The sequence below is a fragment of the Jatrophihabitans sp. genome (assembly GCA_036399055.1).
GTDB lineage: Bacteria > Actinomycetota > Actinomycetes > Mycobacteriales > Jatrophihabitantaceae > Jatrophihabitans_A.
The window spans coordinates 57,672-102,458 of sequence record DASWNX010000046.1 but is presented as its reverse complement, the minus strand read 5'-3'; the positions used below and the strand labels follow the sequence as shown (position 1 = coordinate 102,458).

The window sequence follows — 44,787 nt, the reverse complement described above, 5'->3', positions numbered from 1 at the left end:
TGGAAAGCCCGGCCGGCAGGCCGGTCGCCGTCCAGGTGTAAGGCGAGGTGCCGCCACTGGCCGACATCTGCTGGCTGGTCGCGGTGCCCACCGTGCCGGACTTGGCGCCCGGGTTGGCAACAGTCAAACCGCCGGTGGTGGAGCAGGTCGGGTCAGCGGTCTGTGCGGGAACGCTGACCGCGTCCCAGGCTGCCTTGACCTTGTTGAAGTTGGTGCAGTTGCCGGGGGTGAGGTTCTTGGCGGCGGTCAGGGTCTGGGTGCGGTACCTGAAGTACGTCATGCCCGAGGTCTTGGCCAGCATGGCGTTGTAGAAGATCTTGCCGGCGGTCTGGATGCCGATGCCGACGAGGCCGGTGGAGCCGTTGCAGGTGGTGCTGGTCGGCTGGCCGTTGGTGGGGTTGGTGCCTTCGGCGAGCAGGTAGAACCAGTGGTTGCCCGGGCCTGCGGCGGAGTGGGTCTCGGTGGTGGGGATGCTGCTGGAGTAGCAGTTCGGGTCACCAGCGGCCGAGGGGTTGTACATGTTGCGGATCGGGCCCTGCCCGACCAGGTTGATCTCCTCGCCGACAAGGTAGTCCGGCGGGTCGTAGGAGGCGGACTGGTTGGCGTAGAACTCGGTCAGGGCGCCCATGACATCGCCGGTGAACTCGGCGACCGCGCTGGAGCCGATGCCGCCGGGGGTGAAGTCGTCGATCGCGTGGCCGAACTCGTGGCCGACCACGTCCATGGACGAGATCCAGTCGTTGGTCTGGTTGTGGCCGATGACGACCTTGCTGCCGTCGTAGTAGGCGTTGAGGTCGTTGAGGCCCATGTGGATCGGCAGGCCGCCGCCGGAGCCGTTGATGCCGTTACGGCCGAGCCAGCTGCTGAGCATCTTCCACTGGGTCTGGACGCCGTACAGGGCGTCGACGCAACCGGTCTCCCGGTCGGTGCCCACGCCGTTGCCCCACGCGTCGTCAGAGCCGGTGAACACCGCTCCGCCGGTGTAGTTGCGGCAGGAGATGCCCGAGCGGATCGGGTCGGTCATCGTCCAGGTGGTGCTGGTCGGGTGGCTGGTGTCGATGGCCAGCGGGTTCGGGCCGTTCCACTTGCCGGTGCCGGTGCCCTCGTGGATCTTCTCCACGGAGTGGACCAGCGCGCCGGTCTTGGCGTCGGTGAAGACGTGCAGCTTGCTGGGCTTGGCGTCGGTGTGACTGGTGACCACCGTCTCGTAGGCCAGCCGCGGCGTGCCGTAGGCCAGCACGACCTGGCGGGTGCCGGTGACCGAGTCGATGACCTTGCCCTTGGCGTGGGTGCGGGCGGCGGCCGCGGCCTGGGCGGCGGTGCGCGTCGCGGTGGTGGCCACGTTGATGGCGCTCTCTTGCTGCACCGCGGTGGACAGGATCTGACCCGCGGCGTTGGTGACGACGACGAAGTCGCCGCCGACTACCGGCAGGCCCTTGTAGGTGCGGTCATAGGGCACGTACTGCAGGCCCTCGGGCGTGGAGATCACCGAGTGGGCGATGAACGCGTCGTGGTTGCTTACGTGCAGGGCAGCCGCCCGCGAGGCGACCAGGCTGGCCGCCGACTGCGCGGCCAGAACGCTCGGCGCCGCCTTGGGACTCGGCGCCGCGGTGGCCGTGTTGGTGGTCAGTGCGATGCCGGTGACGGCCAACGCTGTCAGACCCGTGAGGGTGACAAGCGCTGTGGAGCGACGAGGTCGCTGGGGTAGAACCATGGGTGGGTTCCTTCAGGGGTCGGTGAAACAGGGTGGGATGAGGATGGGACGGCACGGCTAGGGATGACAGCACTGCAGGCACGCGCCCACCCCGGCTCTGTCACCGGATGAAGGCCCCCCGCGCGGAAATACTGCCCGCAGCGGACGTTAGCGAGGTTTGCAGACAATTTCAATGGAACTTCATATATTTCGAGCTATGGGAATTAAGTGTTCTATGGGGCTGATGAGGATGGCGTAGGGCAGAGCCCCGTTAGGGTGTTCCGGGCGGCTCGCAGTCGGGGGTCGGGGTACTAGTCCCATCGTCTGATGGCGGCCGTGCCTGCCCAGGGAGGAGAACTGTCAGTGACAGTTCCACCAGTCACCTGGAGATCGATATGAACCGCGTGTTCCTCCTTACCGCAGCAGCGCTGACCGCCACCGGGCTCGCGGCCGCTCCCGCCGTGGCCGGCCTGGTCAACAACCCCTCCTTCAGCCGCCAACTGCCGGTACGCCCGCCCAGCGACGCCCAAACGGTCGAGGTCGGCGACAACTCGGCGCTGACGGTGCGGCCGAAGACGTCCAGCAGCCCGTCGGACTCCGCCAGCCCGAGCGCGACCCCGTCCGCCAGCTCGTCCACGAGCCCGTCCGGTGACCGCAGCCGTTCCGCCGGGCCGAGCCGGTCCAGGACGCCGGAGCCGGGGGATGACCGGGGTGGTGACCGCAGCGGCAGCGCGAGCTCTGAGCCGGGGGATGACAATGGTGGTGACTCGGGCAGCGGCTCAGGCAGCGGCGACGACAGCGGCTCGGGCAGCGATGACTCGGGCAGCGGCTCGGGCAGCGGCTCGGGCAGCGACTCGGGCAGCGGCTCGGGCAGCGATGACGACTGAGAAGGACCGGCCTAAGCAGTGACAGCTCAGAACGACGGCAGCGCCGTGACGGTCCCCGCGACCGCTACGGCGCCGCTGTCTGTCAGTCGGCTGCCGGGTGCCGCCTTCGACGCAGACCCCCAGGCCGGCTCGAGCTCGTGGCGGACCCTAGCGTCCTCGCAGGCCAGCGCGCCGCGGCCGGCTTCGGTCCGGCGAATCGTGGCGCAGGTGGCCGCCGCGGTGACGGTGGCGTTCGCCGTGGTGGCGGTCAGCGGCATCCTGGTGTTTCAGCAGATCGCCAAGCAAGAAGCCGTCCATCGGGTAGCCGAGGTGACCGACATCCTCGCCGAGAGCCTGGTGCAGCCGGCACTCACCGACGAGATGGCGACCGATCCGGCACGGGCCACAGCGGGTCTGGACTCGGTGATGCGCGACCAGATCCTCACCACCCAGGTGGTCCGGGTGAAGCTGTGGAACCCGCAGGGCCTGGTGCTCTACTCCGACGAGCGGCGCCTGATCGGGCAGAGCTTCGCACTGGACTCCGAAGCCCGCGCCGCGCTGACCGCGCCTCGCACCGAGGCCGGGATCACCGACCTCGACCGTCCGGAGAACGGCCTGGAGTCAGCCTCTGGCAAGTTGCTCGAGGTCTACCGCCCGGTGTGGACTCCGAGTGGGAAACCCCTGCTTTTCGAGGCCTATTTTCGATACGACCTGGTCTCACAGCGCAGCGACGAGCTCTGGCGCGGCTTCTCCGGCGTCATGCTGAGCACCCTGGTGGCGGTGCTCGTGCTGTTGGCGCCCATGCTCTGGCTGCTCTACCGGCGGGCCCGCTCGGTGCAGCTGCAACGGGAGCGGTTGATGCGGCGGGCGCTGGACGCGTCCACCGAGGAGCGGCGGCGGATCGCGGCGACCCTGCACGACGGCGTGGTGCAGCAGCTGGCGGGCGCGGCCTTGCTGGTGGGCAGTGAGGTCGAGCGGGCCAGCTCGCAGGGTGAGTCGGCCCGAGCCGAACGGCTGGCTGAGGCGGCCGCCTCGGTCCGGGACGGGGTGGCCGGCATGCGATCGCTGCTGGTCGACATCTACCCGCCCAACCTCACGGCCGGGGGGCTGGCCGCGGCGTTGGCCGACCTGGTCAGAACGCAGTCGGGCTCCACCGCCCGGATACATCTGGACGTCGATCCGGCAGCGGCGTCGGCGTTGGACGCCGAGCAGCAGCAAGCGGTGTTCCGGGTCGCCCAGGAGTGCCTGCGCAACGCCGTGCGCCATTCCGGCGCCGGCGACATCTGGATCGAGCTCAGCGAGCAGGCCAAGGATGTCCGGCTGGAAGTGGCCGACAACGGCCGCGGCCTGGACCCCGACCGCGCCGAGCAGGCTGTAGCCGCCGGGCACCTGGGACTGCGGCTGATCACCGACGTCGCGGTCGCCGTCGGCGCCCGGCTGTCGGTGGCCAGCAGCGCGGCCGGCACCCGGTTCCGGCTGGAGGTGGGGAGATGATCCGGGTGCTGCTGGCCGATGACCACCGGTTGGTGCGGGCCGGCCTTGCCGGGCTGCTGAGCACCGCTGCCGACATCGAGGTGGTCGGCGAGGCGGCCGACGGCCGGCAGGCTGTGGACCTCAGCGTCACTGCGCGCCCGGACGTGGTCTTGATGGACCTGTCGATGCCGGTGCTCGACGGGATCGAGGCGACCCGGCTGATCCTCGACCACGCCCCGTCGACCCGGGTGATCGCGCTGACCTCGTTCGCGGACAAGGACAAGGTGAGCGACATGCTCGCCAGCGGCGCGGTGGGCTACCTGCTCAAGGACAGCGAACCGGCCGAGTTGCTGGCGGCGGTCCGCTCGGCCAGCGCCGGCGGCGCGCCGTTGGACCCGAGGGTGGCGGTCGCGCTGCTGCCCAACAGGCAGCCGACCTCCGTCCTGGAGCAGTTGAGCAGCCGAGAGCGCGAGGTGCTGGCGCTGGCGACCCAGGGCCTGGCCAACAAGCAGATCGGCCGTTCGCTGGGCATCGCCGAGCGAACCGTGAAAGTCCATCTGGGCAACGTCTTTCGCCGGATCGGGGTCAGCGACCGGACCTCGGCCGCCATGTGGGCGCGCGATCACCTGCCCGAGGCGCGCCACCCGGCGAGCGGTCCTCCGGGTTAGGACCTGGCCTTGGCGGTGGACTTCCGGTTCGCCTTCTTGAGCGCTTCGATCAGTTCCGGCTTGGTCATGCGCGATCGGCCGGGCACGTTGAGCCGCTTGGCCAGCTCCATCAGGTGAGCCTTGGTGGCATTGGCGTCCACCCCCTCGGCGGTCTCACCGCCGCGTCGGGCTCGCCCGCCGCGGCGGGCGGCGTGCTCGTCGGAAGGCCCTTTCTTGCCGTCCTCCTTGGGCTCCCAGTGGTCGCCGACCTTCTCGAAGGAGTGCTTGAGCGAGGAGAAGGCGGTGCGGTGCGCTCGCTCGCCCTCGCCGTAGCTCTCCACCGCCGAGTCGTGCGTCTTGGACCAGGTCTCCTGCGCCTTCTTCGGTGATCGCTTGAGCGTCGAGGGCAGTTCTTCCTTGGCAGGCATGGCTTCCTCCTACGTCGGCGTCGATGCGTCGGTGTAACGCAGCAGCGCGGCGATGCCCTGCTGCACGTACTGGTGCCCGCCCGGGGTGATGACCAGGCCGGCGGCGCTGCCGGCCAGCGCCCTGACCAGCGCGGCGTCCAGCCGGTCGTGCTGGATGTCGGTGACGCCCAGGGCGCTCAGCTCGGCGTCGGTGCCGGCCAGCAGCAGCGGGTCGGGCCCGATCGAGACGGTGGCGGTCGAAGAGGGGTCGTCGGAGAGCACCAGGGTGTCGACCTGGGCCTTGCGAAGCGCGTCCAGGACGGCTGTGATGCCGGTGACCGCGTAGTCGTGCCGACCCACGGCCTGCTGCAGCCGAGCCAGGATGTCGCGCCGCTCGGCCCAGATGTGGTGCAGCAGCGCCGAGTGGACGGCCTCGTCCAGGGCCTCGCGCGAGGACCCCTCAGCTCGGCCGCCATGGTCCAGCTGACGGATCTGCACCCGCTGCGGAAGCAGCTTGGCCAACTCCTCGTCCACCAGGTTGCGGGCTCGGACGTCGCCGGCCAGCAGCACCACCTGGACCTCGGGCGGCAGGTGGTGGCTGATCGTCTGGGCCACCTCCTTGCTGTTGGTCTCCCAGGCGTTGTCGACCCGGTTCTGGAAGGCGCGCTCGTTCCAGACGTCGCGGCCGGTCTTGCGCAGCGGGTACTCCGCGCCCCCCTCGACCGAGGTCTGCTCGCTGTGGATGTCGTCCAGAACGGTGTAGACGTCAGCGCCGGTCCGGTCGATCAGCACGATCAGGTATGGGACCTGGGTGGACCGGTCGACCAGGTAGGGCAGCACATGGGGCAGCGGTGACCAGCGCCCGAGCTCGCGCAGCGGCGGCCGGCGGCTCACCTCGTCCAGCAGCACCTCGCCACCGGCGGCCACGATGAACTGCCCATGCCGGCCGGCGACCTCCAGATGCGCCCCCGCCACCTCGTCGATGGCCTCCAAGGTCTTGTCGTCAGCGCCGTCGCCGGCCAGCTTTTCGCGCAGGCCACGCCAGCGCAGCTCGACTTCGGTGTCACCGGACTCGCTGGCCCGGGTGGCGTCGAGGTAGACCGAGGCGAAGGGGCCAGGGTGGCTGTACAGGGCGGAGATCGGGTCTGGGATCTGCATGGCGGTATTCACACCTCGCTGGACACAGGCGGCCGGGACGCTGTTGGCTCCGGGTCGAGGGCGAACTCGACGTAGCGGTGATAATACGGTCCCGGCGGACAGGCGCGCGGACCGCCAAGGCCCTTCAGCGCCGCTCAGGCCCTTCGGCGTGGTCAAGCCGGCGTGGTCACGACGGCGTGGTCAGGACTTGGTGTAGCTGACGATCCCCAGGCACATCTCGTCGGAGGACCCCTCGCCCCACACGACGTAGCGCGGCGGAAGCTTGGCCAGGGCCGGGAGCATCCGGCGCAGGGTGGCGTCATGGGTGCAACTGACCCGGAGCCGGTCGCCGGCGTGCACGGTGAGCGTCTGGGGCAGCACGGTGGCGCGCTGGTCGTCGAAGTCCCAGACCTTGACGTCGAGCAGGCGCTGGCTCGTTCCGTCCTGCCGCTGCAGGTCGATCCGGACCGACCTGCCGAGCAGGTGCATGTGCCCGGCGACCGCCCTGAGCTGGAGCGTCTCGGTGACCGGGCGTCCGCAGCTCTGCGTCGGGCCGCTCTTGGGGTTGGTGAACGAGCCGTCGCACAGCAATTGCAGTCCCGCCACCACCCGCCCGGAGTTCACTCCGAACCGCCGGATGACGTCCAGCACCGAGGCCTCGCGGTCGCACAGCGGCCCGGTCTCCTTCGGCGCGCAGGGCAACTCGACGGGCGCCGGCAGCAGCAGGGTCTGCAACGGCTGCAATCGCGCGCCGCGCGGCGCGAGGCGCAACTTGACGGTGGTGCTGTCGGCGCCGTCGCCGTTGAGCAGGTTGTAGTGCATCTGCAGGATCACCCGGGTGCCGGCCCTGGCGCGCTGGCCGGTGCCGTCGGCGAAGCGCTGCTCGCCGCCCGAGGTGGCCCAGGCGGCCACCCACGGCGCGGAGTTGAGCCCGCCCAGGTCGGCGGCGTTACCGGGCAGGCCGGGCCCGCCGAAACAGGACCAGCCCAGCCGCGGGTCACCGGCGTCCTTGGCCTTGGCCGCGCCCAGCTGCTCCGGGTCGACCCGGTAGAGGATGGCGTGGTGCACCAGGTTGGGGTTTCCCGGCTGCAACACCACGCCGGAGAGGAATGAGTCGGCGTCGATCTTGGGGTCCAGCAGGACGCAGCGGTAGTCGTCGGTGCCGCCAGCCTCGGCCTGCGGCCGGTAGGCGCCGCCGGGCATCGGCAGCGTGATCCAGCGCTCGCCGGGCCGCAGGGCGGCAATCGCCACCGAGGCCGGCGCGCTGGAGTGCGGATGCGCCGACCCGGACGGGGAGCCGCTGGCGGCGGAGCTGGTCTGCCCGCCGGCTGACCGCTCTGAAGCGGGCGGGCCGCCGGCAGCGGGATCGATGGCAGAAGGGGCGGAGGTGCAACCGGCGATCAGCAAGCCGACGGCTAACGCGACGGTGACTGCCCGGCCCACACGAGAGATTCCGGGCACCGCTCCATTCTGCCCGGTTTGCCGGCGGTCCGCAGCCAGGCGCTCACAACGCCGCGACCGCCGGCACGACCTCCTTGCCGAGCAGCTCCAACCGCGCGGTCTGCCAGACCTGCGGCACCCAGCCGTGCGCGTGGCCGACCCCGAGCGCGGCCAGTCCGCGCAGCTGCGCCACCAGAGCCTCGATCTTCTCGCCCCGCTCGCCGGGATCGAGGGGGAGCATCACCGTCTTCTCGATCTCGTCGTAGTCGCGGCCCTCGGCCTGGCAGTGACCGCGCAGGATGTCGAGCTTGCGCTCGAGGTCGGGACCGGCGAACAGGTTGCAGGCCTGGGCGTAGCGAGCCACCAGGCGCAGCGTCTTCTTCTCCCCGCCTCCGCCGATCAGGATCGGCGGGCGCCGCAGCGGCTGCGGCACGTTCAGGGTGCGTCCCAGCCGGTAGTGCCTGCCCTCGTACGGGCTGTCGTCCCCGCTCCACATCTGCAGGCAGATCTGCAGGGTCTCCTCCAGCCGCTCGAAGCGCTCGGCGGTGTCGGGGAACGGCAGTCCCAGCCCGGCTGCCTCCTCGCCGTTCCAGGCCGCGCCGATGCCGAGCCAGGCCCGGCCCTGGGACAGCACGTCCAGGGTGCTCACCAGCTTGGCCAGCATCCCGGGCTCCCGGTAGCTGACGGCCGTGACCCAGGCCAGCAGCTCCACCCGCGACGTGCGCGCCGCGAGGTAGCCCAGCGTGGTGTAGGCCTCCAGCATGTCGTGCTCGGGTGGGCCCAGTGGGCCGATCTGCCAGACGTGGTCCATCACGCTGACCCGCGCGAACCCGGACTCCTCAGCCGCCACTGCCACCCGGGTGAGATCCTCGGCCAGCCCCGCCGGGCCGCTGGGATAGGTGAAATCCGCGATGTGCAGACCGATCTTCACCGTTGCTCCTCTTCCGCGCGCGGGGGCGGGCAGGTTAACCGTCGTGGTCGTGACTCATCGACCCTCGGACGGTCGCGGTTGCCGGTAAAGGCGGGTCGCAACCGGGCCTGCTCAGAACGAGGCCGGCTGCCTCGTCAGGTGACGAGGCAGCCGGCTGGTGGTGAGCCCGGTGGTGACCCTCAGGAGCAGACCGCCGCGCTGGGGGTGTTGCCGTAGGAGTTGACCATCAGGATCCGGTAGCAGGTGCCGGCCGGCGGGCTGGAGTAATCGGTGGCCGAAGCACGGCTGCCCGAGCCGCTGACCGCGGGATACTGCGAGCCGACCGACAGCCAGCTGGCCTGGGCGTCGGTGCTGCGCTGCAGGACGTAACCGGTCTCGTCATTGGCGTTGTCGGTGAACCCGACCACCATCGAGGTGCCGGTGTTGGTCAGCGTCAGGTTGGTCGCCGCCGACGGCGGGCCGTACACCACGTAGGACCAGCACACCAGGTTGGCGTCGACGCCGCCGCCGACGTTGGTGGCCCGGACACACAGCGAGTGGGTGCCCTTCACGGTGGACTTGCCGGTGTAGAAGCTGTAGCCGTGGTTGTCGCCGTAACCGGGGTGGCTGGCGTTCAGGCCGGAGTAGGCGGCGTTCGCGGTCTTGGTCTGGATGACCACGCCGTCCAGCACCAGTGAGACCTGGATCGGGTCGGTGGTGTCCCAGTCGATGGCCCAGCCGGTGACCGAGTAGTACCCCCAGGTGCCCGGGGTGCTGGAGGACAGCCCGCCGGTCGGGTTGGCCGGTTGCTGGTGGGTCTGGACCGCCAGTCGGATGGAGGCGCTGGAGGAGCAGGCCACTTCGTCGCACCGCTCGGCCGAGACGTAGTACTCGATGTAACGCCCGGCGGGAGCCGCGGTGTCGGTGAACGTGGTGCTGTTGGCCGGCACGCTGAAGTAGGAGGCAGCGCCGCTGACGACCCTGCGGATGGTGAAGGCGGTCTCGGTGGTGGACCGGTCGGCCCACTGCAGGGTGACCGAGGTCTGCAGCACGGCCGTCGCCGTCAGCGAGGCCGGGGCGGTCGGGGCCGGCGGCGGCTGCTCCTCGAAGCAGTAGTCCGGCGGGTCGTAGCTCTGGCACGGGTGGATCGCTGACGCGGGCGCGGCGGTCGCCATCAGGGAGGTCAATCCTGCGAGAGTCGCCGCCGCGGTGACCGCCAGGACACGCTTCATTCCTTGCACTTTCTCTTTCCTTCCAGTGGATGGACGATGCCGGAAAGAGCCGCCGAGCGACAGGGGTGATACCGAGAATTGTCGGCAAGCTTTGACGTATGGCAGGTCATCTCTTTAGGTATCGAGTGCTCATCCGGCATCCCGGACGAAGCACCTGACTGCGCGTTTGAGGGGTAAGAGCCACGCGCCGTCCAGCGTGGACCGCGCCGTCCGCCCGGATATATCCGCTCTACCAATATTTTGCCTATATAAGCCGCTTCATGACGTATTTTGATCACGCTACCGCGCCGTCGCGGCGACCGCTCCGATCCGTCCAGCTCATCTCCGCAAACGACGTCCTGGGGACGGCGCTGCTGGCCGCGCTGACAGCCTTGGGCTGGCAGGTCAGCGCGGAGGCCCGCTGGCAACCAGCGGGCGGGGTGGGCCACAAGCCGCCCCGACACATCGTGCTGGTGGCCGATCGCGCTGGAGTGTTGCCCGCTGGGCCACCCGGGCGCCCGCCCGCGGGCACGGCCTACCTTGCGGTCGGCTCGCGCACCGCCCTGGCCGAATTGGGCCGTGCGGTGGCTAACGGCGTGCACGCCGCCGTGGACGGCGATCAGCCCTTCACCGAGTTGGCGGGGCAGCTGCACCAGTTGCTGTCGAATCCGCTTTCACCTGTTCAGGCTGCGCAGTTCGCGCGGCGGTTGGATGTTCGGACCGCGGCGGCCGGCCTGTTCCACCGGCTCACCCGGCGTGAGCGGCAGGTGCTCGCCGCGCTAGTGCACGGGTCCACCGCGGCGCAGATCGCCGGCCGTGAGCACCTGGCGTTGCCGACGGTTCGCAGCCATATCCAATCGATCCTGGCGAAGCTGAACAGCCCGTCCCAGTTGGCGGCGGTGGCGCTCACCCATCGCGTCTGCGACGAGTACGAGCTGGTTCGGGAGCTGCGCAAACTTCATCAATTCTAACTATGTTATATCTGTGTTAATACAGGCAGGCTCGACTTTGCACACAAACCTCCCTACCCCCAAGGAGATCTCTCAGATGACCAGCCCGACCGGTGGACAACAGTTCTACAGCGCGCTGCAAGAGCAGGCGATGGCAGCTGTTCAGGACACCTTCAAGTCCACCCTCTACCCCGTGCAGTACCCCTCCCAGGGCGATTTCAAATGGAACTGGCAGAACGGCAACCAGGTCTTCAACGACGCCACCTACCAGTACGTCAACGCGCTGGCATCGCCCGGCGACATCGTGAGCACTGTCGCGCTCTCACCCGGCGGCGGCTTCGCCAACGCCTACGTGGCCGTCCTCAACGACATGATCTTCTCGCTCAGCTCGGGCGACCAGGCCAAGCTGACCCAGGCCCAGTCCAATGCCTCGGTGCAGGCCGGCACGATCGTCAGCGACTACCAGAACAGCTACGGCACGATCACCGCCGCCCAGATGGCCGCTGCCGGAGTGCAGACCAAGCAGGACTACGTGATCGGCTACGTGCTGGGCTCGCAGTGGAGCGGCGCGACCCCGCCGCTCAGCTACACCGCGATGGCGACCGCTCGCAATCTCAAGGCTCTGCTGCCGAAGGCGCCGATGGGCGCCGACCAGGTCATCACCGATGTGACGGTGTATCTCAACCTGATGCAGCCGGTGAACGGGTTCAGCGATCAGCTGCAGAACGGCGCCTGGACGCTCAGCCAGCTCAAGGCCAACGCGATGTACCCGTCGGCCTCCAACGGGGGCATCCAGACCTTCGATCCCAACACCGGAACGGTGCTTCCCGGTTACAACGACGGCTGGGGGATCAGCGACTCGATCGCCTCGATCAACAATGACCTGCTCAACACCGGCCGGACCATCTCCATCGGGATGACCACCTCGCAGTCCTCCGGCAGCGACCTGGAGGTGAACGTGCAAGGTCAGGCCGGCTTCTCGATCGGCTCGTGGCTCGAGTTCCAGACCGAGGTCAGCGGCGGCTACGACATGTCCAAGACCGCGGGCACCAGCACCGACTGCAGTGTCAGCATCACCTACGCCGGGTACTCGATGGTGCCGGCCGCCCCGGCTGCCTGGCAGCAGGCCACCAACACCGGCTTCTACTACCCGGACCCGATCAATCAGGCTGTCGTCAACGGGACCCAGGACGTGACCGGCTTCAAGTTCCTCAACACCCCGCCCTACCAGCTCGGCCCGCTGTCCAGCGGTGGCAACTTCGGCCTGCTGACCAACCTGCTGATCTCGAACTACCCGACCATCAGCATCACCTACACCCACGCCGACTACTCCACCTTCGCCCAGTCCTGGAACGAGCAGGCGAGCGGAAACCTCACCCTGTTCGGCTTCATCAAGCTGGGCAGCTTCAGCCAGGGCGCCTACGGCAGCTCGTTCACCCAGGGCTCGGACAACAGCACGTTCACCGTGACGTTCTCCGCCTCGCCCGAGGTCACCGGCGTTCCCCAGAACCTCAAGACCGCCTACGTCATCGGCGCCGCCGTCGCCAACCCCGGCGCCACCAGCTGAGCCGGCCCGAGCGAGGAGGAGGAACACCGATGCCTATTCAGAAGCAGCAGGCCGGCGTGATGCCCGGAGCGTTTCCCGGCGGTGGCGCGGCTATTCACGCCGACGCGGTCACCGCGATCAACCTGCTGAGCTACGCGGGGATGTGGGGTGGGGCCGGCACGTTGACCAACACCCAGCGCGCTCGCGTCGACCTGCAGGGTTACACCGCTGCCGGACAGATGAACCTGCAGGTGCAGGTCAACGGCGTGGGAGCGCCCAGCACGATGGCCACCGTGCTGGTCGCCACCACGGTGACGGCGGTGCTGCCGCCTAGCCCGCGCAGCGTGCCGCAGCAGACCGAGATCGTCCGGGTCATCAAGAGCGCGCTGTTCGACAGTCTGAACGACTTCGAGCATGCCAACGCTCACATCTGGACGGTCACCGGGGCGCCGTCGTCCTGATGGCCGAGGCTGTGGACCCTGCGCGGTCCGGACCAGCAGCCAGCCCGGCGGGAGGGAGCAGCGCTGCCTGCTCCCTCCCGTCCGCTGCTGGCGATGATGGCGGCAACCCCTATCAGGTGCTCGCTGCCGCGATCAACGCGCAGATCGCGATGATCTACCACACCAGCGTCACGTTGGTGCAGTATCCGAGCCAGGGCAACTTCCTGTGGTATTACGAGAATGCCAATCAGGTATTCAACAACGGCACATTCGGCTACGTCAGCGCCCGGGTCAGCCCGGGCGAGGCCGCAGGCTTGGCCATGCTCTCCGGGCCCGGCGGCTATCCCAACGCCTACGCCCAACTGCTGTCGCAGATCGAGTACGGGATCAGCGCGGCCGACACCGCGGCTCATAGCCAGAGCGCGATCACGTCAGCCGGCTACGGCAACCAGGTTCTCAGCGCCCTCAGACAAGCGACGCGTCAGCCGACTGCCGCAAACGGCGGAATGCTCACCGTCGACCCCGACACCGGCGCCGTCTCGGCGACCTGCCAGGTCGGCTACGGCGTCAACACCCCGCTGGCCACCATCTCCAACGGCCTGCAGTCCGGCCAGCCGACGGTGACGGTGCAGGTCCCGGCCGGCAACGGCAGCACCGCCACCATCAGCTACCCGGGTTGCCAACTGGTGGCGGTGCGGCAGGCGGCCTGGCAACAGGCCACCAACACCGGCTGGTATTACGCCGACCCGCTGGCCCAGGCCTGGCGCAACGGCCAGCAGGACGTCACCGGCTACCGCTTCGTCAGCCAGCCCAGTTACAACCTCGGGCCGCTCAGCTCAGGAGGCGACTTCGGGCGGCTGGTCAGTCTGCTGATCAGTGACACCCCCACCGTCACGTTCAGCGCCCCCAGCTCAGCGGCCTTGGTGGACGTCGTGACGCCCGACGTGGTCGTCGGTTTCTACGACTCGCTGAGCCTGCTCAACCTGGGCCAGTCGGCTAGCACGGAGTCACTTGCCCTGCCCAGTTCGGCTGCGGTGCAGAGCGAGCCGACGGTGCCGCAACTGCAGCAGAGCGCGTACGTGGTCGGCGCCTGCCTGGATTTCATCTCGCAGGACTGATGGCTCAGCTCTCTGCAGCTGGAGCCGGCTGCGGTGGCACGCTTGCGACTGCGGGGGTCGGGAATTGGGTGCGCAGGAAACGGTCCCAGACCCGGTCGGGCATCAACCGGCGCTGGTTGACCAGGTAGTGCGCCGACGGGGTGACCCGCACCCGGATGGGGGCACGCCGAGCGGTGATGGCGCGGGCGATCACCTTGGCGACGTCCTCGGCGTCACCGCCGAGCCTGGCCAGCGCTCCCTGCTCGTACACGGTCTGAGTGGCTCGGGCCACGCTGGCGTTGAAGTCGTCGTAGGGCCCGGCCTCGGCGGCGGGCTTGGGCACTTCGGCGACGGCTCGCTCGCTGAACGATGTCCTGATGATCCCTGGCTGAACGATGCTCACGCCGACGCCGAACCCGGCGACCTCGAACCGGAGAGCGTCGGACAACGCCTCGACGGCGTATTTGGTGGCGTGGTAGGAGCCGCCGCCGGGGAAGGTGAAGTTCGCCCCCATCGAGGACACGTTGACGATCCGTCCCCTGCCTTGCTGTCGCATGGACGGCAGGACGAGCTGGCACATGCGCAGCAGGCCGAAGACGTTGGTCTCGAACTGGCGGCGGACGTCGTCCAGGGCCAGGGTCTCCAATGCGCCGGACTGGGAGTAGCCGGCGTTGTTGACCAGGGCCCCGACCGCGCCGGCCTCGGACACGACGGTGTCGACCGCGGCGCGCATCGAGTCCTCGTCGGTGACGTCGAGCGACAGGGTCCGGCAGCCCGCTGCCTCCAACGCCGCCAGGCTCTGCCGCTGACGGGCTGTGGCGTACACGGTGTGCCCTCGACGGGCCAGCAGCGCGGCGGTGGCCTGGCCGATGCCGGAGGAGCAACCGGTCACCACGACCGCGCCGACCGATGACGACATGGGGGCTCCCTCGCGGCTGGGCTTACGCGCTGACCACAGCGTAGAGGATCTTGTCGCCGCCATAGGTGAGCTGGCTGAACGCCTGCCAGCCGCCATTGCCGATCACCTTGGGGGTGTTGACGTCGCGGTGGTGGTCACGGTGATGGAGCAGCTGTCCCGGACCGACTTCAGGTGAAGGACATCCTGAAGGCGAGATCACGGCCGCATGACTCCACCGGGCATCAACTTCTTGGCGACGCTGCTCACCATGGCCGGAGCCCCCGAGTTGTACTCATACGGCGGGCCTTTGAGCAAGATCGCCACGGCGTAGCGGTCGCCGTTGACAAAGCCGGTGGAGTTGAAGTCCGAGGCGGCGCTCCAGTCGTCGTCGTCCTGGCCCCAGCCCTGCTTGACGGCGGCGTTCGGGTCGGCCTGCTTGAGGCCGAAGAACTGGTACGTGCCGTCGGAGCCGTATTCGGTGGCCTGGTGCATGGCCTTGGACAGCCACGGCCAGACCTTCGGGTCGGCTTTGACCTTGGCGTAGAAGCGGACCATGCCTGCCGCGCTGATCTTGGCGTTGGACCACCAGCCGACCTGCATCGGCGGCTCTCCGAGGTCGGGGATGCCGTAGTGCTCGGCGATCCAGGGCGTCACCTGGTCCGAGCCCGCCAGCCCGTACAGGGCGTCCATGGCTCCGTCGTCGGACTGGGCGATCATCCGGTACGCGGTGTCGGCGGTGTCCCCGGTCATCTGCCCGTTCAGCAACAGCCGGGTGGCCACGAACACCTTCACCACCGACTCCGCGGCGAACATGTTGGCGTGCTCGCTGGCGCCCCAGAGCGTGCCGGTCCTGGTGTCCAGGACGGCCACCCCGACCCGGTATCCCCGTGAGGTCGCGTAGTCAGCCGCCGCCTGGATTCCGGCGCCCCCGATCGGAACCCGGGCGGGAGAGGGGGCGGACTTGGCCGACGCGGCTTCGGTCTGCGACGGGCTCGCTGAACGCGACGCCGTGCCCGGCGCGGTGGCCGCGGACGGCGCGCTGGCCGCGGACGAGGGCGTGGCCCCGGCCTCGGACGGTGAGGTCGTGGGGGCCGCTTCGCGCGTGGGGGAGGCCGAGGCGCTGGACCGGGCTTGGGTGTCGGGCTCGGCGCCGCCCGGCGGGAGGACACCGAGACCGAACAGGGCCAGGACGCTCGCGCACGCGAGCAGCGATGCAAGCGCGTACCGCCGCCGTCTGAAGGTGCGAGCAGCGACTGGGCCAGGACGTTTTCTGGGCATCCATTTCAGTGAACCATCCTTTGCCCAGCCTCGCCGGTAGCGGCAGGGCGGGGGTGACGCAAAACGCCTCGACCAACCCCGAGGACGTGGCCCAAGATCACTGTCATGGGCCTACGCATCCAGTGCTTGTGCATCCAGACCTCTGACCCTGCTCGTCTTGCCGCCTTCTGGCAGTCGGCCTTGGACTGGCGCCGCACGCATGCCGAGGACGATGAGGTCGTGCTCGAGCCACCGGCCGGCAGCCCCGAGGACGGCGTCGCGCCGGATTTGTTGTTCCTACGCGTGCCCGAGGAGAAGGCCGGCAAGAACCGCCTGCACCTGGACCTCCGGCCACAGGACCAGGACGCTGAGGTGGCCAGGCTGGAGGAGCTGGGCGCCCGGCGCCTCGACGTGGGCCAGGGCTCGGGTGTCAGTTGGGTCGTGATGGGCGATCCGGATGGGAACGAGTTCTGCGTGCTGCGAGCGCTCACTCGACAAGAGCTCGCAGACCATCACGCAGAGGTGGGCTGAGCGACGGTGGGCTGAGCCACGGTGGGCTGAGCCACGGTGGGCTAAGCCACGGTGGGCTGGGCCTCGGTCCACTCGGCCAGCTCGCCGAACACGTAGGTCTGCCCGCCGACCGGGACGCGAGCGTCGTTGTCCACGGCGTACTGGGTGACTCGCAAGGCGGCGTGTCCAGCGCGCTCGGCTTCGGGGATGAAGCCGAGACGGAACGGCAGTTCCTCTCCCGGGCCGAGCGCCAGGCCGGTGATGCCGGCCGCGGGATCTATCACCCGGTACATCCCGTGCCCCACGGGTTCCAGATGGTCGGCGAGCGTGGCGAGGCCGCGAACCCGTTCCAGTGCGACGTCGCCGCGGGGCGCCAGCGCGAGCCAGCCGTCGAGCGGATCGACTGGCCGTGCCCACCTGTCCAACGGCTCGAAGGCGATCTCGGTGACCACCTCCCAGTCGGCGTGGTTGGCCACGACGAGCTCTCCGAGCCAGTCAGCGGCGACGGGCACGATGTGGATGTTGCGCCAGCCCACGTGGCTGAAGGTCAGGGCGTTCTGGTTGAGGTTGGGGCCCTGAAAGCCCTCGAACGGCGACGCGGCGGCCTTCGACACCACCGCCAACAGGCAGAAGTGCCCGTCGTCGCCCGGATAGTCAGCGGGGTTGGGAGTCGAGGGCCACGCGAACGTCAACAGGGTCTGCTGCCCGGCAGCGATCGCCCCGATGGCTTGGGGCGGCGCGACCAGGCCGCCCTGGGCCGGGTTGGCGCCGTCCCACGGCTGCGGCCAGGACAGCCCGGCGCCCGCCTTGGCCCAGTGCAGCCGCACCACGTCCGTGCCCGAGCTCGAGCCCGGATAGGCTCCGCTGCCCCGATTGGTCAGGCGCACATAGACCGCACTCGGTTGCCCGCCCAGGATCGGCTCGCCGACCAGCACGCCGTCGGCGCTCTGCCGGACCCAGATGTCAGGGCTCTCCCAGCCGATCGAGGTCGTGGCGTTGGGGCCCGATCCCGGGTCGGCCAGGTTGTCGCGCAACGTCAGGCGCGGTGTGCCGAAGGTCGACTCGATCAGGGTGGTGTAAACGGTCTGGCTGGCGCCGTTGTCGAGAGTGAGGGCCCAATGGTGTCCATTCGGATCCTGGGAGTCGCCCTGGTTCCACCACCCGGGCGCGGAGTTCCCCCACCAGTTCCAGCCGATGAGGACGTCGTCGTTGGCCAGGCAGAATCGCTGCCAGTCGCTCCACTGCGCCTGGGCGATGGCGAACGTGCTTCCGAAAGAAGGCCTTCCGTTCGGCCCGGCGTCGATCGCGATCTCACCGACCTGCACCTTGACGCCGTTGGCGCGCGCCCAGTTGACGGTGGCGCCGCACGCGTCACTGAGCGCCGTCGGGCTGGTGAGGCCCAAGCCCGAGTAGCAGTGCACGGTGACCGCGAGGTTGGCCAAGGGGTCCACGAGGGTCGACCATCGCGCTGCGCTGCCGTTGCTGACAAACGAGCTCGCGGCGGTGTACGCCATGCCGGGCACGAAGATGACGTTGGCCGCCCCGGCCGCGCGGATCGCCGTGATCGCTGCCTGGGCGCTGTCGAACCACCCGGTCAAGCTGATCCCGACATCGCCGGGCTTGTCGCCGGATTCGGCGTGCGTGTGCGGCTCGTTCATCAGGTCGAAGGCCACCCGCTGGTCATTGCCGGTCGCCGCGTTCACGGCTACGGCGAACTTGGCCCAGAAGTCGGCGAAATCGGTAGGGGTGAACGCCGCGCCGCCGTAGACGACGTCGGTGTCCCCGGACGCGGCGTTGTACTGCCAGGGAGCGAGCGTGACTGCCATGCCCCGGGCCAGGAACCGGGTGACCAGGCCGGTCAGGTCAGCCCAGTAGGCGGCGTAATTCGCGCCAGGCGCCGGCACCGGACCGCCGAGCGTCGACTGGGCCGCCTCCCACGTGAACATCAGCCGTGCCGAGGTCATCCCCTTGGTCTGGTACCAGTCGAGCAGGGCATTGTCATAGGTGGGGTAATCGGTGCCGCGTACCGGCCCGGCCGCCCGATCGAAGGCGCCGAGGTTCATGGACACGTGGTTCACGCCATTGCGCTGCGCGCCGAGCATGTGGTTCGCCGGATACTTCACGGGGCGCCCCTCTCTGCAGTAGGCCCTGAGATCCATGGTGGATCGATAGCGCAGAGCCGGTGGCGAGTGCCCGTGATACACGTATCAGCTGGCGGGTGGCTCGAACGGGCGCATGGTCATGCCGCTGCCACCGCGTACCGACCTGATCGAGCCGTCCGGCTCGAACTCGTAGCGCGCCAGCTCGCCGATCGAGCCGCCGCCTGGCCCGCTGACCATCTTCAGCGTGCTGTCGTCGAGGACTTCAAGCGCCACCGGGTCCTCGGCCGGGTTGGCGATCAGGGGGTTGATCCCGAACAGCCGGCCGCCGAGCAACGCGACATCCTGCACTCCCCACAGGGTGGAGAACCGGCCGGTGAACCTGGCGCCGTCCGGCGCAGGCTGGTGCGAGGCCGATTCGGCCAGGTCCATCAGGCGGAACAGCGCCATGGCCAGCGGCTCAGCCGGCCCGTCGATGGCGTTGGTCAGCACCGACACCACGGTGCGGCGCTTAGGGCAGGCGAGGGTTCTGGTGATGTGCCCGGGATAGCCGCCGCTGTGGCCGAACAACTCGTGCTCGCCGACCCGGTTCAGGAACACGCCCAGCCCGTAGCCCGACTCCGCCTCCTTGACGTCCCACTGCCGGTGCCGCAGCTGGCGCGAGGAATCGTGACTGAGCAGCCGGTCCTCATCAGGCAGCAGGGCGCTGTAGAAGCTCGCCAGCTCGGTGGCGGTGGAGAAGAATCCGGTGGCCGGCCCGAGGGCGGCGGTGTCGACGTGGTCGATCACCGCTCGCTCGGGAGCGTAGGAGAGCGCGCTGTGCCCGGCGGCGAACTCCTCTCTTCGCTCGGCGGTGAGTTCTGGGCCTGTGTCGGACAGGCCGAGCGGGTCGAGGATCTGTTGCTGGATCGCTTCGTCGAAGGCGGCGCCGGTCACCTGCTCGATCACCAGGCCGAGCACGCCGTAGGCGATGTTGGAGTACTTGAACCGCTCGTGCCGGGGCAGCACTGCCGCCGAGGGTTCGGCCGCTAGCCGCGTCAACTCCTCCCGGTCGGGATAGGGGCGCGTCAGCTGCCAGAAGTCGCCGTCCTCGCTGTCGCGGATCACCCCGCCGCCGTGGCTGAGAAGCTCCCGCAGGGTGATCTGGGCCAGGGCGCTGCCCACCAGGCCTGGCACGTGCGCGGCGACCGGATCATCGAGCCGCAGCCGGCCCTGCTCGACCAGCCGCAGCGCCAGCACGGCGGTGAATGTCTTGGAATGCGAGGCGATCCGGAACAGATGCCGTTCGGTGAGCGGCGTGCGGGCCGGCTCGTCGGCGTAGCCCAGCGCCGCCGACAGGCGTCGCTGGCCGTCCTGGGCCACGCAGACCTGGACGCCGGGAACCCGCAGGAACCAGCGTCGGTAGCCCAGCCAGCCGCGGTAGTAGTCCAGAGTGTCCTGCCCGACCATGCCCGACCGCCTTTCTGCCCGCGACCGGCCGTCGCGTTGCTGGCAGCCTACAAACCAGCACGCCAGTGACCGTCGGCGACGGGAGATCTCACCCTTTGCCGATCAGCAACAGCTCGTACAGCACGGGCGCGCCGGCGCGGTGGTAGGCGGTGAACAGGTGGCTGGAGCGCAGTTGGCCGCCGGGGTTGAGGTGAGGCATCAGCCGTGGCAGCACTGTCATCAGGTCCTCGACCATCTCCAGGCATCCGACGGCGGTGACGAGGTCGAAGGACTCGGTCAACCCGGTGACGTGACTGGAGATGTCGGCGACCTCGAAGTGCGCGTCGGGCGCCTTGAGAGCGGCGTGTCGCAGCATGGCCGGGGACAGGTCGCTGGCCCACAGCCTCGCCTGCGGGAAGGCGGCGCGGACGACCTCCAGCGTCTGCCCGGTGCCGGTCCCCAGATCCAAAGCCGTGCGCACCTCGACGTCCTGCGCTGCGAGCGTGCGCAGCACGCCGGCCAGGTACTGGTTCGGAGTCCAGGCGCCGTCAGCGGTGTGGGCGTCGTAATCGGCGGCGTGAGAGTCGAAGTAGCGGCGATGCGCCTGCCTCTGGTCCATTCGCTGATGCTAGGACCGGTCGAGCCGGCTCGCAGGGCCTCATCCGGGGCCTGCGGGACCGACACGAGGCGGGAGGATAGGAGGCGGGAGGATAGGTAGGGGCGGGCCAGCGGTTAGCGTGGCTGGGTGAGCATCGAGGTCAAGCCCGCGACACTGGCACGCTTCGATGATGTCGCGTTCATGCTCGGGCCGAAGAACCCTCAATCCTCGGTGTGCTGGTGCCTGAGCCACCGGGTGGACTCCAAGACCAATCGGGAGCTCGTCGGACCGGCCCGGGGCGAGTTCGTCCGCGAGCTCTGCGGCCGCGAGATCTCGCCAGGCGTGCTGGCCTACGAAGGTGACGTCGTCGTCGGGTGGGCCGCGGTGGCGCCGCGATCGGAGCTGCCCTTCGCCAGGTCCAGAAAGATCCCGCACGTCGATGACCTGCCGGTCTGGTCGGTGTGGTGCATCCGAGTGCGTCCTGGCCACCGCGGCAGGGGGATCTCACACGCCTTGCTCGACGGCGCGGTCGCCTACGCCCGGTCCGAGCACGCGCCGGCTGTCGAGGGCTATCCGGTGGACAACCAGGGCGCCAAGGTCGACCTCACGACGGCCTATGTGGGCACCCGGAAGCTCTTCGAGCGAGCCGGCTTCACCAAGGCCGCCGACACCGGCGCCGTCTCCGGCGGATTTCCCCGCGTGCTCATGCGGCTGGACCTGCTTCCTGCAGTCGTCTAGGCCCGCTCGACCTGTGGCTCGGCGATACAATCGCCGGGTCAGAAGTTCGGAGGCTTCTAGGGCAGGACACGCATCGGTGACCCTCTCGAACTCATCGCTTCCTCGCTTCCACCTGGCAGTGCCGGTCGACGACCTGGCCGCGGCGCGGCGCTTCTACGGCGAGGTGCTGGGTTTGGCTCAGGGTCGCAGCGCCGACACCTGGGTGGACTGGAACCTGCACGGCCACCAGTTCGTCACGCACCTGGTTCCGCACCGCGCCGAGCGGGTCCATAACCCAGTCGACGGCCACGACGTGCCGGTGCCGCACTTCGGGCTTCTCTTGCAGGTAGCTCAGTTCCAGGAGCTCGCTGACCGGCTGCGGGCAGCAGGCGCGGAGTTCGTCATCGAGCCGTACCTGCGTTTCGAGGGTCAGGCCGGCGAGCAGTGGACGATGTTCCTCCTCGACCCGGCGGGCAACGCCTTGGAGTTCAAGGCCTTCGCTGACGACGCCCAGGTCTTCGCCGTCTGAGAACTGGCAGGTTCATCGTGTCCAGGTTGATCCTGATGCGCGGCCTGCCGGGTTCGGGCAAGACGGTCGAGCTGCGGTTCTTAGACGCGCCACTGTCAGAGTTGCTGCGCCGAGTGGGGACCCGCAAGGCTGCGGCTGGCGACAGTGAACCGCTCATCACCGGCGAGCGCCTTGCGGAATGGAGCCAGCGGTCTCAAGCTCCCGATGAGGCTGAGCTGGGGCTTTTCGACACACCGGAGACGATCTGAGGCCACTGCGGGATGAGGAGTGTCATCACCTGTCAGTCGATCATGTCCACCAGGTCGCCTACGGCTAACGTGCCCCAGCTGACGACAAGGCCTACGACGAGCTTCACCGACAGCGGAATGGCCAGGCCGGACTTCTCACTGAGAACGGTGTACGCCGGAGGTAGGTAAACGGTGGAGAGAAGAAGGTAGAAGACTCCGGGAACGGGGTGCACCAAAAACGCGTTCAACACGCCGATCATGAAGAAGACCACGCCGAACAACCAACCGATCAAGCTGGAGACCGTTGGATTGGAGTTAGCGCTGTGTGTTCTCACGGGGCCCACCTGCTCTTCCTACCACGCCTGAGCCACTGAAATCGGCTCTCAGCCGGGGTGCTGGGCCCGGCGGCACGGCGTGCGCCAAGTGGCGCGAACGGCTGCGGAGGATGTCGGCGGTGAGGCGGTCCGAACCGCTGACTTTTACCGTTTCGCCGGTTACTGTTCGAGTCTCACACCTACCCCCCGCAGCAGGAGAAGAACCTCGTGCACCTACTCACCTACGGCGTTCTAGGCGCCGTGGCCGCCACGCTCACCAGCATGGCGGCCATCCCTTCAGCCACCGCGGCGCCGGCTCGGGCCGAGTCGCCAGCGGCGGCGAGCCGTTCGGACAACCGCCCCGGACCTCTGACTGCCCGCCAGGACTCCCGGCGCAAGGCGGCGCAGAAGCTCATCCTGTCCGGCAAGGCATCGCCCGGTGAAGACGGCGTCGTCCAACTGGCCGACGACAAGTACTACCAGGCGGCGGTGACCGGCACCGGCCACGTCTTCACCATCCTCTCCGAGTTCGGCGCCTCGGGTAGCGGCAAGCTCGGCACCACGCCAGGGCCGCTGCACAACTCGATCGCGCGACCGGATCGCAGCCTCGACAACAGCACGGTGTGGACGAGCGACTTCAACCGCGCGCACTACCTCGACCTTCTCTTCGGCGCCGGCGAGTCGTTCAAGAACTTCTACACGGCCCAGTCGGCAGGCGCCTACACCGTTGACGGCGACGTCAGCGACTGGGTGCAGGTCTCGGGCAACGCCTCCACCTACGGCGACAACACCGTCGAGGACACCGGCGGCGCCTGGCAGTTCATCTCCGACTCCGGCAACGCGTGGTACGCCGCGCAGGTCGCCGCCGGGCGATCAGAAGCCGACATCAAGGCGCAGCTGGCGTCATTCGACGTCTGGGACCGCTACGACTACGACAGCGACGGCAACTTCGACGAGTCGGACGGGTACCTGGACCACTTCCAGGCGGTGCACGCCGGCGAGGGCGAGGACGGCAACGGCGGCGAGGACGCGATCTGGTCGCACCGCTGGTACGTCAACCAGACCGACTACGGCCTGACCGGCCCGACGGTCAACGGCACGCAGGTGCGCTTCGGCGGCGCCCAGATCGGCAACACCGGCTACTGGATCGGCGACTACACCGTCGAGCCGGAGAACGGCGGGCTCGGCGTGTTCGCCCACGAGTTCGGCCACGACCTCGGCCTGCCGGACCTGTACGACACCAACGGCGGCGACAACGGCACCGGCTTCTGGACCATCATGTCCGCCGGGTCATGGCTCAGCCACGGCACGGTCGACATCGGCAGCACGCCGGACCACATGGGTCCCTGGGAGAAGCTGCAGTTGGGCTGGCTGTCCTACTCGGTGGTGTCCCCGGGGCAGAACGGCAGTTACACGCTGAGCCCGGCGGCTGTCCAGACCACCGGGCAGGCCCAAGCGCTGGTCGTCGATGTGCCCGATCAGGCTGTCCAGAAGACCCTGGCCACGCCGCATTCAGGCAGCTACGCCTGGTGGACTTCCAGCGCCGACGACCTCAACACGACGCTGACCCGCAGCCTCAACCTGAGCGGTGTGCGCACCGCGACGGTGCAGGCCAGCGCCTGGTATGACATCGAGGACGGCTATGACTACCTGCACGCCGAGTACTCGACGAACAATGGGTCCACCTGGACCGAGGTCGGCAGTCCGCTGACCGGATCGTCCAACGGACGCTGGGGCACCTTGAGATACTCCGTCCCTGGTGGTCAGCAGACGCTGTTCCGGTTCCGTTTCCAGAGCGACAGCGGCGTGCACCTGGCCAACGCGTTCCTCGACGACATCACGGTGAAGTCCGGTGGCGCCACGCTGCTGACCGACAACGTCGAGTCCGGTGACAACGGCTGGAGCGCCGTGGGCGGGTTCAAGCGCAGCACCGGCACCGAGTCGACGAGCGGAGACCGGTACTACCTCGCCGAGAACCGCGCCTACGTCGGCTACGACGCGACGCTGCGGACCGGGCCGTACCAGTTCAGCCGGGGCATCACGGCGCCGAACTACGTCGAGCGGTTCCCGTACCAGGACGGCATGCTCGTGTGGGCCGTGGACGAGACCTACACCGACAACAACACCGTCGACCACCAGGGTCACGGGTTGGCGCTGCCGGTCGACGCGCGGCCGGCGCCGTTCACCTACTCCGACGGCACCATGCCGGGCAACCGGCGCCAGCCCTTCGACGCCACCTTCGGGCTGCAGGCGACCGACGCGGTCGCATTGCACAAGGAGGTCACAGTGGGCACCGGAAAGAACGCGACGGTCCAGACGTTGACGGCCTCGGCCCCCTCGAACGCGGGTATCCCGACCTTCACCGACTCCGTTCGCGACGCGTACTGGTCCTCGGCCAACCCGCTGTCATCGGCGCTGGTCGCAGGGCACGGTGTGAAGATCACCGTGACCAGCCAGGTGACCAACGGGGCGCTCACCGTGACGGTGAACAACCCGGTGGCCTAAGGCCTCACGCAGTGCTGGACGGGCCCGCCTCGGATCTCCGGGGCGGGCCCTTCTATGTCCTGACGCGCCCAGCCGCTTGAGATGGGAGCAGGACAGCCGGGTCGTGAGGAGCGGCTGGCTGGCTCGGGAGGAGCGGCCGGCTCCTGAAAACCGGCTGGCTGGCTCGGGAGGAGCGACGGGGGTGGAAAGGCCCTATTTCAGGGCGTCCACCGCAGGCGCAGGCAACTCCTTCAGCGCGCTGACCGGCGACAGCGCCAGCGGCACGAGCAGGCTCGCCGAGATCACTGCGAGGATCGCCAGCGCGGTCCGCAAGCCGACAGCGCCGGCGATGAAGCCACCGATCGGGCCGGCCACCGCGCCACCTCCGAACAGCAGCATTCGGAAGACCGCGTTCATCCGGCCCATCAGCGCGGCCGGCGTACACGTCTGGCGCAGGCTGATCATCACGACCTGAACCACGCCGAGGCCGAGGTAGCTGATGAAGAACGACGCGACGAACATCACGGCCACGACCTGCTTGGGCCCATCGGCTAGCGGGATCAAGGCCGGCGCCAGGAAGATCGCCGCCATGGAGTAGAGGTACACCCGTCCGAGCGGGAACCGACCGATCACCTTGCGGGAGATCGAGGCGCCCAGCAGGCCGCCGACGGCTGAGGCCGACAGCACGAACCCGAGCATGAACGGGGACAGGCCGGCTTCGCGGATGGCGTAGACGATGAACAGCGTCTGCACCGAGATCATGCAGAAGTTACAGGCCGGGCCCATCAAGACCAGCGGACGCAGGATGCGGTCGCGAAGCACCCAGTTCCAGCCCTCGGCCAGTTCGGTGCGCAGTCTCCGATTGGCGACCGGCGGGGGAGGCTTCTCCTCCGCCTTGATCAGCATCAGCGTGATCAGCGAGGCGAAGTAGGAACAGGCGTCGACGATCAGGGCTATCGGCGCCGTCAGCGCGCCCACCAGCATTCCGGCGATGCCCGGGCCGGCCACATCGGCCGAGGAGGAGGTGACACCGAGCTTCGCGTACGCCTCGACGTAGTCCTTCGGGTCTCGAATCAGGCTGGGCACGTACGACATCCAGCTCACGTCGAAGAGCACCGACGCTATTCCGATGCCTCCGGCGATGAGCAGCAATGGAGTCATGCTCAGATGGTCGGTGTAGGACAGCAACGGCACCAGCGCGATGAGCGCCATCCTCAAGAGGTTGGCGAACAGCATCACCGGCCGCCGTCGCACCCGGTCGACCCACACCCCGAACAGCAGGGCCAGACCGAAGTAAGGCACCAGCTGCGCGAAGCGCAACAGGCCGACCTGCTCGGTGCTCGCGTTGAACACGAGCACCGCGGTCAGGGGGAGGGCGAGCGTCGTGACCTGGGTCCCGAACAGGGAGATGGACTCACCCAGCCAGAACATGACGAAGTCGCGATTACGCCACAATGACGGCCGCGGAGCCGCCTCGACAGCTTCCTCCGGGCCAGTGCTCGTCGAGGTCATCGGAGTCTTTCGTGACAGGCAGCGAGGAGGTTTTCCTCACATACCGTACCAGCCAGACATACCGCGAAGGAGTTCATGCCAGGACGCCCCAGTCCTCTAGGGCAACAGGTAGTCGTCGACGGCGCGGCCCAGCTCGGTGAGCGAGTCTCCCGTCCAGATCGAGTAATGATCTCCGGGCACCACCAGCTCGGTGAGATTCGGGCTCACCTTGTCCCACCGCATGTACTCCCGGATCGAGTCCCCGGCCCTGATGTGCATCGCGTCGCCGTGGTAGTCAGCGGTGATCTCATGGGTGTAGAGCGCGTGAAGATGAGCTCGGAAGGTGACGTAGCGGCTCAGCAGCATCTCCGCGTCAATCTCCTCGGGCAGCAACTCGGCACGCTCCACCCGGGTGAACAACTCCGCGGGTTCGGCGCTGTCAGGCGCGTCGGCGATCGCCCGGACGAAGTCTTCGTGCGCCACCCCTGACATCCCCGCCAGGTCGTACAAGAACCTGGTGACCACGGCCTTCTCCGGCGGAAACTCAGTTGTTGTGGGCAGGGTGGCGTCCACGATCACGAGCCGGGCCACGTGCGCGCCGGCAGCGGTCAGCCGGACCGCCATGTCGAAGGCGAGCGCGCCGCCGAAGGACCAGCCGAGCAACTGGAAGTCACCGGTCGGCTGGAATTCCAGCAGGAGGTCGCAGTACTGCTCGGACAACCGCTCCATGTTGTCGACCGGGGCGCGGTCGTTGTCAAAGCCGGGCGCCTCGAAGCCGTAGACCGGTTGGTCGGCGTCGAGCAACCGCACCAGGCCGCTGTAGGCGTAGGCAGACCCCGAGACGGGGTGAACGCAGAACAGCGGTGGCCTGCTCCCCGAGGCTTGCAGCGGTACGAGTAGTTCGACGTCCTCAGACACTGGCCGGGCCGGTCTTGGCGGCCACCAGCTCGTCGATGGTGGCCGAGATCGCCTCGACCGTCGCGTTGGCGTAGAGCTTGCGGATGTTGATCTTCACCTTGAAGCCCTTGTTGATCCTGCTGACGACCCGCATGGCCTGCAGGGAGCTGCCGCCGATATCGAACAGGCCGGTGTTGACGCCCAGACTGCCGGCATCGACGCCCAACACGTCGGCGAAGATGTCGACCACGGCCCGCTCGGTCGGGGTGCGCGCTTCGACGACGGCCGAGTTCAGCTCCGGCGCCTGGTCCTCCGGCTCGGGCAGGGCCTTGCGGTCGATCTTGCGGGCGGCGGTCAGCGGGAACGCGTCGAGCACCACCCACGCGGTGGGCACCATGTACTCCGGCAGTCGAGTCGCCAGGTGATCTCGGACCTCTCGGAGGTCAGGAGCCTGATCGCCCTTGCTGGTCAGGTACCCGACCAGCTGGTTGTCACCCTGACGGTTCGGGCGCATCACCACGACCGCCATCCGAACCGCGGGATGGGTCAGCAGCGCCGCCTCGATCTCACCGAGTTCGATACGCAGGCCACGAAGCTTGACCTGGGTGTCGATCCGGCCCAGGAAGTCGATCTCACCCTGACGGTTCCATCGCACCAGGTCGCCGGTGCGGTAGACCAGCCGCTCGGGGTAGTAGGGATCGGGCACGAACTTCTCCGCGGTCAGATCGGGACGGTTGAGGTAGCCCAGGGCCAACGCCCCGTCCTCACCGCCCACCAGCAGCTCGCCGGGAATGCCTGGTGGCACGAGGTGCATGAACTCGTCGACGATGTAGAGCTGCCGGTTGACCTGGGCATGCCCGATCGGTGGAGAGGTCTGCCACTCGATGTGCTCGCACTCGTATTCGGTGCAGGCGATCGAGGCCTCGGTCGGACCGTAGAGGTTGACGAATCGGCGACCCGGCAGGTTCCACTTGTTGACCAGCTCGGCGGGCACCGCCTCGGCGCCACCCATCACGTACTTGAGATCGGGGTAGGGCCCAGCCTCCACCAGCGAGAGCATCGCCGGGGACAGTCCGGCGTAGGTTACGCGCTGGTCGCGCATCAGCTGTGCCAGGCCCTCGGCGGACTGGCCTTCCTCCGGGGACACCGCGACCACTCGGGCGCCGACCAGGAAGGCGGTCCAGATCTCGCCCTGCGACATGTCGAAGCTCAACGCCGGCAACTGCAGCAACCGGTCATGGGGCCCGACGTCGAAGGTGCGCCGGTAGGCCTCGGCGTAGAAGGAGACCCCGCGATGGGCCATCACGACACCCTTGGGGGTGCCGGTGGAGCCCGAGGTGTAGAGGACGTAGGCGACGGAGTCGCGGGTGGCCCACTCTTCCAGGGGCTCGGCCAGCGCATGAGCCTCGATGCTCGGCCAGTCCTTGTCGATCCAGACGGTCGACCATCCGGCGGGCTCGGGCAGCCGGCCGTCGAGGTCTGACCGGGTGATCACGATCGGCGCGGAGGTGTCCTCGATCATGAACTGCAGGCGAGCCGGCGGGTGTTGCGGATCCAGCATCGCGAACGCGCCGCCGGCCTTGAGCACTCCCAGCATGATGACGTAGGCGTCGACGTCGCGGTCGATCACGACGGCCACCACCTGCCCGTGCTGCAGCCCGAGAGAGCGCAGGTGCCTGGCCAGGTGCTCGGCCCGGCGGTTGAGCTCGGCGTAACTGACCTCGACGCCCTTGCAGACCACCGCTATGGCATCGGGATTGGCGGCGACGCGCTTGGCGAAGCCGATGTGCAGCGGCTCCTGCTCGTAGGGGACCACCTCGCCCTTGCCGAGCTCGACCAGTGACCGCTGCTCCTTCTCCGACAGCAGGGCTACCTGGGACAGGCGCAGGGACGGCGTCTTGGTGACGGTCTCCAGCACTGTCTGAAGGTGACCCATCATGGCTTGGATGCGCCACTTGTCGAACAAGTCGGTGGAGTACTCGGCGATGAGGCCGAGCTGGTCCTCGCCTTCCATGAAGCTCATCGACAGGTCGAAGCGGGCGTTGGCCGACTTCTGCTCCAGCAGCTCGGATTCGATCCCTGGCAACGGCAAGGCGCCGCCGGACACGCCGGTCCCCAGCAACTGGACTGCGACCTGGAACAGCGGGTTGCGGCTGGGATCGCGGGTCGGAGCCACCCGGTCCACGACCTGGTGGAAGGGGACCTCCTGGTGCTCGTACAGATCCAGGCTCGCGTCGGCCACCCGCTCCAGCAACTCGGCGAACGTCGGGTCGCCGGACAGGTCCGAGCGCAACACCGTCATGTTGATGAACAAGCCGACGACCGCTTCGAGTTCAGGCTCTGTCCGTCCCAGCATCGGAACGCCGACCGGGATGTCGTAGTGGCCGGTGTACCGGCTCACCACCAGCTTGAACGCCGCGACCAGCACCACGTACAAGGACACGTGGTGCTGCTGAGCCAGAGCACGCGCGGCAGCCAGCAACTCCGGCGAGAACTGCCACATCAGGTTGGCGCCGCTGTGGTTGGCCGAGGCCGGCCTGCGCCGGTCAGCGGGCAGGTCCAGGGTCGGAAGGGCGCTCAGCTTCTCCTGCCAGTACCGCAGCTCGGCTTCGAGCTCTTCGCCCTGCAGCCGCTGCCGTTGCCGCGCGGCGTACTCGGCGTAGTCCAGTTCGAGCTCTGGAAACTCCGGGCTTCGCCCGGACACCAGGGCCTGGTAGGCCTTAGCGAGGTCTGCGTTGAACGTGGAGGTGGACCAGCCGTCCATCACGATGTGGTGGAACTCCACGGCGAAAGCGTGCTGCTGCGGCCCCAGCTTGAAGAGCGTGAACCGGCAGAGCGGGCCGTTCTCCATGTCGAAGGCCGTCGCGGCCTGCTTCTCCAGCGCTTCTTCCAGCGCGCCCTGTTGGGCTTGCGCCGTCAAAGCGGTGAGGTCGAGGACGGCAAGCTCCACGTCAGCCGGTGGTTGGACCACCTGGTAGGGCGTGCCGTCGGCAGAACGGATCAGGGAACGTAGCGCGCCATGCCGGGCGACCACCACCGCGAGGGATCTTTGGAGGACGTCGACGTCCAGCGCGCCTTCAAGGCGCCAGGCCAACAGGATGTTGTAGGTGGTCTGTCCGGGAGCCATTTGCTCGAGGAACCAGAGTTGTTCCTGGGCGAATGAGAGTGCCAGCCGAGTTTCGTCTGCCGCAAGCTCGTTCTCGGATCTGTCGGTCGATTGCTCGCTCGTCGTCACCCTGTGGTTCTCCGTTCAAAATCATGCTGATTGGCCAAAATATAGTCGATGCGGCGCAGCCCCTCCGATAGTTCCGCCGGGGGGATCGCCACGCCGACCCGGAAGCCGCTGACGCCGCCCAGGGTCTCGGCGGGCATCAGCAGGACGCCCTGCTCCAACGCCTGGCGGCAGAACGACATCGAGTCCGAGCCGTCCAGCAGTTGGAACCAGCCGAAGGGCGTTTCCTCCGGCGGCGTCAGGCGCAGGGTGTCCTGGTGCTGGGCAGACCACCGGGTCAGGATGTCGATGCCCGCCGAAACCTCTCGGCGGTACTTGCTCAGGTAGTGCTCGCTGCGGCTCAGCACATCGCAGGCGAGCACCTCACAGAGCACCGAGTTGGCGATCGAGGTCAGGTGCTTGTGCTCAGCGCAGGCCTGGACGATCTCGGGAGCGCCGTACATCCAGCCCACCCGCAGGCCCGGGAACCCGTAGATCTTCGACAGCCCGGACACCGAGATGACTCGGTCGCTGTCGATCGCCGCCGACGTCGACAGGTCGGGCTCGTAGTTCTGGTCCAGCAGCAGGTAACCGTCGTGCTCGGTCACTGTTCGCAGCAGCGCGTCCAGTTCGGCGCGCCGCGCGCGCCGGCCTGTGGGATTGCACGGCGAGTTGACCACGATCATCCGCAGCCGGCTCGACACCCGCTCAGCCACTGCTGCCAGGTCGATCCCCAGATCCTGATCCAGGTCGATGGCCTCGACCTGGCAGCCCATCAGGTCGGGGGCATCCCAGGACTGCTGCCAGCCCGGCCGGAACGTGACCACCTGATCGCCGGGGCGCAACAAGGTGCTGTACGCCAGCGCCAGCGCCTCCTGAGCGCCGTGCGTCACGAGCACCGAATCAGCGTGCCCCTTGTACAGGCTTGCTATCTGCTCCCGTAACGGCTCGGTGCCGCGGTCAGCGCCGTAGCCGAGTTCGAGATCGGGCGGCAGGGTCAGCTCGCTGAGCCGCCCACCGTCGATGTAGCTGCGAGACAGGTCGATCTCGTACTTTCCCGGGGTGTCATCGAACACCCACTTGCGCATCGAGTAGTCGGTCCGGGGGCTAGGCCGAGACGCCAAGGTCACCTACCGCTCCTTAGTCACATGCTGAGGTGCTTAGTTACGTGCCGATGCGGCTTCGGTGAGCGCTGCCTGGTCGTGCTCGTCGCCGTACCAACGCTCCTGCCACCGGGAGAACGCGACGATGACGATGTCACGCTTGCCGGTCTCTTCGCCAGCCGGCTGCACGTCGGTCACGTCGTGGGCGACCGCTCGATCATCGATCAGGACGGCCGTGCGAGGCTCAAGCACTCCGGACCAGAACGGCTCGTCGGCGCCGAGCTTCCAGAGCCTGGTCTGGCCATCGGTCACCGCATTGCGCCGGAGCACGGCGATCATGACGAATTCATGGCCGTCCTGGTGCACGCCCTCAGGCGTGAGGACACCGGGCAGCTCCCGAGAGGCGGTCGTGCGGTTCTGGTGGACGTTGATCTGCCAGTCCTCGGCGGAGTCCAGCGGCAGGTGCTGGGCCGCGTAGCGGATCAGCTCGGTGAAGTCGACCTCGATCGGCTCGTAGCTTCTCTTGTACCCGCCGCCGACCGGGTTGAACTCCTTGAAGGCCGTGTAATCACGGTGCGGCAGCAACTTGAACTGCCACGCGGCGCCGTCCCAGGACAGCCGGTACTGCGAGAAGCGCTTGTACCGGGTGCCGTTGCCCATGTACGGGTCGTGTGGCAGCCGCTCGTAGCTGTCGAAGATCTCCTCGGAGATCTCGGGGAGGTCGACGAGTGAGAAGCCTTGGTCGTTCAGGGGCATGGCTACACCTTCCATAGGGAGTGGCAGGGCGCGCTGAAGTCTAGGTCAAGCTGGACGGAACCGGTCCCGGTCAAACCGGTTGGATCGATCCGGCCAGGCGCTCGTCGAGGTAGCGGGCGGAGGAGTTCAGCCGCCAGATGGCGCCGCGGGCGATGCCCTGCCGCATGGACTCCGAGGCAACCGACGGAGCGACGATGTTGTGGAACCATCCGGCCGCGTGCACCGAGTCGATGGTGATGTGCAACCGGTGGTAGACGATCCCGACGTCGGGCAGGCCGAGGCGTTCCCAGGCCGAGACCACTGCCTTGAACCGGTCGGGGACCAGCCATTCGGTCATGCCGAGAAAGCCCACTGCCTCGGGATAGAACTGCCGGTAGCGGCACAGCAGCACCGCGAGGTTTCCTGACAGCAGCGCGTTGGCGGTGAGCACCCGGTCGAGTTCTTCCTGGGTGATGGCGAAGACCTCGAAGATCTTGTTGAACAGCGTGGTGTGCACCTCGGCGGGGTTGCCGTTGCCCATCTCGTCCCAGAAGTTCGCCGCGATCTCCAACTTCGCCGGCCCGCTGGTGCCGACCTGCATCATCGCCAGCAGGTCGTCAAAGCGGCCGTCGACGACTGACTCCTGCAGGATGTAGGTGCGCAGGTCCTCCTCGCCGGCGTGGTGGCGGATGAAGTCGCGGTAGTAGGGGTGCTTGAACACCCGGTGCTCACGGGCGAAGGTCTTCAGCCAGCTGAGGTAGGCCTTGCCCTGGGTGGGCGCCTGCTCGAGCAGGCCGGCCGGGACGTGCTGGTTCTCGGCGGCGATGGTGGCGACTTCCAGCAGCCGGGTCACCTCGTGCAGCGCCACCGAGCCCTCGGCGGTGGGCCCATCGGGAATCTGGGTGGTGAGGTCATAGATGCGGGCGAGCAGTTTCTGCTGCCAGAAGAAGGCGTTGGGGTCAGTAGCCGCGGCCGCGTTCAGAGCGCGCACCGCGCTGACGGCCTGCACTCGCCCCACCTCGCCCAGGCCGCGGTCCACCTCTTCGGCCGGCAGTTGCAGCCAGCTCGAGATCGCGTGGGCGGTCTCGGCGAAATCGGTCGAGCCTGCGGGTACCGCTATGGACTGCGGAACGGACGAGGACATGAAGAGTGCTCCAGAGATCGAATGCCGCTACGCGACGCCGTGGGAGCAGCCGAGCCGCCTGTGGGCAGGCTCGAACAAGCTCCTGTCGCCAGAGTGAACGTGTTCACGCGGCGGACAGCGGCACGGAGGGGGCATTGGCGAGTGGGGGACAGGCCGAGGGCGTTCATAGTTCACCGACGCGTGCCTGCGACCCGGCGCATGCCTTTGGGGCCATACGCCGTGTCAAGGTGGCCACCTCGCCCGTAGGCGGGGTGTGCGTCCGATTGTCTAAGGTATCACGATTTGACGTAATTACAAGGGGTATGAGTGTTCAGTTCGTCAGATTGAGACTAAAGCCATGAGACCTGAGTAAGCGACGGAACGCTCACTGCGCCGGGGTGACTGCGGTCCTGGATAAAAGGCTCATGCTCTTTCAAGCGAATCCTTTGGCGCCTGCACAGGGTGCCCACGTCGGCCGCGCCCAGTCAAGGGTTTCTTGAGGACTGGGCGCAGACCACGAGGTGAGGACGCTGCGCTGGAGGCGTTTTTCAGCAGACACAGGCCGATGCCCGCGCTCGGCCGACTTGCTCGTCATGTCCGGAGGGACGGTGATCGGCCGTTGTGAAGCCTCTGTCCAGGCCAGGTGGGGGGTACGCAGATGGGGGGCCGTGACAAATCACCTCCGGAAATCTTCAAGCGCTTCGAGGCACGCCTCAGATGCGAGGTCGGCATTTATCGGCGGGGCCCCTGATAGCGAGTAATGCGCTTGTTCATTTACACAATGCTTTACATATGTGGGCCGGGGCTGGGGTTGGCAGCCACAAATGGCGTGAGGCGCACTCACCGAGTCTGCGATCGGCGTCACCTGTCACCTGTCAGAAAGCCGCTCCAGCACCGGCTCCAGCTCGCCGATGTCGCCGAGCAGGATGGAGGAGATCCCAAGCTCCTCGCGCAACTGCAGGAACTTCTCCACGAGCCGGTCGACGGACCCGATGAACAGGTGCGGTGAGTCGATCACCTCGTCCTCAGTGAGTTCGACGCCCGTTCGGGACCGCAGCTCGTCGATGACCCGACGAGCCTCGCCCCGCAGGTCGTCGGTGACCGTCACCGGCCACGTCGAGGGATAGATGTTGAACTCCAGGGAGCCGAATCGCTCACCCGCGGCCTCGGCCACCCACCCGATCTTCTCTCGCGTCGCCGCCAACGTCAGTGACGCGGCATCGACCCTGGCATTCGCCTTGATGCGAGGCGCCAACCCGACGATGTCGGCCTCCCGACCGGCCAGGGTCAGCGTGCGCCGACCGCCGCCGCCGATCATGAAGGGCGGATGCGGGCGTTGGACAGGGACGGGCTCAGCGGTGTAGTCGCTGATCGTGTAGTGCTCACCGGCGAAGCTGAACGGGGAGCCGGCGAACAGCCCCTTCAGCACGGTGATGGACTCGGCCAGGCGCGCCTGCCGGACCGGAGTCGGGTCGAACGTCATGCCGATGGCGTCGTACTCGGGCTTGTTCCAGCCGGCGCCGATCGCGATGTCCACCCTGCCGCCGGACAGGACGTCGATGCTCGCGAGGTCCTGGGCGAGCACCGCCGGATGGCGCAGGTCGTTGTTCATCACGAACGCCGACACCCGCAGGGTCGACGTCGCCGCCGCGACCGTTGCCATCGCCACCACCGGAGATAGCTGCCTGAGCAGGTGATCGGGGATCACCAGAGCGTGATAGCCCATCTGCTCCGCGCGTCGAGCGCGAGCGGCCAGCTCCGGACCGGTGACGATCTCATGGACGTCGGCAAGGAAGCGGAACGGGCGCATGCCCGCCATTATGGAGCCTCCACCGGGCGCCAGGGCGACTACTGCCTCGGCGCTGGCAGCAGTCGGTCAATCCTCGGTGTCGCCCAGCTGGTGCAGGTAGATGGCGTCGCCGGGCACCGCAGCCGAGGGACGTCGGGTGATCGACCGCAGCGTCTTGAGGTCGGCTTTCGGCTGCCGGCCGGCGTCGAGAAGCCCGTTCCGCTCCTGTTCGGTGTCCGTGAGCTGCGTGTAGCAGAAGCCGGCCAGGACGTGGCTGTCGAGCACCGCGTCGAGCAGGTCGCGGTAGCGGCGCACGAAGTCCTCCTCGCTCTCGGCCCTGCCGTAGCCGTTCCAGAAGTCATCTCCGGCCCGGTAGCTGATCCCTCCGAACTCCGTCAGCAGGATCGGCTCCTCGCCGCGGCGGAAGTCCTTGAGCAGGAGCGGGCGGTAGTACGGCTGCACCTCCTGCAGCGCCCGCTCCATCGCCGCGCTGTCGCCGTACCGCTCGCGCAGCGTCGCGCCGTCGCCCGCGTAGTCGTGCACGGTGATCAGGTCGGTGACGACGTGCTCCCAGCCGTCGTTGCCGACGACCGGCCGGGTGCCGTCCAGCGCCTTCGCCAGGAAGTACAGGGCCGAGACGAATGCCCGCTGCTCGGGGTTGTCCCGCAGGCTCGGCACCCCCCAGCTCTCGTTCACCGGCACCCATGCCACGACGCTCGGTGAGCTCACGTCGCGTTCCAACACTTCGAGGAACTCGCGTGTCGTGCGTGCCGCGGCGGTGGGAGACCAGGCGTACGCCGCCGGCAGCTCGGCCCAGACGGCGACACCGAGCCGATCACACCAGTAGAGAAAACGCGGGTCCTCGACCTTCTGGTGCACGCGCACGCCGTTGAAGCCGAGCTCGCGGATCAGCTCCACCTCGCGCCGCAACGCCTCCGCCGACGGCGCGGCAAGGTGGGACTCCGGCCAGTACCCCTGGGCGAGCACGAGTCGCAGGTGGTAGGGCCGGTTGTTGAGCAAGAAGCGGCCTCCAGAGATCCCCACCGACCGGAAGCCGACGTAGCTGGCGACCTCGTCCAGTGGCTGGCCGTCCTCGGCGAGCAGCGTCAGGCTCACGTCGAGCAGGTTCGGGTTCTCCGGCGACCAGAGCCACTTATGCCAGTCCAAACCCATCTGGGCACGCGGCAGGAAAACGTCACGGGTCAGCCCCTGTTGGCTGTCGGTCTCGGTCACGGTGTACGTGTCGGCGGCGAGCAGCTCCCCACCCTCACGAGTGACCCGAATCCGCACGGCGGAGCCGGCGGGCACCGCCTCCAGCGCGATCCGCGCGCGGATGGCCCCGAGCTCGTAGTCGGTGTTCCATCGCGCGGAGCGGATCCGCCGCGCGGGCACCGGCTCAAGCCAGACCGGCTGCCAGATGCCGGTGGTGCGGTGGTACCAGATGCTGTGCGGCTGCTCCTGGAAGTCCTGTTTGCCCCGCGGCTGCCCGAGATCGGTCGGCAGGTCCTCCGCCCGGACCACGACGACCTGCTGCGCCTGGGCAAGCAGCACCTCGGTGATGTCGGCCTCAAAGGGCGTATGCCCGCCCTCATGCCGCACCACGAACCGGCCGTTGACCCACACCTCGGCCCGGTAGTCCACCGCCCCGAAGTGCAGCAGCAGCCGCTCGCCATCGGCCAGGTCGGGCCGGTCGAAGGTGCGGCGGTACCAGACGATGGGGTGAAAGGACCGGTCGCCGATGCCGCTGAGCGCCGACTCGGGTGGATAGGGCACCGTGATCTGCAGGTCGAAGGCGTCGGTGCGCTCCGGCCAACGCTCAACCCGGCCGACATCGGCGTCGTCGTAGGCGAACCCCCAACTGCCGCAGAGATCTGTCCACCGCGGGCGGGTGAACTGCGGTCGGGGGTGCAGGCTTTCCATCATCGCTCGACGCCTCCAGGCATCTGGTGTGGCACGACGGCGAATCCAACGTAACGGCCGCAGCCCGTCAGTTCCACGGTGATCCGGTCGTTGCCCTGGACGTCATCGCCCGGTCCACCCGCGTCACGGTCATTGTGCGGCGTGGTGAAGCGGACGAGTCACTTGATGCCGGTGTTGGCGATCCCTTGGGCGATCTGGCGTTGCAGCAGTAGGAACACCGCGAGCAGGGGCAGGATGGCCAGCACCGCTGAGGCCATCGTCTCGGCGTACTGGATCGCCGAACCGCCGACCAGGCTGGCGAGCCCGACGGGAATGGTCTGCGACTTGGTCTGGGTGAGGACCAGCAGCGGCCAGAGAAAAGCGTTCCATGACGTGATGAAGGTGAGGATCGCGACCGCGGCGGTCGCCGGCCGGGCCAGGGGCATGCATATTTGAGAGTAGATCCGCCACCAGCTGGCGCCATCGATGCGCGCAGCCTCGATGAGGGTCATCGGAATGCCCTTGATGAAGGAGTGGAAGACGAAGACGGCGACCGGGAGGGCGATGTCGGGCACGATGATCGCCCAGTAGGTGCCGAGCAGGTTTAATGCTCGGAACTCCATGAACTGCGGCAGGACGAGCGCCTCGGTGGGCAGCATCAGGCCAGCCAAGATCAACGCGTACACGGCGTACTTCATCCGGTAGTTCAGGTGGACGAGGGCGAACGCGGCCATCGAGCAGACAGTCACGGCGAAGATCACCGTGAGCGTCGAGATGATGAAGCTGTTGACGTACCACCAGCCGATGGGGCTGGAGTTCCAGGCGGAGCTGTAGGCGTCGAAGCTCCAGGGGCTGGACCACGGGCGCATGGGGTCCGCCGCGATCGCGTCGTTGGACCGCAGCGAGGTGATGAGCGCCCATGCCAGGGGGACCAGCCAGACCAGCGCGAAGAGCGTGACGCAGGTGGCGGCCAGCCGGTTGAACGCCGCTCCGGACCGGTCGGGCCGGCCTCCTCGACGCGCGGTTCTGGTGTCAGCCGCGGAAGCGGCCACGGTCGTTGCCATGTTCGTGATCCTTTCAGGCGTTCGCCGGGTCGGTGCTGCGCCGGTTGCGGATCAGGAGCCAGCTGACGGAGACCAAGACCAGGATCACGAAGTAGACCATCGTCGCCGCAGCCGCGTAGCCGCCGCGGTAGGCGGTGAACCCGGTGTCGAAGATGTATTCGATGACCGGACGCGTCGAGTAGTTCGGACCACCGGCCAGCAGGATGTAGATCTGATCGAACACCTTCAAGGAGGCAAGCACCTGCAAGATGAGCACCAGGCTCATCGTCGGTCGCAGCTGCGGGACGGTCACCCACCTCACCTGCTGCCACGGCCCCGCGCCGTCGATCGACGCCGCCTCATAGACCTCTTCCGAGAGCTCTTGGATGGCCGCGGTGTAGAGGATGAAGTTGAAGCCGAAGGTCCACCACAAGGTGAGCAGCACCACGGCGAACCAGGCGCCGTTGGTGCTGCCGAGGAAGTCCGGGGCGGTCAGCCCGACCCAGTTGAACGCGTTGGTGATCAGCCCCGTCTGCGGCGTGTACATGAAAGCGAAGATCAGGCAGACCGCTGAAGAGGGCACGACGTAGGGGGCGAAGAAGGCGATCCTGAAGAACCACTGGTTGCGCGCCATGCGCGAGGCGAGGATCGCGAACGCCAGCGGTATCAGCACAAGCAGCGGAGTGGTGAGCAGCGTGAACAACACCGAGTGCCACATCGAGGACCAGAAGTCCTTGCTGCTTAACACATCCGCGTAGTTGGACAGCCCTACCCAACTTCCCAGGCCGGACTTCACCGTGGTCGTGTTGAACAGGCTGATCACGATCCCGATGAGCACGGGACCGATGAGGAAAAGGATGTAAAGGATCAGGAACGGGGCGCTGAACAGCCACCCGGCCCGATTCTCGCCGTTGAAGCCACGCTTCTTGATCGTCGCGGGACGCGCGTCGGCGCTGGCCCCCGTCTCAAGTGTCGCCACGGCACTCATCTCGAACTCCTCACGTCACGGGCGGTCGAGCGGTGGAGAACGTCTTCAGACTGCTTCTGATGGCGCCCACTCCCTGCTTGGGGCTGATGGACCCGGTGAGCACGCTCGCCACGACGGAGCCCATCGCGGTCTGGAAGTCCGAGCCGGCGCCGGTGTACCAGCCCACCGGGTCATACACCGCGTTAAAGGCAGCCTGGATGTAGTTGCTCTGCGGTTTCAGCGCCCGAAACTCCTCGCTCTTCTGTGCCGGAAGCCACGCAGGCACGTGGCCGCCATCGGCCCAGACCGAACTCTGGTCGAGTAAACCCCCGATGAAGTTCACGGCGTCAGTGGTCCGCTTTTCCGAGCGACCCGAGGCCTTGGGAATGACCAGGCCGTGCGAGTCGGCGTAGGCGACCGGCTTGGAGCCGAGGATCGCGGGGAATGGCTCGATGTTGAACTTCAGACCCTTGACCGTGCGGTAGGTCGGCAACTGCCACACGCCGTCGAACAGGAAGCCGACCTTGCCCTGGCTGAACAGGCTTGACGACGTCGTCGACGTCGCTGTGCTCGGCATCAGCTTCTGCGATCCGGTGAGGCTCTGGAGAAAGGCGAACGTCTCCTCCATCGCGCTCTCGTCGATGGTGACCTTGGTGCCCTGATCGGAGACGAGTGCTTCGGCCGCACCGAGATAGACCATGCTGAAAAGACGCCAGCAGGTCGACGGGTTCGCAGTGACCGCGACGACGGCCCCGAACTGCCCTCCGGCGGCGTCCTTCATCGCTTTGATGGCGTCGCGGAAGTCATCGCCGCCCGACATGGGCTTGAGCCGGGCTCCGGCAGCGTCGAGCAGTCCGGCTTTCTTGGCCATCGTCGTGTTGTAATAGAGCACGAACGGGTGCGTGTCCAGGGGCACCGCGTAGGTCGCGCCCTCGACTGTCGCCTTCTTCCAGGCAGCGGGGGTGAACTTGTCCTCGGTGATGCCGACAGCGCGGAATTGGTCCCCGATGGGTTCCAGCAGACCGGCCTGCGCGAGCAGCGGCAGCCGGGACAGGTGGGTGACCCCGACGTCGGGAGGACGGCCGCTGGAGGCAGCCAGCGCTAGCTTCGTGTAGTAGGGGTTGCCCCAGGACAGCAGCGTGGCCTCAACCGACCGACGGCTCGACTTCTGGTGCTTCTGGACCATCGCGGCCATGTTCGCGCCGTCACCACCGCCGAACAGGTGCCAGAAGATGATGTCAGCAGTCGACGGCTGGCCCCCGGAGAAGCTGGTGGCGACCGGGGACCCACACGCCGACAGCGCCCCGGCGAGAGTGAGACCGCCGCCAGCGGCGAGGAACTGGCGACGCGAAAGTCCGCTCATAAGACGTCAGCTACGGACACGCAGGAATGCGTGCCTGGCTTTGCCAGCCTGTGAGGGCTTATCATGCGCGCCATCGCGGCACCTCCATTGGACCGATGCGTGACTTAAGGGCAGATCTTGTCTGATGTGTTACATCGATGCAAGACGGCTCTCGGAATGCCGCCGAAAAGGCCCAGCTTCGTCCGGCGGGGGCTGGCGCGTGGCAGGCGGGATGCGGGACGCCGCGCGCTGTGGCGAAGTGGGGCCAGGGCCGTTCGGCTACGTTAGGCAGCCATCGACTCTGGGGGTAGGCATGCATCGAGACGTTGACCCGGCAGCCTTCCTGCTAGCGGTTTAGTAGTCGCTGTGGGGCCGCTGACCAGCGCTGGTTCATGGGATCAAATGAACACGATCGTTGCCCTTGTCGTGGGCGTGCTAGTTGTTGTCTTCAGCTGGCCTAGGCCATCCCAGGTAGTTAAAGAGTTGGATAACTGGACATGTGTCGCGCTCAGCACCGTCTACGGATTGATCCTCGCCATTGCGGTCGCCTGGCCGGCGCAGATAGTCGTGGGTCTGGTTAGTGACGTAAATTGCCCTGTGCTCAGCCCCGGTGCATGTCTACCCGAAAGCATTTCTACGGAAGCATCTTACTGGGGACTATTAGTTGGGCTGACCGGAACTGTTGTTGTGTTTTTTGTGTTGAAGGCGAGAATAAAGAAACTGGCTGGCCGAGTGCCAAGATAAGATTAACGGGGCTTCAACACCTCCCGATAAAGCACCATGATCAGCATTTGAATGTCAAGATGACTCCATGAACCGGAGGTCAGGACTGTTTGCGCTGCTTCACCGGATGGTGATCCTGTTGGTTGCTTTCGTGTGCCTACGTCAGTTTCTGACTCTGGAGGAGGAGGAGGAAGGGGGCGGGCTCGTCGGCGGCTATGACGGCAGCCGAAGAGCGGCACCTGCAGGCGCCCTGCCACACGAGCGGGAGTACTTGGAAGCGGTCCACGAGCTGCTATCCGGATACAGTAAGGCTGGGAAGGGCAGGCTCCGGCGGTTTTACAGCTTGCTCGGTATCGCGCTCGCCGCCGCGGCTGGCGTCCCCGTCGCTGTTGCGGCAGGAGCGCCAGCATGGACAATTGCATCGCTAGGTGGCATCGCGGTCTTTGCCCAAGGCTTGGAGCAGTTACTACAGGATCAACGGCTTGGGGTTGAGAGCCATGCAGCCGCTGTCCGGCTAAGTCAGGAACTGCGGAAGTTGCATATTGAATCAGGAGCGGCAACCGAGTTCAGGCAACGGGCGGTGTTCCAGAAGTTCGTCGATGGAGTTGAGCTGATTTTGGACTATCACGGGTCAGCGTCGATTGAGGCTTTACGCCGGCAGCGGGTTATCACGCCGGCCGACGGGAACTGAAGGACTGACGACCTCCACCTGCGTCCATCGACGATTATCGAGCGCTGTCCGCGGCAGGAATCCGTAGGAGGGCGAGCTGCGACGCCGGCCTGCCAGCCTGCTAGGACTCCAGGAAGGGGCGAACGCGGTCCTTGGGGCGGCCGATGATGGCGCGCTCGCCCTTGATCAGCACTGGGCGTTGCATCAGGCGCGGATGCTCGACAAGCAGATCGGCCACGGCCTCGGGCGTGACGAAGTCATCGGCGTCGAGGCCGAGCTGAGCGAAGTAGGGATCCTTGCGAACCAGGTCCGCCGGCGGATCTTCTAGTTTGCCGATCAGGGCCAGCAGCGCGGCGCGGTCGAGCGGCGTCTTGAGGTACTGCACGACCTCGGTGGCGGTCCCGCTGTTGTCAGCTTGGGCCAACGCATGCTTCGACGTCGAGCAGGCAGTGTTATGCAAGATCGTGACGGCCATGCTCGGCAGAGTACTGGGCTGGCAGGCCTACCGAATATGCCTTGCGGACCGACGAACGGCTGCCTCGGCTTGATGCCTTGCGGGCTGCCCGCCATGCCTCTGTAAGCGGAAATGCAGGAGCCGCGATGTCTCGGCTTGCGGGCTTCCATGAGCGCTGCTAGCGTACAACCAAATGGTTGTACTTCCTGTGAGCGACGCCGAGATCGACCGCCTATTCCGGGCGCTCGCCGATGCCACCCGCCGCGACATCGTGCGCCGCACGTTGGTCGCCGAGGCGACAGTGTCTGAACTCGCCGAGCACTACGCGATGAGTTGGGCCGCCGTGCAGAAGCACGTCGCGGTATTGGAAGGGGCGCAGTTGGTGATCAAGCATGCACGCGGCCGCGAGCGCATCGTCCGCGGCAACCCGGCTCAGATCCAGCGCGCCCAAGCGCTGCTCGACTCCTATGAACAACTCTGGCGGGCGCGCGTTGACCGCCTCGACGCACTCCTCACCGACGACGCCTGAAAGGACTCGCCATGCCCATCACCTCCGTCACCAAGGACCCCGAGAACCTGGCCATGACCGTGGTCGCCGACTTTCCCGTGCCGCTGCGCCGACTCTGGGACGCCTACGTCGACCCGCGCCAGCTGGAGAAGTTCTGGGGCCCGCCGCAGTTCCCAGCGACCTTCACGCGGCACGACGTCTTTCCTGGCGGCGTGAGCGCCTACGTCATGACCGGGCCGGACGGGTCGACGCACGGCGGCTACTGGGAGTGGTCCGAGGTCAAGGAGCCCGAGGGCGATGTGGCGTCGTTCGAGGTTCGCGACGGCTTCACCCTTCCCGACGGGACGCCTGACACGGACATGCCGTCGATGTCCATGAGCTTCTGGTTCGAATCGACGCCGGACGGGTCCCGGGTCACGACCACCACCCACTTTCCGTCGACCGAGGCCCTCGCCCAGCTGCTCGAGATGGGCATGGAAGAGGGTCTGCGCTCGGCGATGGCGCAGATGGACGACGTGCTCGCCGACCTGCAGTCGTTCGCGGCCGGCCGCGGCACGACGCTCGACGTCCTCAGCGAGACCCAGATCCGCATCAGCCGCATCATCCGTGGTTCGGTCGAGCAGGTCTGGCAGGCCCACACGGAACCGGAGCTCATGCGCCAATGGCTGCTCGGCCCTGACGGCTGGGTTATGACCAGGTGCTACTGGACGATGACCGTGGGCCAGACGTACCGGTTTGGGTGGGCACGCGAGGACGGCACTGACGGCTTCGAGTTCGGCGGTGAACTCCACGACGCGCAGGCGCCGCACCGGCTCGTCACCACCGAGCGCATGTTCGGCGACGACGGGCCCGAGACGCTGCAGGTCATCACGCTGACCCCGCTCGACGAGGGCACGCTGCTCACCCAGGTGCACACCTACCCCGACCGCCAGGCGCGCGATCAGGCGCTTGACTCCGGCATGGTCGAGGGCATGGAACCGACCTACGCGCGGTTGGAGGCGCTACTGGCCTGACCGCCGCGAGATCCCTCAATGCTGGCGCCTTGCCGGGGTCCGGCCGCTGGGAGCCCCTGAAGCTGGGGTCACCTGCGCGCGGAGAAGCGGCGCGGTTGCCTGGCGACAGCACGCTGCGCGAAGTGGTCCGCCGCCTGCACCCCGAGTGATCAGCCATGGTGAGGCGAATGATCAGCTACCGATTCGCGATTCGATATTCGCGCTGGCGCCCAGCCAGTTCGCTTTGGATGCCTACCCAGTAGAGATAATCGACCACACCCGAAGGGATCCGCTCAGGATGTCGCCGCCTTGTGGGCGAGGCAAAAAATCTGCGGCTCGATCGGTCCGACTGACGGTTGATGTTCCACAGTCTCAAGTGAGAGGAGGTTCAGCTTCGCTCGCAGAATTGCGTCCGCCATCCCATCAGGTGGGTAGCCAGTGACTCGAACTTGTACTCCCATGAACTCCACTGGCTCTGCGTCCGCGTCGAAATTCACCATGCCCAGCGAGAGCAGGCCGTCATGTCGTAGCCACCCATAGATTCGGTCGAGCATGATGGCCACATCACTCTTCGGGAGCATCAGGAGCGAGAAGTACGCGACAACGGCGTCGAAGGTCGCATCGTCAAAACGCGCCTGCATCATGTCTTGTTGGAAGAACTCGCCCTCCGGCACCTGTCGCTTGGCCAACTCCACCATGCGAGCGGACACATCGATGCCGGTCACGTGATGGCCTGCAGCCGCCAATGATTGTGCTGCTGGGATCCCTGACCCACAGCCCAAGTCCAGAACCGATGAGCGCGGCGGGAGCCGGCTGAGAAGGTCCGCTATGGCCGAGCGCTGAAACGGATTGTCGGCGTGTACACGCTGGTACTCCTCGGCGAGGGCATCGAAAGGCTCCACCCGGTCACGGTAGACCAGTGATGTTCTGGCTAGCTAGTTGAGTTTCTGCGCACCTTGGTC

Annotated in this window: 41 protein-coding genes; 15 read left to right on the top strand and 26 right to left on the bottom strand. The window is 67.4% G+C overall.

Translation table 11 applies throughout. From position 1 onward, the window contains the following. On the bottom strand, window positions 1-1,714 hold a 1,714-nt coding region (locus tag VGB75_20370), incomplete at its 3' end, for a M4 family metallopeptidase (GenBank protein ID HEY0169403.1). 374 nt (window positions 1,715-2,088) lie between these two features. Here VGB75_20370 and VGB75_20365 point away from each other — a divergent pair. The 3 genes from VGB75_20365 to VGB75_20355 are packed head-to-tail and all read left to right on the top strand — an operon-like array spanning window position 2,089 to window position 4,700. After that, on the top strand, window positions 2,089-2,580 hold the full coding sequence (locus VGB75_20365; protein ID HEY0169402.1) for a hypothetical protein: 492 nt from the start codon (window positions 2,089-2,091) through the stop codon (window positions 2,578-2,580). 18 nt (window positions 2,581-2,598) lie between these two features. Continuing rightward, window positions 2,599-4,053, top strand: a complete 1,455-nt coding sequence (locus VGB75_20360; GenBank protein HEY0169401.1) for an ATP-binding protein — start codon at window positions 2,599-2,601, stop codon at window positions 4,051-4,053. Beyond that, window positions 4,050-4,700 carry a response regulator transcription factor gene (locus VGB75_20355; GenBank protein HEY0169400.1) on the top strand — a complete coding sequence of 217 codons (651 nt, stop codon included), beginning with the start codon at window positions 4,050-4,052 and terminating at the stop codon, window positions 4,698-4,700. Before VGB75_20360 ends, VGB75_20355 begins: the two co-directional genes overlap by 4 nt. Here the strand turns inward: VGB75_20355 and VGB75_20350 are convergent. The 5 genes from VGB75_20350 to VGB75_20330 all read right to left on the bottom strand — a co-directional run bounded on the left by VGB75_20350 (window position 4,697) and on the right by VGB75_20330 (window position 9,805). Beyond that, window positions 4,697-5,107: a ChaB family protein gene (locus VGB75_20350; GenBank protein HEY0169399.1), complete on the bottom strand. Its 411-nt coding sequence runs from the start codon at window positions 5,105-5,107 to the stop codon at window positions 4,697-4,699. The two genes, VGB75_20355 and VGB75_20350, sit on opposite strands and share 4 nt — an antisense overlap. A 9-nt stretch (window positions 5,108-5,116) precedes the next feature. After that, a complete protein-coding gene (locus VGB75_20345) occupies window positions 5,117-6,244 on the bottom strand; it encodes a Vms1/Ankzf1 family peptidyl-tRNA hydrolase (GenBank protein ID HEY0169398.1) in 1,128 nt (375 codons plus the stop codon). Between the two features lie 180 nt (window positions 6,245-6,424). Next, window positions 6,425-7,684: a hypothetical protein gene (locus VGB75_20340; protein ID HEY0169397.1), complete on the bottom strand. Its 1,260-nt coding sequence runs from the start codon at window positions 7,682-7,684 to the stop codon at window positions 6,425-6,427. A gap of 43 nt (window positions 7,685-7,727) precedes the next feature. Continuing rightward, window positions 7,728-8,594, bottom strand: a complete 867-nt coding sequence (locus VGB75_20335; protein HEY0169396.1) for an LLM class F420-dependent oxidoreductase — start codon at window positions 8,592-8,594, stop codon at window positions 7,728-7,730. Window positions 8,595-8,773: 179 nt separating this feature from the next. Then, window positions 8,774-9,805 (bottom strand): hypothetical protein, encoded by a 1,032-nt coding sequence (locus tag VGB75_20330; protein ID HEY0169395.1) that lies wholly within the window; start codon window positions 9,803-9,805, stop codon window positions 8,774-8,776. A 260-nt stretch (window positions 9,806-10,065) separates the two neighbouring features. On the opposite strand from VGB75_20330, the gene VGB75_20325 reads away from it, so the two are divergent. From VGB75_20325 to VGB75_20310, 4 genes are all read left to right on the top strand, one after another. Then, the gene (locus VGB75_20325; protein ID HEY0169394.1) at window positions 10,066-10,755 is read left to right on the top strand and encodes a LuxR C-terminal-related transcriptional regulator; all 690 of its coding nucleotides are present in this window, start codon (window positions 10,066-10,068) and stop codon (window positions 10,753-10,755) included. A gap of 76 nt (window positions 10,756-10,831) precedes the next feature. Further along, the gene (locus VGB75_20320) at window positions 10,832-12,301 is read left to right on the top strand and encodes a hypothetical protein (GenBank protein HEY0169393.1); all 1,470 of its coding nucleotides are present in this window, start codon (window positions 10,832-10,834) and stop codon (window positions 12,299-12,301) included. Window positions 12,302-12,330: 29 nt separating this feature from the next. Then, complete coding sequence (locus VGB75_20315; GenBank protein HEY0169392.1) at window positions 12,331-12,741, top strand: hypothetical protein; 411 nt, start codon at window positions 12,331-12,333, stop codon at window positions 12,739-12,741. Between the two features lie 116 nt (window positions 12,742-12,857). After that, complete coding sequence (locus VGB75_20310; protein ID HEY0169391.1) at window positions 12,858-13,838, top strand: hypothetical protein; 981 nt, start codon at window positions 12,858-12,860, stop codon at window positions 13,836-13,838. 4 nt (window positions 13,839-13,842) lie between these two features. Here VGB75_20310 and VGB75_20305 read toward each other — a convergent pair whose 3' ends face one another. From VGB75_20305 to VGB75_20295, 3 genes are read right to left on the bottom strand one after another with little or no spacing between them, the layout of a single operon-like run. Next, window positions 13,843-14,736 (bottom strand): SDR family NAD(P)-dependent oxidoreductase, encoded by an 894-nt coding sequence (locus tag VGB75_20305; GenBank protein ID HEY0169390.1) that lies wholly within the window; start codon window positions 14,734-14,736, stop codon window positions 13,843-13,845. A gap of 22 nt (window positions 14,737-14,758) precedes the next feature. Further along, window positions 14,759-14,935 (bottom strand): hypothetical protein, encoded by a 177-nt coding sequence (locus VGB75_20300; GenBank protein HEY0169389.1) that lies wholly within the window; start codon window positions 14,933-14,935, stop codon window positions 14,759-14,761. After that, a complete protein-coding gene (locus VGB75_20295) occupies window positions 14,932-15,993 on the bottom strand; it encodes a hypothetical protein (protein HEY0169388.1) in 1,062 nt (353 codons plus the stop codon). The genes VGB75_20300 and VGB75_20295 overlap by 4 nt, the downstream gene beginning before the upstream one ends. 105 nt (window positions 15,994-16,098) lie before the next feature. Between VGB75_20295 and VGB75_20290 the strand changes: the two genes are divergently transcribed. Beyond that, on the top strand, window positions 16,099-16,503 hold the full coding sequence (locus tag VGB75_20290; GenBank protein HEY0169387.1) for a VOC family protein: 405 nt from the start codon (window positions 16,099-16,101) through the stop codon (window positions 16,501-16,503). A gap of 41 nt (window positions 16,504-16,544) precedes the next feature. Here VGB75_20290 and VGB75_20285 read toward each other — a convergent pair whose 3' ends face one another. The 3 genes from VGB75_20285 to VGB75_20275 all read right to left on the bottom strand — a co-directional run bounded on the left by VGB75_20285 (window position 16,545) and on the right by VGB75_20275 (window position 20,628). Continuing rightward, window positions 16,545-18,605: a cellulase family glycosylhydrolase gene (locus VGB75_20285; protein ID HEY0169386.1), complete on the bottom strand. Its 2,061-nt coding sequence runs from the start codon at window positions 18,603-18,605 to the stop codon at window positions 16,545-16,547. A gap of 84 nt (window positions 18,606-18,689) precedes the next feature. Then, entirely contained in the window at window positions 18,690-20,030 is a 1,341-nt protein-coding gene (locus VGB75_20280) for a serine hydrolase domain-containing protein (GenBank protein ID HEY0169385.1), read from the bottom strand. 88 nt (window positions 20,031-20,118) lie between these two features. Continuing rightward, window positions 20,119-20,628 carry a class I SAM-dependent methyltransferase gene (locus VGB75_20275; GenBank protein HEY0169384.1) on the bottom strand — a complete coding sequence of 170 codons (510 nt, stop codon included), beginning with the start codon at window positions 20,626-20,628 and terminating at the stop codon, window positions 20,119-20,121. 126 nt (window positions 20,629-20,754) lie between these two features. Between VGB75_20275 and VGB75_20270 the strand changes: the two genes are divergently transcribed. The 3 genes from VGB75_20270 (at window position 20,755) to VGB75_20260 (ending at window position 22,101) form a co-directional block, all read left to right on the top strand. Next, window positions 20,755-21,345 carry a GNAT family N-acetyltransferase gene (locus VGB75_20270; protein HEY0169383.1) on the top strand — a complete coding sequence of 197 codons (591 nt, stop codon included), beginning with the start codon at window positions 20,755-20,757 and terminating at the stop codon, window positions 21,343-21,345. A 76-nt stretch (window positions 21,346-21,421) separates the two neighbouring features. After that, window positions 21,422-21,853, top strand: coding sequence for a VOC family protein (locus VGB75_20265; GenBank protein HEY0169382.1), 432 nt, complete (start codon window positions 21,422-21,424; stop codon window positions 21,851-21,853). A gap of 26 nt (window positions 21,854-21,879) precedes the next feature. Further along, window positions 21,880-22,101 (top strand): hypothetical protein, encoded by a 222-nt coding sequence (locus VGB75_20260; protein HEY0169381.1) that lies wholly within the window; start codon window positions 21,880-21,882, stop codon window positions 22,099-22,101. Window positions 22,102-22,133: 32 nt separating this feature from the next. Here VGB75_20260 and VGB75_20255 read toward each other — a convergent pair whose 3' ends face one another. Next, the gene (locus tag VGB75_20255; GenBank protein HEY0169380.1) at window positions 22,134-22,373 is read right to left on the bottom strand and encodes a hypothetical protein; all 240 of its coding nucleotides are present in this window, start codon (window positions 22,371-22,373) and stop codon (window positions 22,134-22,136) included. Between the two features lie 249 nt (window positions 22,374-22,622). On the opposite strand from VGB75_20255, the gene VGB75_20250 reads away from it, so the two are divergent. Beyond that, window positions 22,623-24,899, top strand: a complete 2,277-nt coding sequence (locus tag VGB75_20250; GenBank protein ID HEY0169379.1) for an immune inhibitor A domain-containing protein — start codon at window positions 22,623-22,625, stop codon at window positions 24,897-24,899. 192 nt (window positions 24,900-25,091) lie between these two features. Here the strand turns inward: VGB75_20250 and VGB75_20245 are convergent, their stop codons facing one another. The 11 genes from VGB75_20245 to VGB75_20195 all read right to left on the bottom strand — a co-directional run bounded on the left by VGB75_20245 (window position 25,092) and on the right by VGB75_20195 (window position 40,499). Beyond that, on the bottom strand, window positions 25,092-26,390 hold the full coding sequence (locus VGB75_20245) for an MFS transporter (GenBank protein HEY0169378.1): 1,299 nt from the start codon (window positions 26,388-26,390) through the stop codon (window positions 25,092-25,094). A 96-nt stretch (window positions 26,391-26,486) separates the two neighbouring features. Then, entirely contained in the window at window positions 26,487-27,287 is an 801-nt protein-coding gene (locus VGB75_20240) for an alpha/beta fold hydrolase (protein ID HEY0169377.1), read from the bottom strand. Next, entirely contained in the window at window positions 27,280-30,501 is a 3,222-nt protein-coding gene (locus tag VGB75_20235) for an amino acid adenylation domain-containing protein (GenBank protein ID HEY0169376.1), read from the bottom strand. The genes VGB75_20240 and VGB75_20235 overlap by 8 nt, the downstream gene beginning before the upstream one ends. After that, a complete protein-coding gene (locus tag VGB75_20230) occupies window positions 30,498-31,607 on the bottom strand; it encodes a pyridoxal phosphate-dependent aminotransferase (protein ID HEY0169375.1) in 1,110 nt (369 codons plus the stop codon). The genes VGB75_20235 and VGB75_20230 overlap by 4 nt, the downstream gene beginning before the upstream one ends. A 30-nt stretch (window positions 31,608-31,637) precedes the next feature. Continuing rightward, a complete protein-coding gene (locus VGB75_20225; GenBank protein ID HEY0169374.1) occupies window positions 31,638-32,336 on the bottom strand; it encodes a 2OG-Fe dioxygenase family protein in 699 nt (232 codons plus the stop codon). Window positions 32,337-32,406: 70 nt separating this feature from the next. Next, the gene (locus VGB75_20220) at window positions 32,407-33,459 is read right to left on the bottom strand and encodes an iron-containing redox enzyme family protein (protein HEY0169373.1); all 1,053 of its coding nucleotides are present in this window, start codon (window positions 33,457-33,459) and stop codon (window positions 32,407-32,409) included. A gap of 847 nt (window positions 33,460-34,306) precedes the next feature. Continuing rightward, window positions 34,307-35,248 carry a TIGR03621 family F420-dependent LLM class oxidoreductase gene (locus VGB75_20215; protein HEY0169372.1) on the bottom strand — a complete coding sequence of 314 codons (942 nt, stop codon included), beginning with the start codon at window positions 35,246-35,248 and terminating at the stop codon, window positions 34,307-34,309. Between the two features lie 66 nt (window positions 35,249-35,314). After that, a complete protein-coding gene (locus tag VGB75_20210) occupies window positions 35,315-37,150 on the bottom strand; it encodes a glycoside hydrolase family 2 TIM barrel-domain containing protein (protein HEY0169371.1) in 1,836 nt (611 codons plus the stop codon). A 155-nt stretch (window positions 37,151-37,305) separates the two neighbouring features. Then, the gene (locus VGB75_20205) at window positions 37,306-38,190 is read right to left on the bottom strand and encodes a carbohydrate ABC transporter permease (protein HEY0169370.1); all 885 of its coding nucleotides are present in this window, start codon (window positions 38,188-38,190) and stop codon (window positions 37,306-37,308) included. Window positions 38,191-38,203: 13 nt separating this feature from the next. After that, complete coding sequence (locus VGB75_20200; GenBank protein ID HEY0169369.1) at window positions 38,204-39,157, bottom strand: sugar ABC transporter permease; 954 nt, start codon at window positions 39,155-39,157, stop codon at window positions 38,204-38,206. Window positions 39,158-39,167: 10 nt separating this feature from the next. Then, entirely contained in the window at window positions 39,168-40,499 is a 1,332-nt protein-coding gene (locus VGB75_20195) for an extracellular solute-binding protein (protein HEY0169368.1), read from the bottom strand. Between the two features lie 829 nt (window positions 40,500-41,328). On the opposite strand from VGB75_20195, the gene VGB75_20190 reads away from it, so the two are divergent. After that, window positions 41,329-41,892, top strand: a complete 564-nt coding sequence (locus tag VGB75_20190; protein HEY0169367.1) for a hypothetical protein — start codon at window positions 41,329-41,331, stop codon at window positions 41,890-41,892. Between the two features lie 100 nt (window positions 41,893-41,992). Here the strand turns inward: VGB75_20190 and VGB75_20185 are convergent, their stop codons facing one another. Beyond that, window positions 41,993-42,346: an ArsC/Spx/MgsR family protein gene (locus VGB75_20185; protein HEY0169366.1), complete on the bottom strand. Its 354-nt coding sequence runs from the start codon at window positions 42,344-42,346 to the stop codon at window positions 41,993-41,995. A 187-nt stretch (window positions 42,347-42,533) separates the two neighbouring features. On the opposite strand from VGB75_20185, the gene VGB75_20180 reads away from it, so the two are divergent. Both VGB75_20180 and VGB75_20175 read left to right on the top strand, forming a co-directional pair. After that, complete coding sequence (locus VGB75_20180) at window positions 42,534-42,854, top strand: metalloregulator ArsR/SmtB family transcription factor (protein HEY0169365.1); 321 nt, start codon at window positions 42,534-42,536, stop codon at window positions 42,852-42,854. Between the two features lie 11 nt (window positions 42,855-42,865). Further along, window positions 42,866-43,846: an SRPBCC domain-containing protein gene (locus VGB75_20175; GenBank protein ID HEY0169364.1), complete on the top strand. Its 981-nt coding sequence runs from the start codon at window positions 42,866-42,868 to the stop codon at window positions 43,844-43,846. A gap of 272 nt (window positions 43,847-44,118) precedes the next feature. On the opposite strand, the gene VGB75_20170 is transcribed toward VGB75_20175, so the two are convergent. After that, window positions 44,119-44,727: a class I SAM-dependent methyltransferase gene (locus tag VGB75_20170; protein HEY0169363.1), complete on the bottom strand. Its 609-nt coding sequence runs from the start codon at window positions 44,725-44,727 to the stop codon at window positions 44,119-44,121. Window positions 44,728-44,787: the final 60 nt, after the last annotated feature.

What these genes read in the sequence shown, in the direction of transcription:
- VGB75_20365 (HEY0169402.1), top strand. Translation starts at nt 2,089, where the DNA reads ATGAACCGCGTGTTCCTCCTTACCGCAGCAGCGCTGACCGCCACCGGG.
- VGB75_20355 (HEY0169400.1), top strand. Translation starts at nt 4,050, where the DNA reads ATGATCCGGGTGCTGCTGGCCGATGACCACCGGTTGGTGCGGGCCGGC.
- VGB75_20350 (HEY0169399.1), bottom strand. Translation starts at nt 5,107, where the DNA reads ATGCCTGCCAAGGAAGAACTGCCCTCGACGCTCAAGCGATCACCGAAG.
- VGB75_20345 (HEY0169398.1), bottom strand. Translation starts at nt 6,244, where the DNA reads ATGCAGATCCCAGACCCGATCTCCGCCCTGTACAGCCACCCTGGCCCC.
- VGB75_20330 (HEY0169395.1), bottom strand. Translation starts at nt 9,805, where the DNA reads ATGAAGCGTGTCCTGGCGGTCACCGCGGCGGCGACTCTCGCAGGATTG.
- VGB75_20325 (HEY0169394.1), top strand. Translation starts at nt 10,066, where the DNA reads ATGACGTATTTTGATCACGCTACCGCGCCGTCGCGGCGACCGCTCCGA.
- VGB75_20320 (HEY0169393.1), top strand. Translation starts at nt 10,832, where the DNA reads ATGACCAGCCCGACCGGTGGACAACAGTTCTACAGCGCGCTGCAAGAG.
- VGB75_20315 (HEY0169392.1), top strand. Translation starts at nt 12,331, where the DNA reads ATGCCTATTCAGAAGCAGCAGGCCGGCGTGATGCCCGGAGCGTTTCCC.
- VGB75_20305 (HEY0169390.1), bottom strand. Translation starts at nt 14,736, where the DNA reads ATGTCGTCATCGGTCGGCGCGGTCGTGGTGACCGGTTGCTCCTCCGGC.
- VGB75_20295 (HEY0169388.1), bottom strand. Translation starts at nt 15,993, where the DNA reads ATGCCCAGAAAACGTCCTGGCCCAGTCGCTGCTCGCACCTTCAGACGG.
- VGB75_20290 (HEY0169387.1), top strand. Translation starts at nt 16,099, where the DNA reads ATGGGCCTACGCATCCAGTGCTTGTGCATCCAGACCTCTGACCCTGCT.
- VGB75_20280 (HEY0169385.1), bottom strand. Translation starts at nt 20,030, where the DNA reads ATGGTCGGGCAGGACACTCTGGACTACTACCGCGGCTGGCTGGGCTAC.
- VGB75_20275 (HEY0169384.1), bottom strand. Translation starts at nt 20,628, where the DNA reads ATGGACCAGAGGCAGGCGCATCGCCGCTACTTCGACTCTCACGCCGCC.
- VGB75_20245 (HEY0169378.1), bottom strand. Translation starts at nt 26,390, where the DNA reads ATGACCTCGACGAGCACTGGCCCGGAGGAAGCTGTCGAGGCGGCTCCG.
- VGB75_20225 (HEY0169374.1), bottom strand. Translation starts at nt 32,336, where the DNA reads ATGCCCCTGAACGACCAAGGCTTCTCACTCGTCGACCTCCCCGAGATC.
- VGB75_20220 (HEY0169373.1), bottom strand. Translation starts at nt 33,459, where the DNA reads ATGTCCTCGTCCGTTCCGCAGTCCATAGCGGTACCCGCAGGCTCGACC.
- VGB75_20215 (HEY0169372.1), bottom strand. Translation starts at nt 35,248, where the DNA reads ATGCGCCCGTTCCGCTTCCTTGCCGACGTCCATGAGATCGTCACCGGT.
- VGB75_20210 (HEY0169371.1), bottom strand. Translation starts at nt 37,150, where the DNA reads ATGATGGAAAGCCTGCACCCCCGACCGCAGTTCACCCGCCCGCGGTGG.
- VGB75_20205 (HEY0169370.1), bottom strand. Translation starts at nt 38,190, where the DNA reads ATGGCAACGACCGTGGCCGCTTCCGCGGCTGACACCAGAACCGCGCGT.
- VGB75_20200 (HEY0169369.1), bottom strand. Translation starts at nt 39,157, where the DNA reads ATGAGTGCCGTGGCGACACTTGAGACGGGGGCCAGCGCCGACGCGCGT.
- VGB75_20195 (HEY0169368.1), bottom strand. Translation starts at nt 40,499, where the DNA reads ATGAGCGGACTTTCGCGTCGCCAGTTCCTCGCCGCTGGCGGCGGTCTC.
- VGB75_20190 (HEY0169367.1), top strand. Translation starts at nt 41,329, where the DNA reads ATGGTGATCCTGTTGGTTGCTTTCGTGTGCCTACGTCAGTTTCTGACT.
- VGB75_20185 (HEY0169366.1), bottom strand. Translation starts at nt 42,346, where the DNA reads ATGGCCGTCACGATCTTGCATAACACTGCCTGCTCGACGTCGAAGCAT.
- VGB75_20175 (HEY0169364.1), top strand. Translation starts at nt 42,866, where the DNA reads ATGCCCATCACCTCCGTCACCAAGGACCCCGAGAACCTGGCCATGACC.